Source organism: Paenibacillus sp. J23TS9, from assembly GCF_018403225.1.
GTDB lineage: Bacteria > Bacillota > Bacilli > Paenibacillales > Paenibacillaceae > Paenibacillus_AQ.
The window spans coordinates 634,881-692,551 of sequence record NZ_BOSG01000002.1 but is presented as its reverse complement, the minus strand read 5'-3'; the positions used below and the strand labels follow the sequence as shown (position 1 = coordinate 692,551).

At 50.1% G+C, this 57,671-nt stretch carries 40 protein-coding genes, 1 pseudogene and 1 riboswitch (1 of these 42 only partly in view); of the genes and pseudogenes, 34 read left to right on the top strand and 7 right to left on the bottom strand.

The window, feature by feature from the left end; all coding sequences use genetic code 11:
* Window positions 1-57, bottom strand: partial view of a sugar efflux transporter gene (locus KJS65_RS18515; protein WP_213651330.1) — the 5' portion only. Its footprint begins 1,155 nt before the window's first position; the window shows 57 of its 1,212 coding nt (coding positions 1-57); it begins with the start codon at window positions 55-57; its stop codon lies off the left edge, out of view.
* A 392-nt stretch (window positions 58-449) separates the two neighbouring features.
* Between KJS65_RS18515 and KJS65_RS18510 the strand changes: the two genes are divergently transcribed.
* The 7 genes from KJS65_RS18510 (at window position 450) to KJS65_RS18480 (ending at window position 10,319) form a co-directional block, all read left to right on the top strand.
* Complete coding sequence (locus KJS65_RS18510) at window positions 450-1,085, top strand: 2OG-Fe(II) oxygenase (protein WP_213651329.1); 636 nt, start codon at window positions 450-452, stop codon at window positions 1,083-1,085.
* Between the two features lie 425 nt (window positions 1,086-1,510).
* A complete protein-coding gene (locus KJS65_RS18505) occupies window positions 1,511-3,277 on the top strand; it encodes a sensor histidine kinase (protein WP_213651328.1) in 1,767 nt (588 codons plus the stop codon).
* A 5-nt stretch (window positions 3,278-3,282) separates the two neighbouring features.
* The gene (locus tag KJS65_RS18500; RefSeq protein ID WP_213651327.1) at window positions 3,283-4,341 is read left to right on the top strand and encodes a response regulator; all 1,059 of its coding nucleotides are present in this window, start codon (window positions 3,283-3,285) and stop codon (window positions 4,339-4,341) included.
* Between the two features lie 169 nt (window positions 4,342-4,510).
* A complete protein-coding gene (locus tag KJS65_RS18495) occupies window positions 4,511-6,181 on the top strand; it encodes a type 2 periplasmic-binding domain-containing protein (protein ID WP_213651326.1) in 1,671 nt (556 codons plus the stop codon).
* Between the two features lie 33 nt (window positions 6,182-6,214).
* A complete protein-coding gene (locus tag KJS65_RS18490; protein ID WP_244864624.1) occupies window positions 6,215-7,177 on the top strand; it encodes an ABC transporter permease in 963 nt (320 codons plus the stop codon).
* Window positions 7,178-7,190: 13 nt separating this feature from the next.
* On the top strand, window positions 7,191-8,087 hold the full coding sequence (locus KJS65_RS18485) for a carbohydrate ABC transporter permease (protein ID WP_244864623.1): 897 nt from the start codon (window positions 7,191-7,193) through the stop codon (window positions 8,085-8,087).
* A gap of 54 nt (window positions 8,088-8,141) precedes the next feature.
* On the top strand, window positions 8,142-10,319 hold the full coding sequence (locus KJS65_RS18480; protein ID WP_213651324.1) for an alpha-amylase family protein: 2,178 nt from the start codon (window positions 8,142-8,144) through the stop codon (window positions 10,317-10,319).
* Window positions 10,320-10,445: 126 nt separating this feature from the next.
* Here the strand turns inward: KJS65_RS18480 and KJS65_RS18475 are convergent, their stop codons facing one another.
* Window positions 10,446-10,841 (bottom strand): VOC family protein, encoded by a 396-nt coding sequence (locus KJS65_RS18475; protein WP_213651323.1) that lies wholly within the window; start codon window positions 10,839-10,841, stop codon window positions 10,446-10,448.
* A 487-nt stretch (window positions 10,842-11,328) separates the two neighbouring features.
* Between KJS65_RS18475 and KJS65_RS29895 the strand changes: the two are divergent.
* The 13 genes and pseudogenes from KJS65_RS29895 to KJS65_RS18415 all read left to right on the top strand — a co-directional run.
* A pseudogene (locus KJS65_RS29895) lies at window positions 11,329-11,484 on the top strand (short-chain dehydrogenase); the annotation flags it as partial.
* A gap of 293 nt (window positions 11,485-11,777) precedes the next feature.
* Window positions 11,778-12,749: an acetylxylan esterase gene (locus KJS65_RS18470; RefSeq protein ID WP_213651322.1), complete on the top strand. Its 972-nt coding sequence runs from the start codon at window positions 11,778-11,780 to the stop codon at window positions 12,747-12,749.
* A gap of 273 nt (window positions 12,750-13,022) precedes the next feature.
* Complete coding sequence (locus tag KJS65_RS18465; protein ID WP_213651321.1) at window positions 13,023-14,816, top strand: cache domain-containing sensor histidine kinase; 1,794 nt, start codon at window positions 13,023-13,025, stop codon at window positions 14,814-14,816.
* A 24-nt stretch (window positions 14,817-14,840) separates the two neighbouring features.
* Window positions 14,841-15,596 (top strand): response regulator, encoded by a 756-nt coding sequence (locus KJS65_RS18460; RefSeq protein ID WP_213651320.1) that lies wholly within the window; start codon window positions 14,841-14,843, stop codon window positions 15,594-15,596.
* A 153-nt stretch (window positions 15,597-15,749) separates the two neighbouring features.
* A complete protein-coding gene (locus KJS65_RS18455) occupies window positions 15,750-17,084 on the top strand; it encodes an ABC transporter substrate-binding protein (protein WP_244864622.1) in 1,335 nt (444 codons plus the stop codon).
* Between the two features lie 232 nt (window positions 17,085-17,316).
* Window positions 17,317-18,198 carry a carbohydrate ABC transporter permease gene (locus KJS65_RS18450; protein WP_213651319.1) on the top strand — a complete coding sequence of 294 codons (882 nt, stop codon included), beginning with the start codon at window positions 17,317-17,319 and terminating at the stop codon, window positions 18,196-18,198.
* A gap of 23 nt (window positions 18,199-18,221) precedes the next feature.
* Window positions 18,222-19,067, top strand: a complete 846-nt coding sequence (locus KJS65_RS18445) for a carbohydrate ABC transporter permease (RefSeq protein ID WP_213651318.1) — start codon at window positions 18,222-18,224, stop codon at window positions 19,065-19,067.
* 4 nt (window positions 19,068-19,071) lie between these two features.
* On the top strand, window positions 19,072-21,318 hold the full coding sequence (locus tag KJS65_RS18440; protein WP_213651317.1) for an FAD-dependent oxidoreductase: 2,247 nt from the start codon (window positions 19,072-19,074) through the stop codon (window positions 21,316-21,318).
* Between the two features lie 254 nt (window positions 21,319-21,572).
* Window positions 21,573-23,645: a serine hydrolase domain-containing protein gene (locus KJS65_RS18435; RefSeq protein WP_213651316.1), complete on the top strand. Its 2,073-nt coding sequence runs from the start codon at window positions 21,573-21,575 to the stop codon at window positions 23,643-23,645.
* Between the two features lie 344 nt (window positions 23,646-23,989).
* Window positions 23,990-27,097 (top strand): hybrid sensor histidine kinase/response regulator, encoded by a 3,108-nt coding sequence (locus KJS65_RS18430; protein WP_213651315.1) that lies wholly within the window; start codon window positions 23,990-23,992, stop codon window positions 27,095-27,097.
* The gene (locus tag KJS65_RS18425; protein WP_213651314.1) at window positions 27,075-28,181 is read left to right on the top strand and encodes a response regulator; all 1,107 of its coding nucleotides are present in this window, start codon (window positions 27,075-27,077) and stop codon (window positions 28,179-28,181) included. The genes KJS65_RS18430 and KJS65_RS18425 overlap by 23 nt, the downstream gene beginning before the upstream one ends.
* Window positions 28,182-28,391: 210 nt before the next feature.
* Window positions 28,392-30,356 (top strand): dockerin type I domain-containing protein, encoded by a 1,965-nt coding sequence (locus KJS65_RS29890; protein ID WP_244864621.1) that lies wholly within the window; start codon window positions 28,392-28,394, stop codon window positions 30,354-30,356.
* A gap of 4 nt (window positions 30,357-30,360) precedes the next feature.
* Entirely contained in the window at window positions 30,361-33,300 is a 2,940-nt protein-coding gene (locus KJS65_RS18415) for an InlB B-repeat-containing protein (RefSeq protein ID WP_213651313.1), read from the top strand.
* A gap of 167 nt (window positions 33,301-33,467) precedes the next feature.
* On the opposite strand, the gene KJS65_RS18410 is transcribed toward KJS65_RS18415, so the two are convergent.
* The 4 genes from KJS65_RS18410 to KJS65_RS29885 all read right to left on the bottom strand — a co-directional run bounded on the left by KJS65_RS18410 (window position 33,468) and on the right by KJS65_RS29885 (window position 38,981).
* A complete protein-coding gene (locus KJS65_RS18410; protein WP_213651312.1) occupies window positions 33,468-34,961 on the bottom strand; it encodes an MFS transporter in 1,494 nt (497 codons plus the stop codon).
* 157 nt (window positions 34,962-35,118) lie between these two features.
* The gene (locus tag KJS65_RS18405) at window positions 35,119-36,831 is read right to left on the bottom strand and encodes a methyl-accepting chemotaxis protein (RefSeq protein WP_213651311.1); all 1,713 of its coding nucleotides are present in this window, start codon (window positions 36,829-36,831) and stop codon (window positions 35,119-35,121) included.
* A 393-nt stretch (window positions 36,832-37,224) separates the two neighbouring features.
* Window positions 37,225-37,854, bottom strand: a complete 630-nt coding sequence (locus KJS65_RS18400) for a YfbR-like 5'-deoxynucleotidase (RefSeq protein ID WP_213651310.1) — start codon at window positions 37,852-37,854, stop codon at window positions 37,225-37,227.
* A gap of 383 nt (window positions 37,855-38,237) precedes the next feature.
* Window positions 38,238-38,981 (bottom strand): RNA polymerase sigma factor, encoded by a 744-nt coding sequence (locus KJS65_RS29885; protein WP_244864620.1) that lies wholly within the window; start codon window positions 38,979-38,981, stop codon window positions 38,238-38,240.
* Between the two features lie 369 nt (window positions 38,982-39,350).
* Here KJS65_RS29885 and KJS65_RS18390 point away from each other — a divergent pair, with 369 nt between their 5' ends.
* Window positions 39,351-42,137: a glycoside hydrolase family 3 C-terminal domain-containing protein gene (locus tag KJS65_RS18390; RefSeq protein ID WP_213651309.1), complete on the top strand. Its 2,787-nt coding sequence runs from the start codon at window positions 39,351-39,353 to the stop codon at window positions 42,135-42,137.
* 68 nt (window positions 42,138-42,205) lie between these two features.
* Here the strand turns inward: KJS65_RS18390 and KJS65_RS18385 are convergent, their stop codons facing one another.
* Window positions 42,206-42,964 carry a YheC/YheD family protein gene (locus KJS65_RS18385; protein ID WP_244864619.1) on the bottom strand — a complete coding sequence of 253 codons (759 nt, stop codon included), beginning with the start codon at window positions 42,962-42,964 and terminating at the stop codon, window positions 42,206-42,208.
* Between the two features lie 482 nt (window positions 42,965-43,446).
* On the opposite strand from KJS65_RS18385, the gene KJS65_RS18380 reads away from it, so the two are divergent.
* From KJS65_RS18380 to KJS65_RS18320, 13 genes are all read left to right on the top strand, one after another.
* Entirely contained in the window at window positions 43,447-44,154 is a 708-nt protein-coding gene (locus tag KJS65_RS18380) for a PspA/IM30 family protein (protein WP_213651308.1), read from the top strand.
* 27 nt (window positions 44,155-44,181) lie between these two features.
* Window positions 44,182-45,213 (top strand): TFIIB-type zinc ribbon-containing protein, encoded by a 1,032-nt coding sequence (locus KJS65_RS18375; protein ID WP_213651307.1) that lies wholly within the window; start codon window positions 44,182-44,184, stop codon window positions 45,211-45,213.
* Complete coding sequence (locus tag KJS65_RS18370) at window positions 45,210-45,998, top strand: TPM domain-containing protein (protein WP_213651306.1); 789 nt, start codon at window positions 45,210-45,212, stop codon at window positions 45,996-45,998. The genes KJS65_RS18375 and KJS65_RS18370 overlap by 4 nt, the downstream gene beginning before the upstream one ends.
* A gap of 21 nt (window positions 45,999-46,019) precedes the next feature.
* Window positions 46,020-47,009, top strand: a complete 990-nt coding sequence (locus KJS65_RS18365; protein WP_213651305.1) for an SPFH domain-containing protein — start codon at window positions 46,020-46,022, stop codon at window positions 47,007-47,009.
* 350 nt (window positions 47,010-47,359) lie between these two features.
* Window positions 47,360-47,560: a cold-shock protein CspD gene (gene cspD, locus KJS65_RS18360; RefSeq protein ID WP_136607705.1), complete on the top strand. Its 201-nt coding sequence runs from the start codon at window positions 47,360-47,362 to the stop codon at window positions 47,558-47,560.
* A gap of 85 nt (window positions 47,561-47,645) precedes the next feature.
* On the top strand, window positions 47,646-47,858 hold the full coding sequence (locus KJS65_RS18355) for a cold-shock protein (protein WP_136607706.1): 213 nt from the start codon (window positions 47,646-47,648) through the stop codon (window positions 47,856-47,858).
* A 189-nt stretch (window positions 47,859-48,047) separates the two neighbouring features.
* Window positions 48,048-48,905, top strand: a complete 858-nt coding sequence (locus tag KJS65_RS18350) for a PP2C family serine/threonine-protein phosphatase (RefSeq protein ID WP_213651304.1) — start codon at window positions 48,048-48,050, stop codon at window positions 48,903-48,905.
* Between the two features lie 189 nt (window positions 48,906-49,094).
* A complete protein-coding gene (locus KJS65_RS18345; protein WP_213651303.1) occupies window positions 49,095-49,424 on the top strand; it encodes a PadR family transcriptional regulator in 330 nt (109 codons plus the stop codon).
* A complete protein-coding gene (locus KJS65_RS18340) occupies window positions 49,421-50,743 on the top strand; it encodes an FtsW/RodA/SpoVE family cell cycle protein (RefSeq protein ID WP_213651302.1) in 1,323 nt (440 codons plus the stop codon). The genes KJS65_RS18345 and KJS65_RS18340 overlap by 4 nt, the downstream gene beginning before the upstream one ends.
* 170 nt (window positions 50,744-50,913) lie before the next feature.
* Window positions 50,914-51,297: a GntR family transcriptional regulator gene (locus tag KJS65_RS18335; protein ID WP_213651301.1), complete on the top strand. Its 384-nt coding sequence runs from the start codon at window positions 50,914-50,916 to the stop codon at window positions 51,295-51,297.
* A 28-nt stretch (window positions 51,298-51,325) separates the two neighbouring features.
* Window positions 51,326-52,708 (top strand): DUF5808 domain-containing protein, encoded by a 1,383-nt coding sequence (locus KJS65_RS18330; RefSeq protein ID WP_213651300.1) that lies wholly within the window; start codon window positions 51,326-51,328, stop codon window positions 52,706-52,708.
* 258 nt (window positions 52,709-52,966) lie between these two features.
* On the top strand, window positions 52,967-55,075 hold the full coding sequence (locus tag KJS65_RS18325) for a hypothetical protein (protein WP_213651299.1): 2,109 nt from the start codon (window positions 52,967-52,969) through the stop codon (window positions 55,073-55,075).
* Between the two features lie 290 nt (window positions 55,076-55,365).
* Window positions 55,366-55,452: riboswitch (cyclic di-GMP riboswitch) on the top strand.
* Between the two features lie 69 nt (window positions 55,453-55,521).
* Window positions 55,522-57,671, top strand: a 2,150-nt coding sequence (locus KJS65_RS18320) for a vWA domain-containing protein (RefSeq protein WP_213651298.1), incomplete at its 3' end; no start/stop codon positions are given.

Genomic DNA, 57,671 nt, shown 5'->3' with positions numbered 1-57,671 from the left:
TAAGAAGAGCAGGCCATAAGAGGGAATCGAAAATAATGCAGTGAGTCGTTTGAACATGATGTGGAGTTACTCCTCTATATTTGTTTAGATAGTCAATCATCTGGCTATAGTATACTTGAAAAAGACTCCAATAATATATGCGCTATTTGACTAGAAACCTCAACTAATATAATTACAGGTGTAGAACGATATAAGCGAACAATAGGCTAGGGCACTCACGCGCTTCTATTATGCGAATCCACAATCAATTGAGATTGTGGATTTTGCTATTTTCATGAAGATCATAACGAACTTCTATGATGTGATCGGTGATTACCTGAGAATATATTCATATATTAAAATTGTATTTATAGTATATTAGTAATTAATGGAAATATTTCATGTTTAATTTATAGGTTCAAGTTATTGTCATCATCATAAAGAGAGTGTAGAGGAGATTGATTAATTATATGATATCTGAAGTTTCTATCTTATCCATTCAATCTGTCTATTCAATTGACAATCACATCATTACTGCCACAGTTTTAAATGAAGAACCTTTAATAATGAAGTTTGATCATGTACTAAGCGATGAAGAATGCCAAGCACTTATCGAGTCTGCTGCATCCCGTCTTGAAAAATCGAAATTAGCGAATAAAGAAGTTAGTCAGATTCGTACTAGCGAAGGTATGTTTTTTGATAAAAATGAAAGCCTGTTCATTACGATAATTGAGGACCGAATATCAAGCTTAATGCAGGTACCCATTGCACATGCTGAAGGACTACAAGTTTTACATTATGAACCTGGACAAGAATTTAAAGAACATTATGATTTTTTCGGGCCAAATACCCCTTCGAGTCAAAATAATCGAATAAGTACATTAATCATGTATTTAAATGATGTAGAAGAAGGAGGGGAAACAAGACTTCCAAACTTGGGTATTACTGTTAAACCCGTTAAAGGTTCTGCTGTTTATTTCGAATATTTTTATAATAATCAAACATTAAATGAACTAACGCTGCATAGTGGTGAACCTGTAATCCGTGGCGAAAAATGGGTAGCTACTCAATGGATGCGTAAACAGCGAATTCGAGAAGGGTGTTAATATTCAGGTGTACAGAGCGATCAAACTAATATGATGAAGGAGACAATCAGGCCTGTTCTAGCGGAGGTTTTTTGCGGGTGAATCGCTAGGGTGAATCAAAACTGTCACTGCACCATCGTGAAGCGCATCTGATTATCAATATTCTCGGACAGGAATTCGCCTCCTCTCGCCTCCATATTTAAAAACCCACTCGATGAGTGGGTTTTAGCCTTTTTAACGATCTGCACACGCAGAGCTAAAACTTTTTGCACCCTACCTTTGAGGCTATATTCGGTAGTCCATTGTGCTAAGTTATTTTCATTGCGAAGAAGTAGGAAAGAAAATACAATGATGATAATCATTGATGGGGCGATTGTCGATTCTGGCAATCCGCAGCAGTTATGCCTTCCCCAAGAGGATAAACCGATTGGCTAAAGGAGTGAACCATGAGATCCTTTTCGCTAAGAAATAAGATTATCGCCATGTTTCTGGTCCTGAGCATCCTGCTGACAGGGGTGGGGTATTATTGGTACCTCATGACCACGCTGACGATACAGGACAACACCATGAAATTAAGCCGGCAAATCATCAATCAAATGAACAGCCGCTTGGATGCATACTTTATGGAAATCGTAAACCTGACGCTGCCCATGACGGCCCGTAACGTATCTGCCCAGTTCCTGGACAAGTCCGGCGGCGGTCCTTACGAGCGGCTGCTCTACGCTAGACCGGTGAATCAAATGATCTACAACGTCATGGTGGGCCGCCCGGATATTTACGGCATATCGATCATATCCCAGGACCGGCTGGCTACCTCCAGCTACAGCAATTTATTCGCCCAGGAACGCTTCCCGGAGATTGCCGGGAAATTGAACCAGCCCGGGAAATTTGAGATTGCCGGCATACAGCAATACAATGATGTACGGCTGCTGACCATAGCGGTAAAGTTTTTCAGTCCGGGAACGCAGCATTGGGGAATCCTGATTGTCGATCTCAGGCTGGACAAAATCAGCAGCATCGCCAAAGACGTGACGTTGGGGGACACGGGATTCGTCTGGATCGCCGATACCGAGGGACGATATTTGTATTATCCCGACAGCCATAAATGGAGCAAGAGAATTCCAGACCCATTTTGGAAGCGTATTCAGAATGAAAGTGAAGGAGGGGACATCGAATATTCCTCCGGCAAAAAAATGATTGTAACCTACGGCAGATCCGATTTAACCAATCTCACTTTCTTTTCTGAAACTCCCCTGGCTGAAGTGAACAGCGATCTGGTCAGGCTGCGGAATACGACAATTCTGATCGGGATCACCGCGCTTTTGCTGGGCATGATGGTTGCCATATCGGTCTCTTTCTCATTATCCAGGTCCATTCTATTACTGCAGAGGCTCATGAAGCGGGTAGAAATCGGGAACCTCGATGTACATGCACCTGAGAATAAAAAGGGGGAGATCGGTTATTTGTACCGCAGCTTCAATGCCATGGTTAACGAAATTAAAAATCTGATCCACACCGTGTCTGCGCTGCAGGTGAAGGAAAAGGAATTGGAGTTCAAACAGCTGGATTCCAGAATGCAGGCACTTCAATACCAGATCAATCCCCATTTTTTATACAACACATTGGAAATTGTAAATTCCTACGCAATCATTGAGAACATTCCGGTGATTAGCAGGGTGGTTCAATCCTTGGCACGCATTTTCCGTTACAGCGTGGAGAATCATGCGAAGACGGTTCCCTTGTCCGTAGAACTGGCTCACATTAAGGACTATCTCGATATCCAAATGGAACGCTTTGAGAACTTGCGGGTCGAGATATCGATGGATGAAGGCCTTGCGGCTCAGATTATGGCCGTTCCCATGATGCTTCAGCCTTTGATAGAGAATGCTTTCAGGCATGGCTATCAAAAGCATAAACTGGAGCCTGGGGTCTTGTTTATCCGCGGTAGTCGTCAGGGTGAGCTCTTTGAGATCGATGTGGAGGATAACGGACGGGGGATGGATACGAAGGTCAGAGATCATTATAATCACCTTTTTCAGGATTCTTGCGGAGAGGGCGGGCTTGAAGGCGCCAGCTTGGGCCTTTGGAATGTTCACAGCAGAATCCGGCTGTTCTTTGGGTCCGGCTGCGGACTTTACATTCTCCGTTCGGATACAAACGGTACGGCCATCCGCATTACGCTTCCTTTTCATTCAATCCGGCGATTGGAGTGAGTCTCATGTTCACAATTTTAACTGTTGACGATGAGAAAATGATCAAAAGAAGCCTCAGGGCGATGATCGAGCGCGCGGGAGAACCTTACAGCGTCATAGGCGAAGCCACTAATGGCCGGGACGCGCTTGCGCTGATTCGTGAGCATCCGCCTCATCTGCTTGTAACGGACATATGCATGCCAGAAATGGACGGACTGGAGCTGATTGCTGAAGTCAGGCGGCAGTATCCGCAGACCGAAATTATCGTCATTTCCGGCTACGGAGAATTCAGCTATGCGCAGCAGGCGCTTCGGTATAGTGTCACGGATTATTTGCTTAAGCCGATTGACCCGGAGGAGTTTATTCTGACGCTGCAGCGAATCCGTGAAAGGCATGAAAGGGATTTTCAGCGGTTAACGGGCCGTAGTGAACACATATGGGGATCTCTGGACAACACGGAGCGAATCTTCCAAATGATATGGACTGTGCAGGAGGATGGCCTCCTAAGAGAACTCGAAGCATTCCGCAGCAGGATGGAAGCAGCTGAAATGGATGCGATGCAGGCGAGAGAGATTTACCTGAATCAGTTGATGTATATGTCGCAGAAGCTGTCTGAAGTGGGCGGATTGTCTTATAAACCGTCCTTTGCTCAGCGGGATCCGTCCCTTTCATTGGAAAAGCAGCACGAGAAATTCCATACGGCTTGCTTGGACATGCTTATGGAAGTCATCCGGCTTCGGAATCACGCCCAGTCGCTTCAAATCCGGAAGGCAATCCGATATATTGATTCTAATTTTCAGGATTGCGAATTATCGCTCACAAGCGCCGCTGACAGCGTCTCGATGTCGGCAACGTATTTCAGCCGTTTTTTTAAAGAAGAGACAGGAATGAGCTTTATGAAATACGTGACGCGTCTGCGCATGGAAATGGCCAAGCAGCTTTTGGCAAACTCGGAGTGTATGGTTTACAGTGTGGCCGAACGGATCGGGTATTCCGATTATCATCAATTTGCCAAGGCGTTTAAGAAAAATACCGGAGTTACGCCGACGGAGTTCAGAAAAATTCATACCTTCATGCAATCATAAAAGAGCGGTTTTCCGCCTCGAAACGGTCAGGCATTTCCGCGGCAAAACCCCACGAGTCGTGGGGTTATTTTGTGCAAAAAATGATACATGGCGATAAGAATTGCCATACACGCCGGAGAAGCCCTAGTGTACCATGAGAACTGTCATTGATAATCTTGGGAGGTGCGGTATGAAGAAGGGTATGATCCTGGCGCTGGTATGCGCTCTGGTATGGTCGATGCTGGCCGGATGTTCCAAAAGCAGTGAAGGGGAAGTGTCCGTTGATCAAGGCAAGACTGCCAATGATGCGGGCGGAGAGGAAAAGACCAACGAATACGGCTGGAAAGTTCCGAGCAAGACGCTGGAAATCAACTTTTACGCGGGACAGGACAATCCGGAAACGGTAAAAGAGAACAGCCAATTAATGCAGCAATTCCTTCTGGATAAGTTTAACGTGAAGCTGAATAAAATCGTGTATGACGTGGACATGAATGAGAAGCTGAATTTGATGCTCGCCTCGGGCGACTATCCGGAGGTGATTACAGGCCTGAATGATGAGCAAGCCGCGAAATGGATCGCGCAGGGAAAGGCGGTCGAGCTCAGCCAGTATATCGATAAGGTTGCGCCTAATGTGAACAGCCAGCTAGGTGATCTATATAAATCCTTCCTAAACGCCAAAGGAGAATTGTATGCGCTTCCAAGTTACTGGGGCCTCCTTCCGATACCTGGAGCGGCAGCCCACATACGTTATGATTGGTGGAAGGAAATGGGATCACCTGCGTTCGAGACGCCGGAAGAGTTCTATCAGATCCTGAAGAAAATGCAGGAAGTGCATCCCAAGAACAGCAAGGGCGAAAAAACCTATGCACTCTCCGGGTACTCACCGATGATTAAGAATGTCCTTCCGACGCTGGCCGGCATGTGGGGCTTGAAGGCAGGCTATAAAATCGATGAGGACGGCACCAATACCCATTGGGTGAATACGCCTGAGGGGCTGGAGCTGACCAAATTCATGAACCAGGTGTATCGTGACGGAATGCTCGATCCCGACAGCTTTATCAACACCTTCGATGACTGGAAAGCAAAGTTTTCGGCAGAACGCATTATGGGCCATATCGGGTCTTGGTGGGTGACATGGAATGCCGGCCATGAGGTGTGGCAGAAGGCGAATAAAGACTGGACCGATGAGCAGCGTTTTATTCAAGTGAAAGCGAAGGCAGCGTCTGCCGCGTCCGCGAATCTGACAGCTCTGAATGCAAGAGGCTCTTACCGTACGATCATTACGGACAAAGCAAAAAATCCGGAAGATATCATGAAGTGGTTCAACTTCTCCATTACCGACCTGGGTACCCGGATTATTGGCTGGGGCGTTCCGAATATTGAACAATCCGTATGGACGTATAAAGACGGCAAAATCGAGTGGGTGGATGCCATGAAGCAGGGCATTATTAATGGCACCTACGATTTTACGAACAGCGACAGGGTTGGACAAGGCGTCTTCACGCTCGTCGAGGGCGTCGGGACGATGAAGGATGACGGAAAAAGCACCTTCTGGTATGACCAGAACTTTAACGACGAAGCGAAGTGGAAGAAGCTGATGAACGAAAATTTAAAGGATACGATTTATGACAATACGCTGGGCGTGATCCAGATTCCCGGAAACGATCCACTCGCCGTGACCAATACGCAAATTGATGAATTGCTGGAGACGCTTTGGGCCAAGGCGGTGACGTCCAAAACGGAAGCGGACGCGGAGGCCGGATTTAATGAAATGCGCGATAAGCTGAATGGTGCGGGGCTGCATGACATTGAAGCGTACCGTACGAAGGAATATCAAAGACGGATGAAGGAATGGAAGTAATGCGCATGATGGTTTGAGGGAGGAGACTGGAGAATGAAGAAAACGATTCTTGGGAACATCCCAAGCGCACCGGTCCGCCCGGCCAAGCCGGCAACCTGGAAGAGGACATTATATCGGGAGCGGAATCTGTGGCTCATCTGCCTTCCGCTCATCGCATGGGTCATTCTGTTCAATTATGTACCGATGTATGGGATTCTGATGGCTTTTGTTGATTACATCCCGGGCAAGTCTATTTTTACGAGCGATTGGGTGGGACTGAAGCACTTTAAGGATTTTATCCATTCGCCTGACTTTAGTCATGTGCTGCGCAATACGCTGGCGATCAGCGGATTAAATATCCTGTTCGGGTTTCCGGCTCCTATTGTACTGGCGCTTTTGCTGAATGAGCTGCGCAGGAAAAAATTCAAACAAGTCGTGCAAACCATATCGTATCTGCCGCATTTTATTTCCTGGGTCGTCGTAGCCAGCATATTATTTACGCTCCTTGGCAACGAAGGTATTCTGAATGATATTCTGCTCCGTCTCGGATGGATCGGCAAGCCGATCTCCTTTCTGGGGGAAGGGAAATACTTCTGGGGTATTCTCACGGCTGCGAATATATGGAAGGATATCGGATGGTCCACGATCATTTATCTGTCCGCTATGGCCGGCGTGGATTCGGAAGTGTATGAGGCTGGCAGGGTGGACGGATTGGGCCGCCTGGGGGCGATGTGGCACATTACGCTTCCAGGCATCCGGACAACGATCGTACTGCTGTGGATTTTGGGGATCGGTGGCATCCTGAATGCCGGTTTCGAACAGCAGCTGTTAATCGGTAATGCGCAGACCCGCGAATATTATGAGGTCGTTGATACTTACGCCTATAAATACGGGATTCAGCTAGGGAATTATTCATATGGAGCCGCTGTCGGGCTGATGAAGGCCGTGATCGCCGTTATCCTGGTATTCGGTGCGAACCGCGTTTCCAAGAAAGTGCTCGATACGTCGATTTTTTAAGGAGGGAACAGAAATGGAGCCGTCGTTCTTGAAACCGAGTCTCGGAAGCAGGGTGTTCGACCTATGCAATGTGATGATCATGCTTGTTTTGTCATTGGCTATGCTGTACCCGTTTATCAACCTGCTTGCCTTATCCTTGAACGACGGGGCGGATGCGGCAAGAGGAGGCATCTATTTTATACCCCGCCAGTTTTCCCTGGATTCCTATATGCTCCTGTTCCAAAATAAGCGTCTACTCTCCGGACTGGGCATTTCCATACTGAGGGTTGTTGTCGGAACGACCACCTGTGTCTTTATGACCGGGCTTCTGGCTTATATCGTGACCATCCGCGGCTTTTCGGGACGGAAAATGATTCGGCTGCTATTTTTGTTCACGATGTACTTTGGCGGGGGACTCATTCCGACTTACATGCTGATGATGAAGCTGGGATTGATCAACACCTTCCATGTCTACTGGATTCCCGGCCTGTTAAACGCGTACTACATGCTGATTATGGCATCCTACATGCAAAATCTGCCCGAATCGCTTTCGGAATCCGCGAGGATCGACGGAGCGGGAGAGCTCCTGATTTACTTCCGGATTATTTTTCCGGTTTCGCTGCCCGTATTCGCCTCCATTGCGGTATTCAGCTCGGTGGGGCACTGGAATGCCTGGTTTGACGTGATTTTGTACAATTCAAACGGACATTGGGATACGCTGCAGGTCTATCTTCGCAGGCTGCTGCTTGAGGTTGAAGCGCTGCAGCAGGTGGCGGACCAGCAGCTGGCGTACAGCAAATTCCGCAATATCTCGCCATTGACGCTACGTGCGGCGACTTCCATGGTGGTGACGGTGCCGATCATATTCGTATATCCCTTTTTTCAAAAGTATTTCGTGGGAGGCATCACGCTCGGTGCGGTAAAAGGATGATGGTTAGCCAACGATGGATACCGGCTTGGATTCGATAAAGGAGGATGAAAAAAGATGAAGCTCAAACAGCAGCATCGCCCCGTGACCGCGGAGCCACCGTGCGTTCAGGCCAATCATGTTCTGGACGAGAAAACGAACCAGCTGAAATATGAATATAACGGATTCACGATCATTTCCATTCAGCTGCCTCCCGGCGGCAAGGAGTATTACCGTCGCATTTCGGATGGAAACATTCAGAGCAGTCCTTTTATCCAGCAGTTGTATTTGGCCTTGGATGAACCCCAGACGGTTCGTGTGCGATTCGAGCTGAGCGGGGATGCATTGAATATGCGTCCACGGCGGGCGGGCGATGGAGAAGCGATACTGGGGCAGTGCGGCAGGCCGACCCTATACGGTGCCAACGGATTATATGACGTGATGCAGGATTTGCTGATCGACTGGCACGGAGCCGAGTGGCGGTGGGCATGCGACCGGATTCAAAAGACGGAAGAGGGCACTTCTTTTGCCGAAATTGACGTGGAGGTTGGCATGACCCCATGGATTATTAATCTGCGCATGCAGTATTACCGCAAACATCTGAATTACGCTTACCATAAGCCATGGGAACGGCGGCCGGACTTGAAACCGGTGGCCGGATGGTGCTCATGGGAAGCGTACCGAAGTGACATTCGGGAGGAGCATGTGATGGATGCCTCCCGTTTCATAAGCGATCATTTCAAGGCCTATGGCCTTGAATATATCCAACTGGACGATGGCTACCAGCTTCCGTTGGTTCCGCCGGAGGCCACCGGGAGAGTGGCCGATGCGTGGCTGACGACCAACGAGAAGTTTCCCTCGGGACACGCGGGATTGGTGTCCAGCATCGAGGCCCATGGGCTGAAGCCCGGCATCTGGACGAATGCGGTTGTCACGAATCCGGATTTCGCGTCTTCCGGAACGGCATGCGTCAAAGGCGAAGATGGGAATCCAATCAAGGGCAAATGGATTCAATATGTTCTGGACTGCTCACCGGAAACGCTGGCTGAACATGTGGCCCCTTATTACAAGGGACTGAAAGATGCCGGGTACACGTACTTTAAGACCGATGCGATCCGCCATTTGATCTATGACGGGCTGCATGAAGCGGTCAAGGCGGGAGTCATGACGGGTGACGAGGCGGAGGCGAAATTCAGGGCTTTCCTGGAATGCGCGAGGGAGCAGATTGGCGGGGAAGCCTACCTGTTGTCCTGCTGGGGCGTACTTAGCGAAGCCGTGGGGCTGGCAGATGCATGCCGTGTTGCGACGGACGCGAATCCAAGCTGGCCAGCGATACGAATGCAGCTGGTGGAGACGGCGCGATGGTTCCATACGCACCGGATTCTTTTTCTGAATGATCCGGACCATGTCTGCGTGCGAGCGCCGCAGGAATGGGCCAAGTCGGCTATATCCCTGGTTTCACTTACGGGAGGATTGCTGATGATCAGCGACAAGCCGGAACATTACGACGATGAAAGAATTAACATGGTCCAGCGCAATCTTCCACCGCTCCATACGGTTACCGCTGAGACCGGACCCCTGGATATGAACATGCCTGCCTTTGCCTGGACGCATATCAAAGGATACGCGGTTGAGCTGCATAAAGCGGACCCGAAGGAACGGGATGCAATCTCCGCTCAAGCAGCAGGGCAAGCGGAGGCGGCACGCCATCCTTTTTCAACACTCTGGGCGATCCATATGCAGACCGAAGACAGAAGCTGGTGCGTAGCCGGCCGTTTCGCTACGGAGGCATTACAGGCAGCATCGGTGGAAACGGCGAATCTAGGACTTGCACCGGACCAGGAGTATGCGGTATTCGACTTCTGGCAGCAGGAGTACTTGGGCAGACATACTGACTCGATCCCCTGCCGGGAGCTTGAGGTCGGCAGCTGTCAGCTGCTCGCTGTCCGCCCGGTTAACGGGCGCCCGATGCTGATTGCTTCATCACGCCATGTCAGTATGGACTTTGTCAGTGTTCAGTCGGAGCAATGGCAGCAGGACCAGCTGACATTGAAACTGGAAGGCGTAGCTGGCACATCGGAGCATTATTGGATCTATGTACCAGACCATTTTGCTCTTTCCAGTGAAAGTGCCTTAGGAGCTGGAACCCGGATCACGCCTGAGGGCGAAACGGTAAGGCTTGAGGTTCTCTTTGAACGGGAAGAGGCAGAAGTGATACTGGCATTTACGGATGAGAGAGTCAATTCAATCGAGTAAACCATTTTGGGGGATAAAGGGAAGACCAGGAATAGGGCCAGGCACACCCCAGTATCTCTCTTCGCCTCCATACTTAAAAACCCGGCCTCCTATGGCCGGGTTTTCCCATGTGCGGAAGAGATAATCTTATTTCGCATTCTTATCTGGCTGATGAATACCGAAAGTATTTCCTTCTGTGTCGATGTAATATCCTTGCCAGGCCATTCCAGGCAATGCATACTTGGGTAATGCGAGCTTGCCTCCAAGATTAAGAATTTTTGTTTCAGTAGAATCGTAATCTTCCACTCCCATAGTACATGCATAGCCGTTCATAGCCTGACCGGGCTCTGGGGAGGCGCCTTGACGCTGCATCAAAGCCCCATTGATTCCCAGTTCATCTGCATCGCCTGTCACAGCTCCGAAGTAGGGCATTCCAGCATATTCGCTCCAATCCTCAAACGTCCATCCAAATATCTCTCCATAAAATTTCTTAGCGCGTTCCATATCATCTACATGAATTTCGAAATGAACGATTCTACCCATAATTACCTCCTGTGTTTTGACTTTCTTATAATCTTTTATTATGTATTCTATTTGATTCTCCTTCTTCATTATGGTAATTATTTAAAAAAATATTCATTTTCATAACCTGGTCCGCTACCGAGGAACATAGAGAGCAAATGAAATTTCTCTTAGACATAAATGCTAGGACGATATCAAAACTACCACTGCATCTGGAGAAGCCAATGCTAGTGTTGTTATACTCTCATTTCATTCAAAAAAGATATACTAGACTTAAAGAGAGTTGTAGAATTACGCGACGGAGACATTATGATTGATGAATTTATGGTATTTGACGGCAATCTTCAAGCGCATCGCTGGTTTCCGCATCACGGACATCATGCTCATCTAAGTAACCAGTCGTCGGAATAAAACCGGAGACTGGTTATTTCGTTTTCATTTTGATTTTTTTGTTGACTTAAACCGTGGTTTAAGTCGTATCCTATCCTGTCGGCAATGATAATAAATTTTGGAGGCCTTCGCGGATGGGATTTTCAAGGGACTAGAGGAAGGTAAGAAGGAAATTGGATATGGCTCTTCGGTGAATCGCTTACGCATGTCACGTGATGAAGTCGACGAGTACGTAGAAAATATGTATAAGGCAACAAAAAACACCATCGAATAACAAAAATATCGTATATGATGGTCCATGTATTGCTGCAAGCCATGCGAAGGAATCAAAGATGGTTACGAGCGAACCGAGTTTGAAAATTGAATGAAAACAAATTCAATGATTACAACGGCGGGATAAATTTGGCCGCATCCTATTGATGTTTAAAATACGCCTCTGACATCACGTGTCATTGGCGTTTTTAACATATTTACGACTTCATCAAACACACAAATTTATCACCAAATAGTTCAATGCAAATGCGAGATTCATCCGCTATACTGCTAGTTATGAAGGAGGATGACACGATGGGCTACATAGACGAGGTATCGAAGGAGCTGTACAGCTATCTTCCCCCTCTTACCAAGCAGGATGATTTTGACGAGTTCTGGGAGACGACCATTAAGCAGGCCAAGGAAGAAGTCCCGCTTGATCCGCGCAGGGATCGGGTCGATTATCCGGCCAGCCATGCGAAGGTATACGAAATTTCCTATTTCGGGATGGATGAGACTCGAATTCACGGCTGGCTGATCGTTCCGGCATTCGTGAAAAAAGAGAAATACCCGTGCCTGATCCATTATCACGGCTTTAATGGCAGCAGGGGCAAGCCCTCTGAGCTGATGCACTGGGTGATGATGGGGATGGCCGTATTGTCCGTGGACTGCCGCGACCAGGGCGGACGGACGGGCAACAACGCTTCTTACTCCCACGGGTATACGGCGAATGTAGCCAGCAAAGGCGTACATAACAAATGGGAATACTATTACCGGTATGCTTATATGGATGCATTGAAGGCGATTGACTTTGCCTGCGCCCAGGAGGATATCGACGCTTCGAAAATCGTCATCGAAGGCGGCAGCCAAGGCGGAGCGCTCGGTACGGCGGTATCGGCTTTGGACGACCGACCAGTGCTCTCCATGGTGGACGTGCCGAGCAACAGCAACCTCGTCTGCCGAATCGAAGGCAATCACGGCGCTTTCGCGGCGGTAGCCGAATATCTGAACAAACACCCGGAGCAAACCGACCTCGTGATGGATAACCTGAGTTATTTTGATACGATGAACCTGGCGGACCGCATCCATTGCCGGGTGTTAGCCAGTGTCGGGCTGAAGGATGAAACATGTCCGCCGCAAATGTACTTCGCAACCTATAACCGGATCGCAAGCAGCAAAGACATCGTCATTTATCCGTTTAACGGGCATGAAGGCGGAGGCGCCGGTCACACGGAGATCAAGCTGGACTATTTGCGGAAGCATTTCCCCGACTGGTTCGAAGAGTAGGAATCATGAATAGGAATTTAAAGATCGATCGGATCTTGCCCGTCACTGACTGGAGGCAGTTGAGAAACGAACAGGCGAAGGTTAGGAAAGCGGCGCTGCATTTGGCGCCGTTTTTTTTTATGGAAAATGGAGCACCTTTCGTGTCAATAGAACAATTTGATGCAATTGACCGACTTGAGACACTACATTTTTACGCTATTGCACGAACATTGTTAATTACAGACAAGGGGTGAGATATAATGGGAGCACCAAGAGTGAAAAGGAGTTCTCGTGATGCGGAAATGGCTCAGCCACCTCATTCCCCACAAGCTGAAATATCGGTTATTTGCCGTGTTCGCGCTCGTTATTTTGCTTCCGTTCAGCGTGTTGAACTTGTACAACTACCAAAAAATCGAATCGCTCGTCCAAAATAAAATCAGCGAGCAGAGTCATGAGCAGCTGGACAATCTGCACCGTTCGCTTGAGGATCAGCTCAGCATCGCGTTCAAAACGCTGATCTTCCTGGAGCAGGATTCGGAAATGAGGCGTATCCTTCAGAAGCCGGAGGAACGTTCGGTCCTGGACAACAAGGAGTTGATGGAGGATAAATTCAAAGGGCTCAACAACAGCTTCTTCCTGTACAATCCGTCCGTCTATTTCACGCTGCTCGATAACAGCGGACATGTGTATACATCCTACCCGCCGAATAAGTCCTTGAACTACAGCCAGATTGTTTCGAATCCGTCGTTCAAGACGCTGAGGGAGGCCAAGACCAACTATCTCTGGGTGTCCGACGATGCCAATTACGTATCCAGGGATATCAGCAAAAGTCCGACTTTACTGTCCCTGTACGCCGAACTGCGTGACCGCAGCAACCGGGCTTACGGTCTGGCGCGCATCAGTATCGATTTTTCGTTCTGGTTCCAATCCATGCTGCAAAAATCCGAGAGTGATCAGGCCTACTTCATCATGACCCGTAACGGTGAGCTGATCGCCAGGTCGATTCCTGATTCTTCGCTGTCCCCGGAAGCCGTTCAGGAAATCGCGAACCTGGCGCAGAGCGGACATTGGACGGATCAGCAGTCCGATTCGCTCGTCAACTACAGCTATTTGTCTTCCCTGGATTGGTACCTCGTGGACCGGATTCCGCTCCAGCTGCTGTTCGGGGAGATCGAAACGCTGAAGAAGCAGTATTTCGTGACCTTTTATGTCATTACCGCTGCTTTTATTGCGGTTGCGTTCATGATTGCCCATGCATTTACGAGGCCGCTGTCCCATATGCAGCGAAAGATGAAGGAAGCGGTCCGCAAGGATCTTCGGATCCGGCTGCCCGAGAAACGCTACAAGGGCGAAATTTTGGAACTTACGCGAACGTTCAATACGATGATGGTCGATATGAACGGACTCATTCAGCGGCTGCGAGTTGAGGAAAGGCAGAAGGACGCGGTGCATTTTCAAATGCTGCTGGCTCAGATGAACCCCCATTTCCTGCTCAATACGCTCAATACGATGAAGTGGATCGGACTTCGGGGCGGTAACGAAGAGATCGTGGAAATTTGCTTGTCCCTCGGGAAGCTGCTGGAGACGAGTCTCAATTCCGACGTAGACCTGATTCATCTCCGCGACGAAATTGAGCTTACACGCGCGTTCCTCTATATTCAGCAGGTGAGATATGGGAACCGCTTTCAAGTGGAGTTCAGCTATGATGAGGAGTTGATCTACGCGCTCGTGCCGAAGCTGAGCCTGCAGCCGCTGGTGGACAACGCGATTCAGCACGGCATCGGCAATATGGCGGAAGGCGGGCGGATTCTGATCCGGATGGGACGCAGTCCGCTGTTGCCGGACCGGCTCACGCTGGAAGTCGAGGACAATGGCGCCGGGGTCGAGCAGTCCGGCAGCAATCGCGGTGAAAGACGAAAGCGTCCGAGCATCGGGCTGCAGAACGTGCGGGAGCGGCTGCGCCTGTTGTTCAAGGACAAGGGCGAGCTTGAGATCATTTCGCTTGAGCAGGGCACGCTGTGCCGCATGCATTTGCCGGTGCTGCTGTCCGAGCCTTACGAAAATGCACGGCAATCCGATATCATCTAGTGAACTGCGAAGGGGTGAATGCATATGTGGAAGGTACTGCTGGTTGAAGACGAAACGTTCGTGAGGGAATCGGTCAAGGAGATCATTCGGTGGGAGGAGATGGGGTTTACGCTGGCCGGCGAGGCAAGCAATGGCATGGAGGCTCTGCCGATGATCAAGGACGATCCGCCGGATCTGGTGCTATGCGACATTGTCATGCCACAGATGGACGGCCTGGAGCTGCTGCAGGAGACGCGGAAAGCCGGCATCGCATCCAAGTTTGTCATGCTGACCTGCATCGGCGATTTCGAATCGATGCGCAGAGCGATGGAATACGGCGCGTCCAATTATATTTTGAAGCTGTCCATGAGCGTCAAGGATTTGCGGGAGACGCTGGTGAAGGTCAGCAGGGAGCTGTCGGCCCAGAGTTCCCCGGCCGAGAGTCCGGTTCGTCCGGCTGCGGCTGCCAGGGAGAAGAAGATCACCCACCCCGAAGTGAATAAAATCATGGACTATATCCAGCAAAACTACGACCAGGACATTACGCTCAAATCGCTCGCCCGCTATGTCATGATGGGGGAAAACTACGTCAGCGCCCTGTTCAAAAAGAAAACCGGGGAGACGCTGATCCACTACCTGCACCGGACGAGGGTCGAGAAGGCCATCGAATACCTGACGACGACGGACCTTCCGGTCAATCGGATCTGCCAGAACGTCGGGTTCATGAACGATAACTATTTCATTAAAATTTTCAAGCGGATGACGGGGATGACGCCGAGCCAGTACCGGATGAAGCAATAGAACAAAATGCATCTCTGCGGGCCCATGATAAGCCCCCCAACTGCGTATATCTGTTCCATGGATATCATGATTCTGTTACTTACGGCGTGACCCGCCGCTTTGCTATCCTTGAGCTGCAACAAACAATTCCTATTTTGATGCGGGGGGCTTCAATTGAGAAAAAAAGGTTGGCTGGCGGGATTCGTATCGTTGGCGCTGATCGCGGCCATGATGTCGGGCTGCTCCGGCAGCGGAAGCAAAGGGGAAGCTGAAGGGACGGCGGGCGATGCGAAGACTGCATCATCAAGCGGCGCCGTCAAACTGAAAATGTGGGGCGGTGTTCCGCCGGAAGCCGGGCCGCAGGAGGTCATGGACTCCTGGAACAAAGATCACCCGGACATTCAAGTGGAGTACGTACGGTACGTGAACGATGATGAAGGTAACCTGAAGCTGGATACGGCGATTATGACCGGCCAGGACGTGGACCTGTTCGTCAATTATTCGGCTTCGCAGGCGACGAAACGGGTCACCTCGGGGGTTGCAGCCGACCTGAGCACATTTACCGACTATAATATCGATGAGAAAATGGGGCCGGAAGCCGAAGGCTGGAAGATCGACGGCAAATATTACGGCGTGCCGACGACGAAAAGCTCGTTTTTCGTTGCGCTGAACAAGGACGCCCTGGATGCGGCCAATCTCCCGGTTCCGAAGGATTGGACCTGGGAAGAGATGATGGAATACGCCAAAAAGCTGAAAAAAGGCGAAGGATACGGCTTCATTCAGAACACTGAGCCGTATGTCGATCCAATCGACTCGGTGCTCGCCAAAGAGGGCTATACCAAAGCAGACGGGACATCCAACCTGGATCACCCACTGGTACGCAAATGGCTGGAGTCCTTGAACAGCATGATGAAGGACGATAAAACGACGCCGCCGCTCGGCGAGCAGCTGACGTCCAAAATGCCGGTTGAGCAAATGTTCCTCAGCGGTGAAGTGCCGATGCTGAACATCGGGGCATGGCTGCTTCGCAGCTCCAACAACTTCACCGATTATCCGCGCGATTTCAAAATCGCGTTCGCGCCGGTGCCGAGACTGGAAGAAGATGCGGCGAACTACGTGACCCGCGGCGGTTTGGGCGATTATATCTCGATCAATGCCAAGTCCAAACATCAAAAGGAAGCATGGGAGTTTCTGAAATGGTACGCGGACGGCGGCATGGCGCCGATGGCGGCGGGAGGACGCTTGCCTGCATCCAAGGATTCGGATCAGGGTGCCGCGATGAAAAGCATGCTGGGTGACAAAGGGGATACCTACGATCAGGAATCCTTGATGTACGTCATGTTCGACAACAAGACGCCGACCTTCGTCCGTACCGTTCCACAGGAAGTTATGGACCTGCGCTCGCAGGAATACGAAAAGTACTTTCTGGGAGCCCAAGACCTCGACGCGACGGTGGCGGAGATGGTCAAACGGCATAACGAATATTTGAAATCCAATCCGCAAAAGTAACTTTTCGCTGCAGAGGCGAAACATGCGCTTGAAGACAAGGGACGGCCAAGCTTGACGGCCGTCCCTTTTTCATTCTAGATAGAACAATTTGATGACCAAGCGCCATGCGGTAAGCTGCACGGCGTTTTTTTTGCATCATTTTGTGATATGAAGACGATGGTTTTGTTCCTTCTGCGATACGTCCCGGCTTGCTAGACTGAGGACATCAAATCAAGAAATGAGGGAAAAACGCATGAACAACCATTGGATGAGAAGGCAGCGCAGGCTGGGCTATGTCTTCATCGGGCCCAGCATGATCGGCGTGCTGTTGTTCTTTCTCATACCGGCCGCATATTCCCTGGGCCTCGTCTTCACGGATTACAAATTCATGAATCCCAAGGTCGGGTTCGTCGGTTTCGATAATATCATCCGGATGCTGCACGACAAGCTGTTTTATCTGTCGCTGAAGAATACGGTCCTCTTCCTCGTAGCGGTGCCGGTGTCGATCGCGCTCGGCTTCGTGGTCGCGGTCATCCTGAACCAGCGGATCTATTTAAAAAAACTGCTGCGAGCCCTATACTTCATGCCGTACATCACGAGCGGGGTAGCCGTGGCTTTTGTCTGGATGCTGCTGTTTCAGCCGAAGCAGGGGCCGATCAACGGGTTCCTCCGCGGCATTGGCATCGAGCATCCGCCGGGATGGCTGTCCACCACGACAACTTCGATGTTCGCCATCGATATCATCTGGATCTGGTTTCTGATGGGCTATAACATGATCATCTATTTGGCCGCGCTGCAGGAGGTGTCGCCTGAGCTTCTGGAAGCCGCGAAAATCGACGGCGCACGGCCGGGACAGCTGCTCCGCAAAATCATGTGGCCGCTCGTTAGTCCCACGACGTTCCTGCTGCTCGTAACCGGCATGATCATGACGATCAAAACGTTCGGCATCATTCAGGCAACGACGCAGGGCGGTCCCGGAAACAGTACGACCATCCTGTCCCTGTTCGTCTATCAGAATGCTTTCCGGTATTACGACATGGGTTATGCTGCCACGATCTCGTGGGCGCTGTTCATCATCATCCTGATCATCACTGCGGTCCAATGGATCGGGCAAAAACGTTGGGTCCATTATTAAGAGAAAGAGAGGCCTGAAGCATCATGGAACTCAAAAAACGACTGCTGGCCGGCACGCCGGGCCGGCTGCTGGTGACGTTGATTATGCTGGCGCTGGCCATCGTGATGATTATGCCTTTTTTATGGATGATCAGCACGTCACTGAAAACCCCGGCCGAGGTATTCAAATACCCGATCGAGTGGATTCCCTCGCATCCGACCTGGGAGCATCATCTCAAGGTGTGGAGCGGACCGAAGAGCTTCGGTGCCTATTACCTGAACTCGCTGAAAATCGCCCTCATCGGCATGGTCGGAGCCACGTTCCTGTCCGCTTTCGCGGCATACGGCTTCGCCCGGATCGAATTCAAGGGGAGAAATGCCCTGTTTATGCTCTATTTATCCATGATGATGATTCCCCCGCAGGTGCTGTTCGTGCCCAAGTTCATCATGTTTGAATGGGCCGGCATATACAATACGCATCTGGCGTTGATTCTGCCCGGCATGTTTACAATTTTCGGCGTGTTTATGCTGCGCCAGTTCTTCCTGTCCATTCCCCATGAGATTTCCGAGTCGGCCTTTATCGACGGAGCGGGGCATTTCCGGATTTTCTTCCGTCTTATTCTTCCGCTCGCCAAACCGGCGCTGGCCACCTTGGCTATCATCGATTTCTCCTGGCAGTGGAACGATTACGAGAATGCGCTGGTCTTTTTGATCGACGAGCGGCTATATACTATTCCGCTTGGGCTTCAGAATTTTATCCTGGAAAATACGGTGGATTACAATGGCATGATGGCTGCGGCGTCTGCGGGCATTATCCCGATGATCGTCGTGTTCGCGATCGGCCAGCGCTACATTATTCAAGGCTTGACCAACTCTGCGGTGAAAGGGTGAGAGAATGAAAACGGAGACGATGCAAAGCGATGTGGCCGTGATCGGCGGCGGACTGGCAGGCGTATGTGCCGCCATTGCGGCAGCAAGGCTCGGCAGCAAGGTCGTGCTCGTGAACAACCGCCCGGTTCTGGGAGGCAATTCGAGCAGCGAAGTAAGGGTATGGGTGTGCGGGGCGACCGCGCACGGCATCAACCGGTATGCACGGGAGACCGGCATCCTGGGTGAGCTGTTCGTGGAGAACCAGTACCGCAATCCGGATGGCAATCCGTATTTGTGGGATTTGGTTATCCTGGAAGCGGTCAAGGCGGAGCCGAACATCACGCTGCTGCTGAATACCGATGTACATGAAGTCGAAGCGGACGGTCCGGAGGAGAACCGGATGATCCGGTCAGTGACCGGCTGGATGATGGGCTCCGAGCGGCGCATCCGCCTGGAAAGCCCGGTCTTCCTGGATTGCACCGGCGACGGCCTCGTCGGCTTCATGGCGGGTGCACGGCACCGGATCGGCCGGGAAGCCTCCCATGAATACGGGGAAGCGTGGGCGCCGGAGGAAGCGGACGGCATTACCTTGGGCAGTACGCTGCTATTCTACACGAAGGACGCGGGGCATCCGGTCCGGTTCATGCCGCCTTCCTTTGCCAAGGACATCGAGCAGACGCCAATCCCGATCAAGCGAGTGATCCGCAGCGGCGACTCGGGCTGCCATTATTGGTGGATCGAGTGGGGCGGTGAGCTGGATACGGTCCATGATAATGAAGTGATCCGGGACGAGCTGTGGTCTGTCATTTACGGCATTTGGGACTATATCAAAAATTCGGGGCAGTTTGAGGCCGAAAGCATGACTTTGGAGTGGGTCGGCTCCATCCCGGGAAAAAGGGAATACCGCCGTTTCGTCGGCGATTATGTGCTGAACCAGAACGATATCATCGCGCAGGAGCCGTTCCATGACCGGATCGCCTTTGGCGGCTGGTCCATCGATCTGCATCCCCCGCAGGGGATGTATGCCGAAGCCAGTGGTTCCAAGCATATGCATGCAGACGGTAACTATCATATTCCATACCGTAGCCTGTACTCGGCCAACGTGGGAAATCTACTGTTCGCCGGCCGCAACATCAGCGCTTCCCACGTGGCATTCGGCACGACGCGCGTCATGGCAACCTGCGCGGTTATGGGAGAAGCGGCCGGTACCGCTGCTTCGCTGTGCGCCGCGAAGGGCGTATCTCCGAGGGAGATCTACCACTCACATCTACAAGAGCTGCAGCAGACGCTGCTGCGCCAGGACGCTTCCGTCATCGGTCTGCGGCATGAAGACGAACGGGACCTGGCCCGCCTGGCGCAGGTTTCGGCATCATCGTTTCGAAGCAGCATCAGTGTGGATAAACCGCATGAGGCAACCCGGCTGGAGCGTGATGCCGCGATTTTGTTCCCGGTTGACCCGGCGGTCGAAAGGCTGGAGCTGCTCGTAGACGCGGCCGGGGATACCCGGCTTACCGTAGAGTTATGGGACACCGGCCGTCCGGAGAACTACGTGCCGCATTCGAAGATAACTGAAGCGGAGACGACGGTTTCCAAGGGCGAGGCGCAGTGGATATCCCTGCCGCTCCATTGGGCGCCGGATGCGCCGCAGAATGCCTTTGTCATCATCCGCGAGAATCCGGATGTCAGCTTGTACCGGGCGGCCGAACCGCTTACCGGCATCCTCGCTTTTGAGAAGGGGGCAGTTCCTAATGCATCGGCCAATCTGGAGGAGCACGATGAGAATCAACCCGTCGTGGCTTGGAGTATGAAGGCGGCGGTCCGTCAGCCCTTCTGCTTTAAGGTCAAGGGCAGAACAGAAGCCTATGCGCCGGAGAAGGCAGTCGGTGGATACAAACGGCCATTCGGCGGTCCGAATCTGTGGACATCCGAGCCGATCGGGCCTGAGCGCGAGGCTTGGCTGCAATTGACTTGGGAGCATGAAATATCGATGAAGGAAATCATGCTGACGTGGAACGATGACGTGAACGAGGACCTGATCAACCTTCATCATCACCGTACGTCATTCGATATCATTCCCGAGCTGGTGAAGTCGTACCGGATCGAGGCCCGGGTTCAAGGGCAGTGGCGTGTTGCAACATCAGTTGGGGATAATCGGCGTAGAAGCAATCGCATCCGTATGAAGGAGCCGGTCTTGGCCGATGTGCTGCGCATCGTCATCGAAGAGACGAACGGCGCTCCGTGCGGGGAGCTGGTGGAAATTCGGGTGTATTAAAGCTGAGGCCGCCTTTGGTGGACTTACGTCATGTAACGCCGCATCGCCCGGGAGCTGCATGCGGCGAGAAAGGCAGCCTCGGGCGGCTGCCTTTTTGAAGTCAGCGGATAGGCATTTTCCACCGTTTTCCCGATAGACGGCTGGTCCTAGATTGGACTGCGGTATGAGACGAAGTTCCTTTTTTTGTTGGAAAACTGAACCAAATTAGGGTCCAAAACGTACTACAGTGTAACCCAATAAAAGGAGGTTCATTTATGAAGAAAAGAATGGCATGGCTTCTGGCAGCCGCGCTGATATTAACGCCGCTTGTTCCAACCGCGGCGATGGCGTCCGGCACGGAAGCAGCGATTCCCGACCAAGGGCTGGGAGCACTCGCGGCGAAAAAGGCGGCACTGCTCACCGAGCAGTATGGAACGGTCAGCGTTCAGTACGCGCTCATCGATCAGGGAAAGATCACCGTATCCGGCCAAGCCGGGAAAAATGACGAAAAGGGGAAGACTCCGCTTACACCGGGCACGATGTACGGCATCGGCTCGACGAGCAAAATGTTCACCACCTCTGCTGTCATGAAGCTGGCCGACGAGGGGAAGATCAACCTGGATACCCCGCTAGTACAGTACATACCGGATTTCAAAATGAAGGATGAGCGTTACAAGCAAATCACTCCGCGCATGCTTCTGAACCATTCCTCCGGGATTCAGGGTTCCAGCTTGAACAACGCATTTTTGTTCGAGGATTCGGACCCTTACGCCCACGACACGCTGCTGGAGCAGCTGTCCAAGCAAAGCTTGAAGGCCGATCCTGGCGCCTTCTCGGTCTACTGTAACGACGGCTTTACGTTGGCGGAGATTTTGGTGGAACGCGTAAGCGGAATGAAGTTTACCGCCTTTGTGCACCAATATTTCACTGAGCCGCTGGGCATGAACGATACAAAAACCTCGCAGGATATGGTAGATACGGCTAAAACCGCAGGGCTGTATTATCCTACGATTCCGCAGCAGCTGCCGAATGAAACGGTGAATGTCATCGGAACGGGAGGCATTTATTCCACGGCGGAAGATATGGCACGGTTCTCGCAAATCTTTACCGGTCAGAAACCGGGCATTCTCTCTGCCAAGTCGGTGGAAGCCATGGGACAGTCCGAATATAAAAAAGGACTGTGGCCTAAAGACGCGGACAACTCCTTTGATTATGGCCTCGGCTGGGACAGCGTAAGATTGTATCCGTTTAATGATTACGGCATCCAGGCTGTGGTGAAGGGCGGGGACACGATCTTGTATCATGCTTCGCTGATCGTCCTTCCGGAGCAGGACATGGCCGCGGCTGTCGTATCCTCGGGCGGCAGCAGCTCGACGAACCAGCTTCTGGCGACCCAAATTCTGCTTGAAGCGCTGAAAGAAAAAGGGGCCATCAAGGAAATTAAGCCGGATAAATCGTTCGGCAAACCGGTTCCGGTCAGCCTGCCGGAGGACATGAAGAAGGTCGCCGGATATTACGGCTCCACGGGACAGCTCGTCAAGGTTGGCCTGAAAGATGGAATCATGTCCGTCACGGTGCCGAATGTGCCGGAATATCCGGCAGAGAAGTACGTGTACACCACGGACGGAACATTTGTGGACGAAGCAGGGACAGCGAAGCTCAGCTTCGTGACCGAATCGAACGGCCTAACCTACCTTTGGGTTCGCCAATACAGCACGGTACCTGAGCTCGGGCAAGTGGCGATGTCCCATTATCTCGCCCAGAAGCTGGACAGTAACCCACTGACGAAGGAAACGGCCGCTGCTTGGTCGAAGCGGGAAGGCAAAACCTATTACCCGGTCAACGAGAAATACACGTCAGTCATGTACTTGATGAAACCGACGCTCGAAATGAAGCTTACTAAGGACTTTCAAGGATATTTGAACGACAAGAAAATTACCGGACCGGACACGGCGGTAAGCAGCCTGCAAATTCCTGGTATGGGCGGCCGGGATACGGCCGGATACAGCTTCTACCAAAAGGATGGCGCTGAGTACCTGGAAACGGCGGGAAGCCTGTTCGTCAGCGAGGATCTGGTCAAACCGCTGTACCAAGGCAAACAGTCGACCGTAACAGTGAAGGATGACGGCTACGCCAGATGGTTCACGGTCCCTGCTGCGGCAGCGGGCAAGACGATGACCGTAAGGCTGCCGGTCGAAGGCGGATTTGTGGTCTATGACGCCGCGGGGAACTGCGTGAACATGAGCGAAGTCAGCGGCTCGAACCAAGTCGTCCTGCCTAAGGGCGGAACGATCGTTTTCGCGGGGGATGCCGGTTCTTCGTTCAGCATCCAGCTCGATAAAAAATAAGGCAATGCCAGCCATTATATTTCCTTTATCCTAAATATCTTCTAAACTGAAAAACCACCGCATTCCTCATCTGAAGAGGGGCGGTGGTTTTTCTCGTAGCTGGCGCTTCGGCTGTGGCCAAAGACATGCTGGGATGGAATGATTCCAAAGCGTAATCGGGATCGTGCCTGGCTTCTTCCGATGCAGCAGACATGTATAACAGAGCCGGGTAGGCATGGTATGATAGGGTTTAATTCAGCTTTTGTGGGAAGAAATGGATGGTTCAAATGCTTTGAATCATGCTTTTTGTGCAATGATTATACTCTTTGAATCTGTTTCCTATGGCAGGAAGGAACTTGCAGCCTATGAAAAAGCAATTATCAGGTTTGATCGTCATGGTCGCCGTATTTGCCGTCGCGACCTCTGTCTTCATTTATGAATGGCTTCATCCAAACGTTAGCTACCCGGAAGCGCGTAAAGGCGTGCTGGATGCCAGGCAGTGGAACTTTGTGCAGCAAGGGATCATTCCCCTTCGAGGTGAATGGGAATTTTACAAGGATCGGCTGATGACGCCTCAGGACTTCACCGATCCCGCCGAACGGGGAACGGAACAGCAGCCGGAGCGGCGTTTTCTCTCCGTCCCTGGAGGTTGGGAAGGTAAGGTGTCGGACGACGGCTACGGGGCCGGAACGTACCGGCTGCGGCTTTTGGTGAGCGACATGGGGGATTATGGCCTTCGAGCCAAAAAAATTCGGATGTCGAGCCGTATTTACATGGGCGGTAAGGAACTTGGAGGCACTGGGCAGCCTGCCTTGTCGGATAACAGTTTTATGCCGAGCAATGTTCCGTTCTTTGGATCGGTCGAGACAAACGGCCGGGAAATCGATATTATCATTCAGGTGTCAAGCTACCGATATTTGCAAGGAGGACTCGTGCAGGCACCTGAGTTCGGGTTGTCGGCCGATGTCATGGACCGGCGGGATAGCGCCCGCATAGCCGACGTGATCGTCATGACTACGCTGCTGTCTTTTGGCATTTATTTTGCCGGGATGTTCAGGCAGTGGCGGCGGGAGCCATACTTGATATTTTTCAGCTTGTTCTGTTTGGCACTGGGGCTTTTTTTCAGCATCGATAACGAAATTATTATGGGGAATCTGGTTCCGTCCATGTCCTTTCTATTGCTGCAAAAGCTTCTGTTCATCCTCCCGTATCTGGCCATTCTGTTCTTTATTCATTATGTACGCATCTATTTAACTGACAGAAGCGGCCACTGGTTCAGGGCATTCCAATGGGCTTCCTTTGCCTATCTGGCTTTGCTGGCCGGTCTTCCGAATGATTTTCTGCTGGTTCTGCTGTGGCCTGGTGTTATTTTGCAGATTGTGGCCTTCGGGTTTATCTTCGCCTCGATTTTCCGCAATCGTCATCAGGGAATCCAGATTTTTTATATTTTGCTTGGCGTGTTCTTTTTGATTATCAGCTGGGTGTTTGCCCAGACTCGTTACCAGCTGGCGCTGGATAGTCCTTATTACATCATCGTTACGCTTCTGCTGGTCGTGCTGTCGCAGTCGTTCCTGATGACGGACCGGATTCGGGGAGCCTTTCTACGGAGCGAACGCCTGGCCGAACAGCTGCTGATCCATGACCGGCAAAAGGATGAGTTTTTGGCAAAAACGTCGCATGAGCTTCGCACGCCCTTGCACGGCATCATTAATCTGTCGGAAGTACTGCTGGAAAACAAGGAATCGCCGCTTGCAGCAGAGCACCGCGAGAACGTTCGGCTGTTGCATCTGATCGGGAGGCGGCTTGCCGGACTGGTGAATGATATCCTCGATATGAACCGGATCCGGTACGGGCAGTTCCAAGTGCAGCTGAAGCCGGTCGATCTGTACGTGTCGACGCGCTTCGTCCTGGAAACCTTGTCGATCTCGCCGATCAAGAGCGGCGTCCGGCTTGTGTGCGAGCTGCCTCCCGCGCTGCCGCTGGTATTGGCCGATGAGAACCGTCTGAGACAAATTTTGCACAACTTGCTGGAGAACGGGCTAAAGTACACAGACCGGGGAACCGTCACGATTTCGGCGGAGATACAGGGAGAACTGCTGGCCGTTTCCGTCAGTGACACCGGGAGGGGGATTCCGGCAGATATTATGGATGAGCTGTTTCAGCCGTTCTTTCAACATGATGAGGAGGGCTCCCATTCGCGCGATGGCATCGGCCTTGGGCTCAGTATATCTAAGCAGCTGGTAGAGCTGCAAGGTGGGCACATGCAGGTCGAGTCTGCGGTTGGCCGAGGCTCGCGGTTTACCTTTACGCTGCCGTTGGCCTGGAGCGGAACGCACGAGGCTGCAGCAGCCGTAGAACAAGTCGAACGTATAGCGGAGATGGAATTCCCCGGGAATGAGGGATGCAAGGAGATCGTGAACAACCGGATACCAACTGCTCCTCTCTCGCCTGCCCTTGGGGGCGTGGAAGAGACTTTCCATATTTTGATCGTCGACGACGAGCCTTCCAATCTGAAAGTGGCTATGGACGCCATCGCTTCCATGGGCCATACGTATATGACGGCGTCCGGCGGTGCCGAGGCACTCACAGCACTGAGGCGAAAGCAGCCGGATCTGGTGCTGCTCGATCTGATGATGCCCGGCGTGTCGGGACTCGACATTTGCCGCGAAATCCGCGCGCTGCACGGGCTGGCAGAGCTTCCGGTGCTGATGCTGACCGCTTCGGGACAGACGCGCGATATTTTGGCCGCCTTTGGGGCGGGGGCCAACGATATTTTGCAAAAGCCATTTCAACTGGCGGAACTTCGGGCCCGGGTGCAGTCGCTTCTGGCGATGAAAAGTTCTTCGTCGCTCGCGGTACGGCGGGAGATGGATTTTTTGCAGGCCCAAATATCCCCGCATTTCCTGTACAACAGTCTCAATGCGCTGGTCGGGCTCAGCTACAAAAATGTGGACAAGCTGAGGGAGACAATTCAGCATTTGACTACGTATCTACGCGCCAAGTTCACGTTTGTTTTTCAGGGAGAATTGGTCCCGCTGGAAAGGGAGTTGGAGCTGGTACAAGCCTACCTTGCGATTGAGCAGCTTCGTTTCGGCCAGCGGCTGGTTGTCCGCTATAAGATCGATGAGCATGCGCGCACCATGCTGCCGCCGCTTACCCTTCAGCCGATTGTCGAAAATGCCGTCCGTCACGGAATAGGGCAGAAGCCCGAAGGAGGAACGGTGGATATCATCGTCCGCCGCGGTGATCGTGGCGTTGAGATCGTTGTAGAGGATGACGGAGCCGGAATGGACGAAAGCACGCTTAGGGAGCTGGAACTAGGAAAGTCTGGCGGCATCGGGATCGGAAATGTGAACCGCCGGCTGCAAATGAGGTATGGATGGAATCTGGACATTCAAAGCCGCTTAGGTGAAGGAACTCGAATCACGATTTATTTGACGGAGGGGCGTTATGTGGAGAGCCATTCTGATTGACGACGAAGAGATCGCGCTGGATGTCTTGGACATCATGCTGAACGAAGTTGGCGATGTGGAGGTCGTCGGCAGGTTTCAACTGGTTACCGAAGCGATTGAACGCTGCGGCGATCTCCAACCGGATTTGATTTTTCTGGATATCGAAATGCCTGGAGTGGGCGGGCTGGAGGCTGCAGGAGCGCTGGCAGCATGCTCTCCGGATGCTGAAATCATCTTTGTGACGGCCCACGACCAGTATGCGATTGATGCGTTCGATACCTCCGCCATCGGGTATTTGCTTAAACCGGTCGCCAAGGACAAGCTAGCTAGAACGCTATCCCGTTATGCGGACCGGCAGGCCAAAAGGCAGATTCGGAGCGGGGACTCTATGGATGGGAACATGCTGAGTGCCGCCAGGTTGGCGGATGGACCGGAAAGACACGCGGAAGATAAGCCGCAGCTGTCGCTCAAAGTGTTGGGTAGTATGGAACTGTACGCTCCAGACGGCCGGCTATTGACATGGCGCACCAAGAAAACGAAGGAGCTGTTTGCGCTGCTTTGGCATCATCGGAGCCGGCCGGTATACAAATACGCGATTCTGGAATATTTATGGCCGGATGATCCGGCGGAACGTGGACAAAAGCTGTTGCATACGTCCCTTTATTACTTGCGGAGCCTATTTAAGGCGGAAGGCTACGACGGATTCGTGAATTACGGTGACGAGCGGTATTGGATTGATCCGTCGGCTATCCACAGCGACCTGGAGGAGCTGCTTGGGATGCTGAAGGACGGAGATGCTGCAACCAAAGCCGAGGACATGCTTGAGTTGTACAGCGGCGGCGATTATTTGGAAATGGAGCATTACGAATGGGCTAATTCCTACCGGATGGAGCTTCGCTCGGCCATGATGTCCTTCATGAATGCAGCGCTCGAACGGGTACCGAATGAATCCCGCGTGCAGATGCTCTGGAAATTGATCGAATTGGAGCCAAGCCGGCTGAATTACTATGATTTGTTGGCGGATTGCTTAGGCCAGGCTGGGGATCAGGATGGCGTTCGCCGGGTGCGGGCGTTGATGGTGCAGATGGAGCAGAAGGGAGAATAGAGCGAGGCGAGTGGGACAGAAGTAGCAGACAAACAATCGCAGAAAATGTAGAGAAAACAGTCTTCAGACACCCATTTGAAGGCTTTTTTTGTCGTTTTATGGGGAAATGTTGTGAAAATGTTGAGAGCTGCTAATTACAATGAAACTCAGATGCGGGCGATCTCATGACCATGAGGTCCGTAATATACATTCGGAAAGAGGGGGTCAGACATGAACGCACAGAAGAGGAACAACACTGCTTGCAGGGCGGTCATATCCGTCGTTATAAGCCTGGTCATGCTGTTCGGGGCGATTCTCCAACTGCTGGCGGTGCCGGGACAAGCTTCCGCCGCCCCGGGAGTCGTATGGAAGCCGATCGACCGGGGCGGGCTCAGTGCGGGGTCGAGTGCGAACTCTAACGCAAGGGGACCGAGCATCGCGTCCTGGAACAACCATTTGTATGCGGCATGGTCAGAGCAAAAGGAATATATGAATAACCCGATGCAGCAGGAAACAGAAATAAGAGTAATGAAGTGGGACGGCAGTCAGTGGTCGGCGGCTGATGACGGGAGCGGCCTGAACTCCATGTCGAGCAGCAGTGCAAGCAGTCCTTCGCTTACAGTATATCAGGGTTGCTTGTACGCCATCTGGACGGAAGCAGAAACCTCATCCATGGGGGGGTATCCGTTCAATCAGATTATGGCCAAGAAAAACTGTGGGAACGGATGGGTATCTACGAGTGGAAACAATCCGGTAAGCGGCAGCGGCAGAGGTGAAATGCCGGTGCTCCTCGTTTATCAAGATGATTTGTATGCGACTTGGATAGGTACTTCGGACGGGAGCCTGGGCCGGAAAATTCAAGTGAAAAAATATAACGGCAGCGTCTGGAGCAGCGAAGCGGTGGATATGACATTCGTTTCAAACGGAGTGGCATTTGGGCCGCGGCTCGCAGTCTATCAAGACGATCTTTATTTAACCTGGAGCGAGCAAATGGCGGACAGCCCGTATTACACTTATATCCCCGTCATGAAAAGAACAATCAAGGGTGCAGGAAGTGTCACTTGGGCGAACGTATCGGGAAATTTGGGGATTACGAATACGACGACATCGGCAGGAAGCCCGGTTCTGCAAGCCTATAACGGGCTGTTATACGCGGTGTGGAGAGATAACAATCCCGCTCAGTTGAAGGTAAGCAGCTTCGATGGAAGTGCCTGGAGCCCTGTCGGCAGCGGCAATTTGGATAAACCGGCGGGGGTTCAATCGCAAAGCCCGAATTTATTTGTATATAATCAGAAGCTGGTTGCCGTTTGGAACGATGTGAATTCGCAAGGGTTCCAGTGGAACCTCCGGGTCGAGGAATACGACGGCACGAATTGGAGCCCGGCGGACCAGGGACTTGCGGACACGAATCTCGGAAACGTTACTTCTTTTGCCTCTTTGAACAACGCGATGTATTTAGCATGGTCCGACGTCTCGAAAATTTATGTGTCCGAGCGCCGGGAACCGCCTGCAGCCCCTAAGGGTCTACAAGCGGTTGCGGGAGATCGGGAAGCGGAGCTTAGCTGGAATTTGGGGAGCGGGGTTGCGAATTATAAGATATATCAAGGCACCGCCAGCGGGGTGTACGGCCCCGATCCGATCGCGACAGTAGATGGCACGACCGACCATTATACAGTTCAGGGGCTTGCGGGTGGAACGACCTATTACTTCGTCGTGACGGCCGTTAACGATAATGGGGAGAGCTCCTTCTCGGTACAAGCAAGCGCACAGCTTACACTGCAGATCGCAACGGTAAGCTACGCGCCTGGAGATCACGGAACGATCAGCGGAACGAGTGAACAGGTAACGATCGGCGGGCATCCGGCAGCGGTTCCGACGGTCACGCCAGAGGCGGGATACCATTTTGCAGGATGGAGCAGCGATGGAGGCATCACGAAGCTTAGCAGCCAACAGGTTGCCGCTTCGACGGTGACCGCGGATGTTGTATATACCGCCTATTACACGGTGATTGTCATGGGAGACGCGGATGGCGACGGCAAGGTGACGGCTGCGGACGCGCTTTTGTTGACCAAATACATCAAGGGTAAGATTACACTGACGCCGGAGCAATTGCAGGCGCTCGACATGAACGGCGACGGACAATGGGACGACGAGGATGTCAAAGCGATTCTTGCCGCCGCCGTGGGAAAGGGTTGATTCAATGCGTTGGAAAAAATGGATTTCGACAATGCTGGCGGCCGTTATGTTATTGCCTTTCGGAACGATAGGTCATGCGGATTCGGAAATAGCGACGAACTCGATGACGGTAGGCAGCAAAGAAGGTTATGCCGGAGATTTCGTTGATATACCGGTGTTTCTGACACCGGAGGATATGATCAACCAGTACGACATTTCCATCGGATTCGATGCTGCATCGCTCGAACTGGTGTCCGGGAATGAAGTTACAAATGAACTGGGTGCCAGTCAAGGCGATACGTTCGATACGGATATCACCATTACGGGGATCGCCAATGTAAGAGCTAATTTGGTTGACCACCCGATTTTAATTGATGATACAAACGTGTTCACCCTTCATTTTAAAATCAAGGACTCTGCGCAGCCTGGCGATTTGGAGCTATCCGTGCCCAAGCACGAACTCTACGAGGGTGAAGAAATCGCCTCCACAACGGTGGTAGACGGCAAAATTACGGTAAAGGCAGCGAGCGTTAAACATACCGTGATGTTCAATTCGCAGGGAGGCAGCGCAGTTGCGAGCATGGCCGACGTGAACAGCGGTACGATAATCAGCGAGCCGCCGGTACCGACGAAAGCGGGTTTTACTTTCGCAGGCTGGTACAAGGAAGCGGAGGGAACGAACGCGTGGAACTTCGCAGAAGATACAGTAACGTCCAATGTGACGCTGTACGCGAAATGGACGGTAACGGTGCAGGAGCAATATACTGTGACGTTCGACTCTCAGGGAGGCAGCGAGGTTGAGAACGCGACCGGCGTAAACAGCGGCACGACGATCACCGAGCCGCCAGCGCCGACGAAAGCCGGCTTTACGTTCGCAGGCTGGTACAAGGAAGCAGAGGGAACGAATGCGTGGAACTTCACAGAAGATGCGGTGACGTCCGATGTGACGCTGCACGCGAAGTGGACGCGGCACGCGGCGCAGATTCAGATCGGATCGGTGAGCGGAACGCCTGGATCTACGGTGGACGTACCGGTTACAGTGGCCGACTCCACCTACGGAATAGCAGCCTATAGCGTACAGATCGATTTTGACGCGGAGGCCTTGGAAGTAACGGGCATTACAGGAAATGCCGGAGATTACTTCGACTCCAATTACGATAACGACGCAGGCTGGCTCAAGACAGCATGGGTAGACAGCGATGCGGGCGATACGCCAGTTGTTGCAGGAGAGAAGCTGTTCACCGTCAGCTTCAAGATTAAGAACGAAGCGGAGTTAAGTGATAAGGCACTGACGGTGCAAACAGGAGAGCCGACGTTTTTCTCAATCTTGGATGCATTCGGGGCTGAGATGGACAAAACGTTGACCCCTGGCAAGGTAACGGTCAAAGAGGGACCGGTGCAACACACCGTGACGTTCGACTCGCAGGGAGGCAGTGCAGTTTCCAGCATCACCAATGTGGACAACGGCACGATCATCAGCGCTCCGCCAGCGCCGACGAAAGCGGGCTACACATTCGCAGGCTGGTACAAAGAAGCAGCGGGAACAAACGCTTGGAACTTCGCGGCGGATACGGTCACATCCGATGTGACGCTGTATGCAAAGTGGGCAAGCACTCCTTCGGACAATTCCAATCACTCCGGCACGCCTTCAACAAGCACGGGTTCAAGTCCAGGAACTTCAACCCCTGCGAAGCCTGACGGCTTTCAGGTCATCGTCGACGGCGTTGTGAAGGATCAGATCGCTACTGCTTTGACCACCAAAGAGAACGGCAAATCAGTGCTGACTGCCACAATAGACCAAGCGAAGCTGGTTGATCAGCTTAAGCAGGCGGCAGATCATTCCACCGTAATTATTCCTGTTACCGCCAGCGTGGACATGGTGTCGGTCGTATTGAACGGCGAAGCGGTGAAAAGCATGGAAACCAAGCAAGCGATTCTGGAGGTACAGACGCCTTATGGCATCTACAGACTGCCTGCCGGACAAATAGCCATAGATAAGGTTTCTTCAAAACTGGGCGAACAGGTCAAGCTCTCGGACATCATCGTCCGCATGGAGATTGCCAAGAGCGATGAGGCTGCGGCGGTTCGCGCACAAGTCGCAGCGGCCCAAGGAAACTTCGAGGTTGCAGCTACGCCCGTCACCTTTAAAGTAACGGCTTCCTATAAGGGAACGACGGTAGACGTAGAACAGTTCGGCGGCTACGTGGAACGCGACATACCGCTTCCTACGGGTCTGGATCCGAGCAAAGTGACAACGGCTGCCGTGCTGGATCCGGATGGCAGCGTCCGCCATGTCCCTACCTTTATCACGACTCGCGAAGGGAAGAATTATGCCGTCGTCAACAGCCTGACGAATAGCGATTACTTCCTCATCTGGAACTCGAAGGCCTTCGCGGATGTAGAAGGACATTGGTCGAAGCAGGCCGTAAACGAAATGGCTTCCCGAATGATTGTCAAAGGGATCGATGACGATCATTATAACCCTGATGCGGTCATTACACGGGCAGAACTTGCAGCTGTTGTGGTACGGGCGTTAGGTTTGTCCGACAATGAAGGCAGCGGTCATTCGGAGTTCACCGACGTTAAAGCCGGTGACTGGTATGCCGGGGCTGTCGCGAAGGCAGTGGAATACGGCCTGATCAAGGGTTACGACAATCAGACGTTCGCTCCTGATCAAACCATCACCCGGCAGGAAGCATTGGTGATCATGGCCCGGGCGATGAAGCTGGCTGGACTTGAAGCGGAGGGATTAGATGCAGATGTATTGCTGTCTCCGTTTGCAGATCGTGCAGCGCTAGCATCCTGGGCGAAGCCGGCCATTGCCGCAGCCGTGAAGAATGGAATCGTGGAAGGATCAGCAGAAGGCTTGAGGCCAGCAGGGAACCTTACCCGGGCTGAAACTGCAGTGATTGTGCAGCGGTTTTTAATCAAGGCCAAGCTGATTGATAACCGGAACGCCAACTAACCGATTCAGGGGTTAACAGAACAAACCAGCCTCTTTTCCGCACGGAAGAGTAGGCTGGTTTGGTTTTATTGATTCACTGCATGTCTTGGGTTGGATGAAAACCACCGCATTCCTTACTACAAGAGGAGCGGTGGTTTTTTATATCAAAATAACTCGAAGCAACCGGTCTATTTCCTCTCCTCCGGAGCTGCTCCAGACTCCTGAATCATGGCGTGTTCCTCATGCCACCATAGCGCCTCTTCCGGTTCATCCAGCAGTTCTTTGATTTCATGCTTCTCCGTGACGGCAGGCGGGGAGCCGCGAAGCGCTTTGCCTGAGGTTTCGGTAAACCACAGTGTCACGACGACCAAGCCAATGATGGACGTGGCAATCAGAAAATAGGCTGGAACGAGGTTGTTCTTGGTCAGATTAATCAACCAGGCCATCACGAGAGGGGTCGTGCCGCCGAACAAGGACGCCGAAATATTATACGTAATCGCTAGAAGGCCATAACGGACATCGGTAAAAAACAGCGCAGGCAGTACGGAGGGCATCGTTCCTTCGAAACAGGTAAGGAACACGGCCAGAATCAGCAGCCCCAGAAACACGAGCCCAAGCTTGCCGCTGCCAATCCATAAAAAAGCCGGAAGCGAGAGCACCAGCAGTCCCGCGAGCCCGATCTGCATAATTCGTTTGTTGCCGATCCGGTCGCTGAAATAACCCATGGCTAGCACGATCGGAATCATGATAAACATGACGATCAGAATCAGGAGAAGTCCTTCGGCTTCCCCGTAACCCAGCACGGCGGTCAGATGCGAAGGCATATAGGATAGTATCATATAATCGACGACATTAAAGAAAAAGACCAGCACGGTGCAGATCAGCATGACCTTCCAATGCTTCGAGAACAGCTCTCTGAGCGGTACCTTCGGCTTGTTCTCATCCTTTGCCTTCTCCATTGCTTCAAAAGCAGGCGTTTCCTCCAAATGTCTGCGGAGATAGAGCCCGACCAAACCAATCGGAGCCGCAACGAAAAAGGGAATTCTCCAGCCCCAAGCCACCATTTGCTCGGAACCGAGAAGGTAGGTCAGCAGCGTGACCAATCCGGAGCCGGCAATGTAACCGATCAAGGTTCCCACTTCCAGTCCGCTGGATAGGAAGCCCCTCCTTTTGTCGGGCGTCGACTCGGCGATAAAGGTCATCGCTCCCGAATACTCGCCCCCGGTGGAGAAGCCCTGTACCAGCCGGGCCAGCAAGAGTAATACCGATGCGGTTACTCCGATCGATGCGTAGCTTGGAATGAGACCGATGCAGAGGGTGGAGATGGCCATCATCAGCAGCGTTATGGTGAGCACTTTTTTGCGCCCCCAGCGGTCTCCAAGGCGTCCGAAGAACAATCCGCCAAAAGGCCTGACGACAAAAGCAATGGAAAACGTAGCGAATGTATAAATCAGCTGCACGGAGCCGCTCAAGGAAGGGAAGAAAACCTTTCCGATCACGACGGCAAGATAAGAATAGATGCCGAAGTCGAACCATTCCATCGCGTTGCCCAGGGCCGTGGCGACCACGGCTTTTCTCGCCATGCTCGCGTCGACGATGGTAATGTCGTCTTGATGCAGTTTAGGCTTCGACCGTTTGCCGATCAGCGGCCATTGATACTTATGTTTTTCATGGCTGTTCATCGCGCTTAGCTCCTAACGACTGAGAAATTATTCATTGCGTCGTTAGTATTCGCTGGAAACGGAGTGATAATGCATCATTAAGCGATAGCTCAATTCGTCAACTCATTCCAACAACTGAACAACCATTTTCCAATAGTCCGTCCGGAATTCAGGTCTTTTATAGCTTGAACTTCCCTGCCAGCACTTGAAGCTCGACCGCGACCCCGCTGAGGTCATGCACATCATCCTTCATATGCTGAATGACGGTTACTTGTTCGTTCGTCGATTGGGCAACATGCACCGTTTGGTTCGACGATTGTTCGATTGCTCCATTCAAATGGAGAAGCGTAGCCGTCACCTCTTCCGTGCTTGCTGAAATTTCCTCCGCGGAGGCCGACACTTCATGCAACTGCTCAGTCAGCTGCTGTACGGACGCATTGATTTCTTCAAAGGCGATTTTGGCTGCGTGCATCTCCGTCATGCCCTGCTGCACCTCGTGCTGTTCCTTATCGACGAGCATGACCGCATGCGAGGAGCGCTCCTGAATCCGGTTCACGATGGTCACAATGTCCAGGGAGGATTGTTTGGAGTGGTCTGCCAATCTTTTCACTTCCTCTGCCACCACGGCAAATCCTCTCCCGTATTCGCCGGCTCGGGCCGCTTCGATAGAAGCGTTCAGCGACAGGATGTTGACTTCCTCCGCGATCTCCTGAATCGTATGCACGGCTTTTCCGATTTCCTCGGTCTGCTGATGGAAGGTGCGGATCACTTCCTCCGTTTCTTTCGAGCTCAGCAGAATGGCGTTCATCTGGCCATGAATACGCTCGATCCGCACGCTGCCCGTGTCGGCCTGTTTGGAGGAATGATTGGCAAAGTCCGCAACGGATGCGGTGGCTTCCGTAATCTTTTGAACTCCGGCGGCCATTTCCTCCACGGCTCGGCTGCTCTCCTGAATGCTGTGGGATTGGATGACTGCCTGCGATGCGACCTCCTGCAGCTCTTCGGCATTGTGGGAAGAATGCAGGGTCATCGTTTCGGCATTAGACAGCAGTTTTTCGGTATTGGTGGCAATCACGGATGATTGTGCAGTCATGTTGGAAATCATTTCGCGAATCGCTCCAATCATGCCGTTAAAGTTCTTCGTAAGTTCTCCTAACTCATCCTTGGATTGATAGCTGCCCTTGACCGCCAGGTTACCCGATTCCGCCATGGCCATTACCTTCTGCAGCTCTTTAATCGGCTTGTTAATCATGCGGGATATGTATAGACCTGCCGTACCGGAGATCACGATCGCAGCCAGCACGACAATCAGCTCGAGAGCCATAATATTTCGGGCCTGCTTACTATTCTGCTGATTAAACTGCTCGGCGATTTCCAGATTTATGGACTTCATTTGCCTTAACACGGTTACGATGCTTTCGATATTCGTCCTGAAATTCAAATCATAGTATACGTAGGCCTCCGTCGCATTGTTTTCGCTCAGCAGCTCTTTTACGCGCGCGTAATGCTTTTCACCGAAATCGACTAACTTCAAATACTGTTTGTAAAGATCCTGATCCACGGCGTTCTTTCCATAACCCTCAAGCTGCTTTCTCGTCGCTGCATCCTGCTGCTTAAGCTGGTCAAGCTTAGCGGTTGTGCCGGCACGATCCACTCTGGCATCCCCCAAAATCAGTTTGGTTTGATAAGAATCGATTTGAGTGCTGATCGTAATGAGTTGACTTAATGCTTCATTCGGCAGCATCTTGTCTTCGTACATTCCCTTCGCATTGGCATTGACGGCCTTTAAAGACGCGAACCCGATTGTTCCGATGACAGCCAGAAACAGCAAAGAAAGTACGATTAAGCTGTTGATCTTGTGCGATATTTTTTGATTGGCGATCCATTTCATGGGCCTTTCCCCCTCGTATGTATGGTGTTGCTAGACTTGCTGGTTTTTATTTTCAAAATAATAAGAATACATTTAAATAATATTTCGGAATTTTTATTCAAAAATGTTAATGGTGAGCGGGAGAAATATAGGAAATGGGGGAATGAAGGCATCTCTTAAGTTGATATGTAGGGAGAAATTAAACTATGAAAAGGAACGTGGAGCTAGAAGAACTTGCGGGGATTTTGTGCGTAACGGAAGAAATACTTAAGAATGGAAAGTGGGAAAAAGGATATTGGAGAGTAAATAGGATATGAAGCGAGATGAACGGAGTTGGAAATGAAAAGAGAGGAAAGGATATGAGTGAAAAGGGGTTGGAATGGAGTAAAAAGAAGAGTAACAAGAGCGCAGAGATTATGAGGAAAGAGCTTCGTTCGTGATTTGTTCAATATTGATCGGGGAACGGGATCCTTCGCGAACCAAATCGGGCAAAATATACTGCAAGAAATAGTCTACGCAGTGCAGCTCGATGCTTTTGATTTTGATCAGGGCATTACGATACATGACGATGAATTCCTTTTCGGTGTTGCCGCGCGCAAGTTCTGCAAAAGCCTCATAGACTTGATCCATTTTGTCCGCAACCTCGAGGATTCGTCCTTCAACGGAATCGTCCTTGCCTTCGCGCAGCTGTCTGCGAAAAATCGGCTTGAATTCCTCCGGAATATGCTCGTCGATGAAATGGGCGACCATGCCTTCCTCCACTTGCTGCAGCATGGCCCGAAGCTCCAGGGAATGATGCTTTACAGGCGTCTTGATATCCCCGATGAAAATCTCTCCGTAGTCATGGCTGCTCGTGATCTCGTATAGCTTTTTCCAGTCGATGTCGACTCCATTCGATTCCTCAATGTCGGCTAGTGTTTTGGCATATTGCACAACCTTCCAGGAATGGGCGGATACGCTGTGCTCTTCGAATTTGAATTTGCCGGGACAGCGAATAATGCGCTCAAGGTCATTTAGCGATTGAAAATACGTATGAATTCCCATATGAATCTCCTTTCTTTAGGTGCATGTTATCGTCACCTTTCTTAACGATTAGTATACACTCCATTTGTAAATGGAGGATTAACTCGGGCTGGAAGTTGTTGTAAGGATGCTAGTTGAAAATAAAAAATAACCAGCCATCGGATCAGTTTCCGAAGACTGGTTGGTCAGAATGTCACTCAACCAAATTTCCATCCACAAACGTCATCGTTTTATCTTTAAACTCCAGAATGAAGGTACTCTTATAATCTGATGAGGCTTGATTTTGCATCCCCAGCATTATCTCCTTTCCTACATCATCGAACGGATTGTGGAATACGCCTTTCGGTATGTAACGAGTCTCATATCCTACAACGTTATGATGTTCATCATAAATGAATTTGCTTTTATTCGAGAATATCAAATCCTTGCCGTTTTCCAGCGTTAAATGAACTTCTAAACGATCGTTGACATTCTGATAAGATATTTTTACATCCTTGGAGGACACCGGTAGACCGATGGCAAAAAGTCCGATGACGGCCATGACCAGCACAAGTACGGCAAAAATGGAAAGGATGAGCGTCTGTTTGTTCTTTTTTCTCACTTTTTTGAGGTAATCGAGTTTCTCTACTTCTTCCGCAGCTAGGATGGGTAGGCTCGAATCGAGCGGCTCCGTCATCTGCTGGTAATACTGGCGGCATTCCGCGGTAAAAGGTCACTCTTGCCCACGTTTCGTCCCTTCCAAGAATTTCGCCAATCTCCCGAAAGCTGAATTCGCCGGTCATGCGCAGGTACATGACTTCTTTGGTATTGGGTTCTAGGGAATGAAGCTGCTTATATAATTCCATTTTATTTTGAGCCAGGATGAACTGAGACTCCGGGGAAACCGGATCGACTAAGGGCGTGTCTATGAAGGCGTCGTCTTTTCTCTTTTTTTGCTTAGCCAGTTCCTGATACCACACATGCTTGGCAATTTGACACAGCCAGACATACACCTTGCAGGTTCCGTCGTATCTATGTATGGACTTTACGGCTCTATAAAAGGTTTCCTGGGTGATCTCTTCCGCCAGCAAGTGGCTATGACACAAACTGAACACGAACTTATATACTTGCGTCGAATATTCCCTGTAGAGTTCCTCGGTGTCCTGCATTCATTCACCTCCTTAAGCGATATATCCGAAAATGGCTGTATTCGTTACAGCCCGGTTTATATTTTCATGAAAAAAATGGGGATCCACACAGAGAGTCCGAATCAGACAGGTCTATTTTCCCTGGAGGAGATAGAATTTGTAACCGATTTTATTTGCTTCTGTACAATCTGTTGCTATGATACTATATAAATTGGATTCAAAGTTTGCTGTCACACGATTTACTGATGCTTTGATATACAAGATGGTTTGACGTCCTATATTCCTTTTCATATGGAGAAACATACAGGAATGCGAAAGTCGTCCATGGCCTTTTTTTACATAGCTTTTAAATATATAGAGATTAGAGACATTCAACCAGGAGGGAATACTTTGAGCACACAAAAATTTGGAGCCCCATTAGAAGGATTTTCCGAATTCAGCAGAAAGGTAGCCGCAGAAGGTGCCGTACTGTTAAAAAATGAAGGGAATGTTCTCCCCATTAAGCAAACCGAAAACGTTTCAGTTTTTGGCAGAACGCAGGTGAATTATTATCGCAGCGGTACAGGTTCGGGAGGCAGTGTCCATGTTACGCATACGACCAATCTGCTGGACGGTCTGCGCAGCAAAAGAAACATGATCGTCAATGAAGAGTTAGCGGCTGTGTATGAACAATGGATTGAACAAAATCCTTTCGATAACGGCGGAGGCGGCTGGGCGGCAGAGCCGTGGCACCAAAAGGAAATGCCTTTGATCGATGAGCTGGTGGCCGAAGCCAGAAAAATCTCCACCAAGGCGATCGTGGTCATCGGACGCACGGCGGGTGAGGACCAGGATAACGCAAATGAGCCGGGCAGCTATCTGTTAACGGCCGAAGAAAAAGCGATGCTGAAGCAGGTGACGGCTCATTTTGAGCAGACCGTCGTTGTGCTGAATGTATCCAACATTATCGACATGAGCTGGTTGAACGATGAGAGTTACGTGAACCCGATTCCATGTGTCATCTACTCTTGGCAGGGCGGCATGGAAGGCGGCAGCGCGATTGCCGACGTCCTGGTTGGAGAAGTGACACCGAGCGGCAAATTAACGGATACGATCGCTTATTCCATTGAAGACTATCCGTCGACCCGCAATTACGGCAATGAATTTAAAAATTTTTATGAGGAAGATATATACGTAGGATACCGCTACTTCGAGACGTTTTGTCCGGATAAGGTTCAGTTCGAATTCGGTTACGGCTTGTCCTATACCGGATTTAGCCTATCGCCGGAGGAAGCCAAACGAGTCACCAAGGACGGAGAAGAGTATCTTGAAGTCGGGGTAACGGTTAAAAATATCGGAACCACTTATGCCGGAAAAGAGGTCGTCCAGATCTATGCGGCAGCGCCGCAAGGGATGCTGGGCCAACCGGCCAAAGCACTGGCCGCATTCGGCAAGACCAAGGAACTGCAGCCGGGTGAATCGCAGCATCTTACGATAAGCTTCCCGGCACATGCCATGGCCTCTTATGATGACGCCGGCGTAACGGGACATCCTTCCGCATATGTACTAGAAGCCGGGACGTACCGCTTGTTTGCAGGAAGCAGCGTCCGAGATCTCGTGGAAATCGGCGTCGAAGCACAGGACGGTTACGTCGTGGAAGAACTTAAAGTCGTGAAGCAGCTGCAGGAGGCAATGGCGCCGACCGAAAGCTTTAAGCGAATGAAGCCGGGTGTCCGTAAGGAAGACGGCTCATATGAATTGACCTATGCGGAGGTGCCGACGCGCAGCATTTCGATGGCGGATCGGATTGAAAAAAATCTGCCGAAGACGCTTCCGCAAACCGGCGATCAGGGCTACAAATTGCGAGACGTGCATGAAGGAAAGGTCAACATGGAGACCTTTATCGCGCAGCTTAGCGATCAAGATCTGGCGGTCATCGTCCGAGGAGAAGGCATGAGCAGTCCGCTGGTGACCCCGGGTACGGCATCTGCCTTCGGTGGGGTCAGCGATAATCTGCTTCATTACGGCATTCCGGTGGCATGCACGGCTGACGGCCCATCCGGGATCCGCATGGACAGCGGACAGAAGGCGACACAGGTTGCGATCGGCACGCTGCTTGCAGCTACCTGGAACACGGAGCTCGTTGAAGAGCTGTATGTCCTGGAAGGCCGCGAGCTGCTTGGCTACCATGTGGATGCACTGCTAGGACCCGGGCTCAACATTCGCCGCAGTCCGCTTAACGGCCGAAACTTTGAATATTTTTCCGAGGATCCGCTCGTTTCCGGGGCATTCGCTGCCGCCTGCACGCGCGGGATCATGAAGGGCGGCTCGAACGCGACGCTGAAGCATTTTGCCTGCAACAACCAGGAGCAGTATCGCAGCAAAGTCGATGCTATCGTCTCGGAGCGCGCCTTGCGGGAAATTTATCTGAAGGGCTTCGAAATCGCGGTAAAAGAGGGTGGAGCGAACTCCATTATGACCTCCTACAATCCGGTGAATGGACACTGGGCCGCGTCAAACTATGATTTGAACACCACGATCCTTCGCGGAGAATGGGGATTCAAAGGCATCGTGATGACGGACTGGTGGGCCATTATGAATGACGTGGTGAACGGAGGCCCTGCGGACCGGGAAAATACAAATTGGATGGTCCGCGCGCAAAACGATCTGTACATGGTGGTCATGAACTATGGCGCGGAAATCAACGCGTGGGATGATAATACGCTGGAATCCCTGGCAAACGGTACGCTGACTCGCGGAGAACTGCAGCGCAGCGCCATCAACATTTGCGAATTTATAATGCACGCGCCTGTTTTCTCCCGCAAACAGGTGATTGAAGAGGCGGTTGCCACATTCACGGGTGATCCGTCCCTCCCGGTAACAGAAGCGCAAGCCTTGTCCGATAACGCCCAGGTGAAGCCTGCTGCAGCCGGAACGACAGTTGTGAAGGTGGATCAGGCCGGCGAGTACCGGATCATTGTCCGCATCATGTCTCCAGAATCCGAACTTGCGCAAAGCGCATGCAACGTGACGCTGAACGATGAGTCGATGACGACCATTCAAACGAACGGTACGGACGGCAGATGGATCAAGCAGAAGCTTGTTAAAATCAAGCTTGAAGCAGGTCTTTATGAACTGAAGCTGGATTTCGTCAAACCAGGATTGCAAATCGACTGGATTGAGTTTAAGAAAGTTTAAATGTAAAACGGAAGTAAACTGAAAAGGCCGCCCGGCATATGGGTGGCCTTTTCGGCTTGCTCGCTAGTTCACTTCTTTCTCCCATACTGCTTCCCATAGGATAGGACTCGCTGATACAGTTTCCGGTCCTTCAAATTTAACAATGGATAAATTTGAGGCCTCGTATTCACCTCGAGAATCCAAAGTTTTCTTTTGGAATCCAAGGCTACATCGAGCCCTAGCTCTTTGAAGCCCTTGAGATAACGATCAAAGTGTTTTCCGACGGAGACGCCCATCCGCTTTAATTCGGCTTCTATGTTATTTATCGAGGTGGTATCGAAGCCTGCTCCAGACAGTGCAGGACGGAAGTATCCGATCCTCCCGCCTTGATTATAATTGGTGACGATTTTGCCGCTATTTGCTATTTTCATGAAAACACCCGTGCTTTCCCATTTACCGCTGTTCGTTTTCTGAACCATGACTCTTATGTCAAAAGGCTTGCCGTTCGTCTTGGCCAGATGGATCCCTTTCTGCAGCAAAAAGGACCGGCGCTTGGAGAAACGATTCAGATGATCATATAAATGATCAAGGGTAGAATGGTTTTCTTTGACTGTGTTGTATTGTGTTTGATATCCGCTGGCATTCCTTTTAATCCGAATAATACGGGCCCCGCCTGAGCCAGTGGTAGGTTTGAAATAGACTGTAGAATACGCAGAAAGCATGGATTCTAAATGTTGTTTATTAAATTGCATGGTTGATGGAATATGCTTGCTTAAAACCGGGTGCTGCAAGAGCCATTTGGTTTTCGTCCATTTACTTTTAATCGACGTGCTTTTGTATTTCATCATACTCCCCCCATTCCTTAATCAGCATATGAATAGGTGAGAAGGCCTGTCACCTATATTTGCCTATGAATCTTCCGGAATGTGGCATCAATTCGGGCAATCTTTACGCGGCTTGCTGCTGATCTACACCGATTTGCGGAATTTGAAAATGAACTAAGACAAACACTAAAAAATGAATCGTTTTTCCTGATTCTGATGTATTATTAGGGTGGCCCTAGTTTCTTCAAACAATGGAATATAAAGAAAATTTGCTGGAACATTTTATGTGGGAACAAGAGAATACTTCCTATTAGGATCGATGATGGGAATGAATGCGATTCTGAGCAGGCATTTGCCCGAACTGCGGCCGAAAATGAAGTTAGCAGCCCGGAGCGAGTATAAGCAAGTGTGCTTCCAGATTTCACTTTGATCTTTCTCAAATGAAACCTTTCCCCTGAAATTACGGTATTATAGGATAAACGGAAATGTCGAGGAGGCAGCTCATCATGGGAATCTTATCGAGGTTTATGGATGTGATGAAGGTCAATATCAACTCGTTGATGGAACGGACGGAAGATCCGGAAAAGACCATTGATGAATATATGCGAAACTTGAACAAGGATCTGGGAGCGGTTAAAGCAGAGACGGCTTCGCTGCTCTCTAATGAGCGCAGGGCAAGGGCAGCGCTGGATGAGTGCGAGGACGAGATCAGAAAGCTGCAGCGGTATGCCGAGAAGTCGGTTGAAGCGGGGAATGAGGGGGAAGCCCGAAAATTCCTGGAGAAAAAGGTGAAGCTGGCCGGGAAGCAAAGCGAGCTGCAAACGGCCTACGACCAAGCTTCCTCCAATGCCGCAAGAATGCAGCAAATGCAGGATAAGCTGGTGTCGGATCTCGGACAGCTGGAAGCGCGGCGCTTGGATCTGAAAGGCAAGATGGCCGCTGCGAAGCTGCAGCAAGGCATGAATTCGGGCGGCTCGTCCTCAGGGAGAGTCTCCTCCTCATTTAATGCTATGGAAGAAAAAGCGAACCAGGCGCTGAACGAGGCGGAGGCTCTGGCCGAACTCCGGGCAGGAAAAAAAGAAGACGATTTGGATGAGCTGATCGCGCAGCTCGAGAAGGATTCGAACAAACAAACGGATGCAAACACGGACGCGACTACCCATGCCGAAGATGAATTGGCGGCAATCAAAGCAAAAATGAATAAGAAGGATTAATCAGTTTCTTTTGATTGAGGTGAGCAGATGCCGGTTATCGAATACAAATGTCCAAACTGCGGCAGCGGCATGGTCTTTGACAGTGCGACAGGAATGCTGTCCTGCCCCAGCTGCGGAAGAAAAGACAATATTGAGCAAATCCCCGATCCTCTGGAGCAGCAGGATTTTTCAGAGGATAAGACTCAGGAATATCATTGCACAAGCTGCGGAGCCGTCATTTTGACCGATCCTGAGACAAGCGCGACGACCTGCAGTTTTTGCGGTTCCGCGGTGGTTCTCGGCGACCGGCTGACCGGAAAGCTGGCACCGGCGATGGTCATTCCCTTTGCCGTAAGCAAGGAAGAAGCAGTGAAGGCTTTCAAGAAATGGTGCAGGAATGGCCTTCTGACGCCAAGCGGATTTATGTCCGCCGATCGGATCAAGGGCATCACCGGAATGTACGTGCCCTTCTGGTTATATGAATTACATAATCATGTAGAGGTACATGGCCATGCCACCAAAGTGAGAATGTACACGAGCGGTGACTACGAGTATACCGAAACGCAGCATTTTGACATCTACCGGAAAATTCGCTTGAATTACGTGAAGGTGCCGATCGATGCATCGGAAAAAATGAATGATGGATTGATGGATAAATTGGAGCCATTTCCCTATGAGCGCCTCAAGGAATTTAAATCGCCGTATCTCGCTGGTTACAATGCGGAGAAATACAGTTATGACGACGAGAGTCTTTTTCCGCGGGCGAAGGATAAGATCAGGGAATTCATCGAGGCTTATATCGCTTCAACCGTTTCGGGGTACACCGCTGTCAGCTACACCGATAAGCAGATCGATACCGAGTCCAAACAAGCGGATTATTGCCTGCTCCCTGTATGGATGGTCCACTATGACTTCCGTAAATCCAATTATGCGTTTGCCATGAACGGCCAGACGGGCAAAGTCGTGGGTAAGCCTCCGATCAGCAAGGCGAAGGTGGCGGCGTGGTTCGCAGGAATCTTCGGGGTTTCTTTCCTGTCATTGAAGCTGATTTCATGGATGATGGGGGGAGGTTTTTTGTGAAAAGACATCGTGCCTTATGGAGCCTGCTGACTATTTTGATCATTTTCGCGGCTTATCTCGTTTTTCCTTTTCAAATGGCGCATGCAGCGAATGATAACCAGCTGATTTATGATGAAGCTGGGCTGCTCAGCCAGGAAGACAAGTCCGAGCTGAACGCCATGGCCCACGAGTACGGAGCCAAGCGGGAAACGGACATCATCATTTTTACTTCCAATAACCCTGAAGGTATGGATGTCCAGGAAATGACGGAGGACTTCTATGACGAGCAGGCCCCAGGGTACGACAAGGCCCACGGAAATGCTGTTATATTGACGCTGGACCTATACCACAGGGATACCTATCTGGCCGGGTTTTATAAAGCAAAGCAATACTTGGATGATGGAAGGCTTGATAAGATACGCGAAAAAATCACACCGGATTTAACGGATGGCGACTACAAGCTTGCGTTTGAAAAGTATATTAAAACAACCTACAAATATATGGGCTACAAGCCGGGCGTGAATCCGGACAATATTTTCTTTAATATCTGGTTTCAATTAGGCGGCGCCGCGGTGATTGGCGGCATTGTTGTCGGCATCATGGCATATCGCTCCGGCGGACGCGTTACGGTAAGCGGGCGGACATACGAGGATGCCAGTACTTCGGGAGTCCTTGATCACCAGGACCGGTATATTCGGACAACGACAACGAAGCGGAAAATCGAAAAGAACACGGGCAGCGGCTCGGGCGGTGGCGGCACGACTAAAGGCGGCCATTCGCATAGCGGCAGCAGAGGATCATTTTAACGGAAGGGTAGGGATACAGTTATGGGATTTTTCAAGAACCAATTTTCAAATGTGGTGGAATGGGAAGAGTTCAGAGATGACATGATCTTTTGGAAATGGAGCAACCGGGAGATCAAAAAAGGAAGTAAATTGATCATCCGTTCCGGCCAGGACGCTATTTTCATGAATAACGGCAAAATTGAAGGGATTTTCGAGGATGAAGGAGAGTACAATATTGATTCGGATATTATTCCGTTTCTCTCCACGCTAAAAGGGTTTAAATTCGGCTTCAACAGCGGCATGAGGGTGGAAGTTCTGTTCGTGAACACGAAAGAGTTCACCGTCAGATGGGGAACGCAGAATCCGGTGCTGATCCCGACGCCTCAACTGCCGGGCGGCATGCCGATCCGCGCCAACGGCACGTTCAACTTTAAAGTGAATGATTACGTGACGTTAATCGATAAAATTGCGGGCATCAAAGACAGCTATCTCGTGGAGGATTTGAAGCTCCGGATCACGGCTGTGCTGGACCAGCTGCTGATGAAGTGGATCAGCAAAGAAGGGAAGGACATGTTCAATCTGCAGGCGAATGCGTTCGAGATTGCCAAAGGCATCCGCGAAGATCTCGATATGGAAGTGATGGGCCACGGGATGACGATTACGGGATTCCAGGTGATGAGCTTCAATTACCCGCAGGAAATTCAGGATATGATCACGAAGACGGCTTCCCATGAAATGATCGGCAATCTGCAGAAATACCAGCAGGTCAGCATGACCGATGCGATGTCTTCCGGCAAGCTGCAGGGCGGCGGTGCGGCTTCGGACATGGCGGGCATGATGATGGGGATGAACATGGCAAACGAAATGATGAAAAATATGAACCAGAATCAAAAGCCTCAGCCTCAGAAAGAGTCGGAGCCATCGGATTCCGCAGCTTCCCAGGGCGGCAAAAAGCTTAATTTTTGCCCGAACTGCGGTGCGAAAAACGAAGGGGCTAACTTCTGTCCGAATTGCGGACAGAAACTGAATTGATTCAGGTCATTTCCATTTTAAGCAAGTGGTTAGCTTCGTAAAAGGAAAAGGAGACCTCGTTTCCGGGGTCCCTTTTTTTCTTGTGAAAACAGCAAAAACCTGCATGGATAATCGGGAAATGCATCATAAGATAGTGGATAGATTTAAGCAAAAAAAAAATTTTTGAATTTACACCTCTTGGAAGTATCAATTCGTTTTGAACTGTGTTATAATAAAGATATTGAAATAGCGTCCTAACGGAATTCACATAACGTAGAGGGTTATTCACTTATTTAATAACCTTGTACGATATGTGATTTTTATTTAAGAATAAGAATGCCATATAATTTTAAAAAAGGTGGTAATTGTTAATGGAAACAGGCACAGTAAAATGGTTTAACGCAGAAAAAGGATTTGGCTTTATCGAAGTTGAAGGCGGAAGCGACGTATTCGTACACTTCAGCGCAATCGTTGGAGACGGCTACAAATCTTTGGACGAAGGCCAACGCGTAGAATTCAATATCGTACAAGGCAATCGCGGACCACAAGCCGAAAATGTCGTAAAGCTCTAATATAGAGCCTGGTGCCCCGAACAAGACTTGTTCGGGGCACTTTTATTGCCTTTAAAACCAATACTGGATAGAAAGAGGGATGCATATGTACAACTCACGAAAAAAACCATTAGAAGATCTGCCCACTGAATTAACCGAAATATGGTCTTGTTCGAATGAGAACTGCAAGGGATGGATGCGGGATAATTTCGCTTTCTCCGAGGCTCCTGTATGCCCTCAATGTCAGTCCAAAATGGTTAAAGAACAGAAAATGCTGACGGTGTTAACCAATACAAGCCCCAGCCAATCTAAAAAATAATATGCTGCAGACGGCGGCGAATTGTAGATTTGCTATACCGATTCGTCTCCACCATGAAAACCTGGTCCGCATGAGGACCAGGTTTTTTCTTTTTGGATTTTAAGTGCGGCATAAACGGGTCGTTCCGATTGGCTATTCGATCTTTCTTGTATATGCTACCATCAAAATGAGGCCGAAGGAGGGTTCAACATGGTGGTACATCATATTTCAATTCAAGGCACCGGAGAATGGAACGAAGACGCAGTTATCTTAAACGAGAATCAGCAGCTATATGGCGTCATTGATGGCGCGACTTCCCTCGTCCCATTCAGAGGGGCAAACCATGAAACTGGTGGACGACTTGCATCGCAGCTGCTTCAGCGTTATTTTGAACAGTTAACAAGTGAGGACTGCCGTGACCTGGAGACGTTGACGAATGAGGCGAATTTCCAGCTTGGAGAAGAAATGCGCGTGAGCGGTATCCGGATGGAAGATAAAGGTGAGCTATGGACGGCAGCGATTGCCATCGTCCGGATCACAGACCACCATATCGAATATGCGCAGGCAGGAGATTGCATGCTAATGGCGTTATACCGTGATGGCTCGGTTAGGACAATTACGCGTGATCATGTCTCCCATATCGGCGATGTTTCTATGACGACATGGAAACAGGGCATTGATTCAGGTATCCGCACCAAAGCAGCGCTATGGGAGAAGGTTCAGCCGCAATTACTCCGCAACAAGGATAAGATGAATACCGATGACGGATATTCCGTGCTGAATGGTCTGCCGGATGCGGAGAAGTATATCGAATACGGTAAAATCAATCGGATCCAGCTGGCCGGTTTGCTGCTCGTGACGGACGGGCTATTCTATCCGGAGGAATGGCCTAATACAGCGTCAGAGATGGGGAAGCTGGACGAAAAGCTTCTGCGACGCGTCGCCTCTGATGGTTTGGAAAATTATGCTCAGTGGCTTCTTGCCTTGGAGAAGGGCGATCCCGAATGCATCCGCTATCCCCGTTTTAAAATATCAGATGATAAATCAGGGGTGTGGATTACATTTTAATAGATAATGCTTAGCTCATGCCGGCAGAAAAAAAGGCGACCTCAAGGCTGAGGTTGCTTTGTTTATTTTCTACGGGCCTTCTACGGATTCTTAATATCGGTTCCTTGCTTAATGATCATACATCTTATATACTCATATACATAGTATTACGATGCATTGTAAATCTATGTATTTTTAAGGAGAACTATTATGGCAGTCAACAAGGAACTTCTGAAGGGCAGCACGGCTATTTTGCTGCTGACGGTATTGAATAGAAAAGAAATGTACGGTTATGAGCTGATTAAAGAGATTGAACGGAGCTCGGAAGGTGTTTTCTTGATGAGGGAAGGAACGTTATACCCCATTCTGCACACGCTGGAGGCCGAAGGATGGCTGGATGCATACTGGAGCACGCATGATGGACGTAAGCGCAAGTACTACCGGATTACCGACCAAGGCAGAAACCAGCTGAGCGAAAAGACAAAAGAGTGGGTGCAATTCAGGACGGCAGTGGATCGCGTCATAGGGGAGGGGATATGATGATCCAACCTGAACAACACGCAATGGTTACTGCATTTTTGGATAACGTGTGCAAGCATGTCCGTGCAAAGGAGCTGCATGCGGAAATCCGTGAAGAGCTTAGTTCCCATATTGCGGAGCGAATGGAGATTTTACTTGAGCAAGGAATGTCCGAGGAAGCAGCGGCAGCCGGAGCTGTAGGCCAGATGGGCGAACCAGTCATGATTGGCCGCAACCTTCACCAGGCGCATAAGCCGCGGATGGAATGGACGCTGTTTGCGATTGTGGGACTGCTCGGATTCATCGGCATTTTCGGCGCGTTTACGGTGCAGCAATCCGGTCTCGTACCTCATTTCAGGGATGTTCTTTTGGAGAAAAAGGTCGTGTATACCCTCATTGGGCTGGTCTTTCTCATGCTTTTTTATATTTTTGATTACCGGAAGCTGAAAAAATGCTCCAATGGAATCTTTTTTGGGACGCTTATGGTTATGGTTCTCACTCCCGCGGTAGCAAGTACCATCAATGGCAGCAAGGCATTTTTGTCTCTGGGGGCGTGGAGCGTCAACATGATGTTCGTTTCGATGTTGCTGCTCCTGTTAGCTCTGGCGGGGATGAAGCCGGCTAAAGAATGGCGCGGTGCGGAGCACCTGGTTCAGCTCGTATGCCGCGGCGTGCTTCCAGTCATATTGTTCAGCCAAGCGTCATCGTTGTTTTATGGGTTAATCTATTTGACGGGCTTCTTCCTGATCACTTGGAGAACGAAAAAGCATAAAGGGCAGTTCGCTTTATTGTCACTGCCTCTTGTGTCGATATTCATATTTACGCTTGCCCGGCAGGCGGGGCAGCTGTACCATCGGCTGAAGGCTTTCCTGTATCCGGTTGGGGATGATGGCTATCAGCTGATTCAAACCAAGGCGGCAATCCATGCGGCCGGATGGTTTGGCCAGGGGTTTGCGGCACCGAATGAAACACTGCCTTTCGTCTACAGCGATTCGTTATTTCCATACCTGATCTATTGCTTCGGCTGGAGTTTCGGCATGCTGGTGGTGGTTCTGAATCTCCTGTTGATGATCCGTTTCTGGAAGATGAAGGACCGCCTCCATGATGACTATGCGAAAAGATTGCTAATCGGCCTGATGACGATTTTCGGCATCCGTTTGATATGGCCTGTTCTGATGGCTTTCGGCGTCGTTCCGATCATTGGGGAGGGGCTGCCGTTCGTCGGCTATAGCGGGACAGCCCAAGTTTTTGATTATGCTGCGGTGGGGCTGCTGCTGTCCATCTATAGACGGAAAAATATGATCTCAAGAGAAACCGAAGGCATTGTGCAAGGACACTGACATTTCATGTCGGTGTCTTTTTTTTTGTTCATAAAATCAACGGTGTCCCAGCTAAACGAAGAAGTTATCGTGGATGATCCTCGACTTTAAGTATTATTTGTATTATGATAAATAATACTTAATGAATGAATGGATTCATGAATGAACGTGCAGGGGAGTGAAGAATTCGCATGGTTATTTCCTTACAATTGGACAGTGATACACCCCTTTATGAACAGCTGCGCAATCAGATTGTCATTGGTATTGCTACGGGTCAATTAGAACCACAAGAGAAGCTGCCAACGGTCCGCCAGCTGGCTGAGGAGCTCGGCATCAATACGATGACGGTCAATAAAACCTATTCGCTTTTAAAACAGGAAGGCTACATTGTGATCGACCGGCGGCATGGAGCGAAGGTAAGCCCGCAAGAGCATAATAATCCGAACCCTTCCCCGCAATTAGAGGAGAAGCTCCAGTTAATAATTGCGCAGGCGGCGATACAGGGTATCAATGAATCCCGATTTCAAGCGCTTTGTGCTCAGATTTTTTCGAAAATGACCTATCAGCACCCCTAAACTTAACTTTCTGGAATGAGGTGTCTTGGTGTTAACTGCCCTTTTATTATTTACAGCGATCATCTGTTACATTGCGATATTAGCTACCTACAAGCCGCAAGCAAAATATAAGAATGGGATGCTGTTTGCCGTGACCTTGCCCCCTGATGTCATGGATCATGCGGATATTCAGAGTGTGCAGGCGAGGTTTAATCATATATTTTCAAAGGCAAGCATCTGGATGGGGATAGGTCTCGTTCCATTTTTACTTCTTTACGCATGGATTCCATATCAAATTCTTTATTTTTTTGTGTGGTTATCTGTCTTCATGCTTGTGATGTTGATGCCGTTTCGGCGGGCATTTCGCGATACACTGGCTCTTAAACGTGAACATGAGTGGTTTGTTGGTAACAAGCGTGTTATCCTAAGCGATCTGCGTGTGGCCCATCTGAAAAATAAACGTTCGGCTTCCTTATGGCTTTACCTTATCCCGTTTGCTATGGCAATTGGTTTGCTGTTGTGGGCAATTCGTGTTGAAGATCAGCTTTGGGGTGTCACAACCGGCGGCTTGTTCCTTACGATTCTTTTCTTCTTCATTTCGCTCTATATGCGCAAAAACAAGGCAAAAGTATACAGTATGAATACCGATGTAAACTTAGTTTTAAATCAAGCAAGACGCAGAGCTTTGTCCTACTTATGGCTGTTTATGGCTATCGCTGAGAATATTCATTTTTTACTCGTGTACATCTTCCGTATGAACGAAAACGCAGGCATGGACGGCGTATGGATTGCAGCTATTGTGTTGTTTACCGCGATTCCCGTAGGCAGCATGTATTACGTTTATCGCAGAATCCAAACTCTGGAACAAGAGGTACTGGCACAGGACGGTAAAGTTATTTATACGGATGAAGATGAGTACTGGGCAAACGGCTTCACCTATCATAATCCTCATGACAAAAGTATTTTTGTGCCTAAACGCGTGGGAATGGGAGAGACCGTGAATACAGCGACCGGGGTTGGCAAATTGATCGTCTGGGGCATCATCGGTATTACAGCAGCGATCATCATCGGGGTCTCCTTTATGATGATCCGGTCAGAGATGACATCTCCTACGATTACGGTCACACCGGACCACAGAGTGGATATCAAATACCCGATGTACTCCTACGACTTTGGCATTAATGACATTCGGGAATTGTCGCTCGTAGATCATGTTCCTTCCGGTGCCAAGACGAACGGCGAAGCCACAGGCCAGTATTCACGGGGGCATTTTCGTTTGAAGGAAGTAGGGAAATCGAGATTGTATATTTTTAAAAATAATCCACCGTATATAAGGATTAAACTTGATAATGGGTATATTTTTTATAATGAAAAAGATCCGCTGAAGACGAAGCAGATTTTTGAGCAGCTGCAGAAGCAGTTAGGGGAGTAGCTGGGGAGCAAGGGATATATCCATTTAAAATGAGAAGGGACATCACAAGGGATGTCTCTTTTTGTTTATTGAAAACGTGGGATAGACTGGATTTCAGAAAGCTGGTGCAGTTGCATCACGTGTTTTTAGTTTTATAATACAGATAACTTGGTGTTGACTATATAAATTAACTAATCACTGGGAAGTAGAACGGGCTTGTCGTCAATTTTGATGCAAAGTTATAATGAGTACAAAAATGAGACTGGCAGCGGAGGAATTATGGAGCGAAAATCAAATCAACCTATGCCCTATGAAGACAAACGTTTTACCGGAAGGCTGAACGAGCTGGCAAAGCTGTCGCTTTGGATGCAGGATCAGGCAGCAGGGACACAGGTATTCTCCATTACGGGTATGGGGGGCATCGGCAAATCCTCCTTGATGTCTCGCATATCACAGATTGGAAAAAATGTAGGCTGCGTGTGCATTTGGCTCGATGGACGTTCATTTACGCCAACACCGGCATCTTTTTTGGGAAATTTATCAGCTGCCGCATCACTTGAGCAGTTGGGGTTTCCCTATGCTCATCCGCTGCAAATTTTGATAGAAGCCAGCCCGCTGAAGCGTGTAATGCTTTTCATAGATACTTTTGAGGAGCTCTCTTTGTTGGAGGGGTGGTTGCTTGACGCGTTTCTGCCCAAGCTTCCTGCTGCGGGAGTGGCCATCCTGCTTGCTTCCCGGCCGCGATTGCCTTTGACTTGGATCGCCCATCCGATATGGGGACCGAGAGTGACGGAATTCAAATTAGCTCACTTTACGGATAAAGAGATGTACGACTATATTGAGTCCTTTGGGGCATTTTCTGATGAAACCGTGGGTCAGTTGGTCCGGCATAGTGACGGTCATCCGCTTGCTTTGGCCCTATCGGTGGATGCAGCCATGAGGGATGCCTCCAGTGGACATGAAAACCAAATCATTTCGCAATCGATCAGTGCGCGTGTGCTGCATGAGGTAACCTCGCCGCTGCTGCAGCCCATGGTAGATGTGCTGACCGTTCTTCCTCAGGCTAACCAAGAGATGATATCCCGCTTACTCCATTTGCCGGTACCCGTACAGCAATTTCGGGAACTTGCCGGTTTATCATTCGTGCGTACGGTAGATGGTGGGCTGGCATTGCATGATGTTGCCCGAATGCATCTGCTGAGGGACTTTGGTCAGCGGGAACCGGAGCGGCTGCTGCAGCTGCAGTCCTCCGCGGCACAACTCCTCTATAGGAAGCTTCAGCAATCGGACCGCAAGGAACGCCAAAAGATTGCTTCCCAGATGTTAATACTAAGCAAGGATTTGCTTTCTCCCCACAGGGGGTATGCCGACTTCTCGGTCGAAGGGCTTCCCTCCTTGGAGCAGGCGGCAGCCTCAGACCTGCCGAAGCTGCATGAAATGCTGGGCGAATGGTGCAGCTATAGCATTGATCCGCATTCGTACGATGCTTATCATGAATTTTTAGACGAGATTATGGGTCGTTTCCCCGAAAGCATTGCAGTGGTACGTGACAGTCAGGGGCAGGCGGTGGGCATGTTTATTATCGTATTGGTCTACTATGAAACAGGCATGCTCCTTAAGCGTTATTTTCCACACGAACTGGCGGAATGCTTTAAGGAAGAGGAGTGGAGATGTGATCCCGACAAAGCAGATACCTATTATCCCGTTCTGACTACCGCTACGAATCAAATGCCCGGTTATACAAGGGAGGAACTCATCGGACTGCTGACATTGGATCGTTTGTCACTGCTGGGCGACGGCAGCCGCGCCATATTGATTGCCACCAATGATGTGCTGAAGCAGCAGCTGCAGGGAATTGGTTTTAAAATCCGGCCGACAGCAGCCCGCGCCTGCGATGTCACCTGGGCAAAAGCGGATATTATGGAGCTTGATTTCCGTGCAGAAAACTTTGGCGAGTGGGTCCTTTCCTTTTTTAAAGGAAGCGATGAGCGGAAGGCGATAACGAATGGGATGTTTCATACACTGAAGTCCAAAGAACAGGAACAGCATTTGAGAAAAATGCTTCTTTCGCTCCATGAACCGGTTGAGCTGGAGGATTATGCGAGCTGGTTTGCAGGGATCGGCAGCGGATTGGAGCTGCAGCGGTTTTTGCTTCATATGCTGCGATCCGTGGAGGAGCATGGTTTATCAGAAGAAAACCGGGCCATCCTGCACGCCGCTTATTGGCTCTATGCTGGGAATCCGGATGCTGCTGCGCTGGAATGCAGTATGAGCCGCGCCACCTTTTACCGGTATCTTAAAAAGGCGGTAGCTAATTTTGCACAAGTACTTTCAGCAAAGCTGGGGGAATGTCGTTCGGAGCATGAGGTTGATTACATGGAAGTCTAGCATTTATAGCTTCGCAATGATGAACGGGAAAAGAATGAGACTAAATTGAGACTGAAATAGAAGAAGCGCATGCTAGAATGTAGATGTCGAATTTGGAACATTCATCCCTGAAATGGTTGTAGTAGGAGGAACATCGAAGGAGATATAATGAATAAAATTCTGCATATTTGGGTAATTGACAATCAAATGCACTTGGTATATATTGGTCTAGGCCAATAGTTCTTATATACTATTTTAGGACTAGCAGCGCATAACGATATTTATCTTGTTCATCTGCAATTAACGACAATTTTATATTTTGGCACACTAATCGAAAGATTAGCTCGCAAAGCCCAGGAGTCTAAGAGTCTATGACTTATGATCGTCCGGCTGCAATTAACATCGTTAATGCAGCCGGGCATTTTTGCGTTCCAAGGGACAAAATTTAAAATTTCAAGGAGGACGAGATGAAGAAGCACAGATTACGGATTGGTTTCACATGGATGCTGATTGCGACAATTCTGACTGGATTTTTCCCGGGGATGACATCCATAAGTTCTGCAGCATCAGAACTGAAACCCGGTGAAACTCGTATTTCAAAGGTGAAGGAAGCAACGAATGTCAGTGATGAATGGAAGATCACACTCACGGTCGAAGGTAAAGACCTTGTAACAAGCAACAACGCCGACGTTGTTTTACTTATTGACAGGTCAAGTAGCATGAGTAATGAAGATCGGCTTACTAAGGCTAAAGATGCAGCAAAGACCTTCGTTGATAAACTGCTGGTCAAGGATTCTTCTTCCCAAATTGCTGTCATCTCCTTTGCTGGTTTAACCAAACAAGTTATAGGTTTTACAGGCTATAGTCCTGCCTCCAAGAATTTAAAGGATAACCAAAAATTAAAGGATGCTATTGGAAAGATCAGCCTCCCTGGTATGTTAGAAGATGGTGGAACCAACATTCAGGCCGGGCTTTACCAGGCTCATCAGCTGCTGAATAATAGCTCTGCAAAAAATAAAGTCATCATCCTTTTAAGCGATGGCGAGCCCACATACAGTTATAAAGGATCATCAGTAACCCCTTCTGTATCGTGGCCTTATGGTTCCCAGCATGATTTCGCTATCACGAATTTTAATTACAAGAGTGAAATAGGCTCTGGCTCAAGTTATAACCTCTCCAAATCGGATACGTACAGTATCGATATGGGGAATAAAAAAACAGTAAAAATAGCTGACAATGGAATCGGCACCATCTCCGAGGCCAAATTAGCAAAGGATGCTAATATCAATATTTTTTCCGTAGGTCTTAACGTCGGAAGCAACGAAAATGCTAAGTATGTATTAAACAACGTGAGCAACAGCGGCGGATACTATGAGGCAACGCCGAATAGCTTGAATGAAATTTATGAAGAGTTAGCACGTAAACTCAAATATGCCGCAACCAGCGCAGTCGTTGTGGATCCAATGGGCGATAAGTTCAACCTGAAGAAGGGGAATGATTCTCCTGTCAAAGGAAAGGATTACACCGTAACGCAGGGTGAACTGAGTTGGAATGAAGATACTGAAACCTTCACATGGAATATCGGAGATATCAAGGAAAATAACACGTACACATTGACGTATACTGTTAAGCTCGACCAGACAAAAGACCTTGATATGAACACAAATTATCCGACCAACAAAACAACAACACTTGATTATATCGACGTCAATGGTCAAAGTGTTCCCAAGAACTTCGTCGTGCCTGAAGTATCCATTGGCCAGGATTCGATTGCAATCAAGTCTTATCTTGTTAATGCAAATGGAGATCCGATTGATGCCAATGGCAGCGTAGTAAGTAAAGAGAAAGCTGTTTTTAACACATCAAACTTTACAAATCCGGGTTCACCGTTAAAGTTCAATGTTTCATACACGATCAACCCTCCCAACCATGAAAATGGCTATACTGTCAAAGCGGGAACGACTTCCGAAAAGGTGACCTTAAGGGTAGACAAGACATCTGAGCCCGTATGGTTTGCTTACACGAAGACCAGTCAAGTAGCTGTTCATCATGTATACAAGAATGGAAATAAAGAAGTTGAATTAAAGACATCTTCTCTGACGGGTAAAATCGGAGATACGGTTTCGATCGCGCCAGAAGCTGAGATTCTGTTTGAAGGTACTGCATACGTACCGACTACATCAGCTTATGATTATGAAGTTAAGGCAGAAAATGAAGTGCAAAAGGTTTACTATGAGCCGAAGCCCGTGGTAGACGAGTCGCGTATCATAACGATTCACCATGTGTATGCAGACGGTGAAGAAGAAAAGGTACTGGATACGACAACAGTGACAGGAAACGTAGGACAATTTGTCACGATCGAGCCAGAAACTGCAATTCAGTTCGAAGGTGTCACGTACGAACCAATTACAGAAGCATATGACTACGAAGTCCAAGCAGAAAATGACGTTCAAACAGTATTGTATGCACCGAAGCCCGTGGTAGACGAATCGCGTATCATAACGATTCACCATGTGTATGCAGACGGTGAAGAAGAAAAGGTACTGGATACGACAACAGTGACAGGAAACGTAGGACAATTTGTCACGATCGAGCCAGAAACTGCAATTCAGTTCGA

Bases quoted from the DNA above. Each gene is read 5' to 3' on its own strand.
- KJS65_RS18510 (WP_213651329.1), top strand. From the start codon at position 450: ATGATATCTGAAGTTTCTATCTTATCCATTCAATCTGTCTATTCAATT.
- KJS65_RS18345 (WP_213651303.1), top strand. From the start codon at position 49,095: ATGGCAGTCAACAAGGAACTTCTGAAGGGCAGCACGGCTATTTTGCTG.
- KJS65_RS18495 (WP_213651326.1), top strand. From the start codon at position 4,511: ATGAAGAAGGGTATGATCCTGGCGCTGGTATGCGCTCTGGTATGGTCG.
- KJS65_RS29885 (WP_244864620.1), bottom strand. From the start codon at position 38,981: ATGCAGGACACCGAGGAACTCTACAGGGAATATTCGACGCAAGTATAT.
- KJS65_RS18340 (WP_213651302.1), top strand. From the start codon at position 49,421: ATGATGATCCAACCTGAACAACACGCAATGGTTACTGCATTTTTGGAT.
- KJS65_RS18415 (WP_213651313.1), top strand. From the start codon at position 30,361: ATGCGTTGGAAAAAATGGATTTCGACAATGCTGGCGGCCGTTATGTTA.
- KJS65_RS18475 (WP_213651323.1), bottom strand. From the start codon at position 10,841: ATGGGTAGAATCGTTCATTTCGAAATTCATGTAGATGATATGGAACGC.
- KJS65_RS18490 (WP_244864624.1), top strand. From the start codon at position 6,215: ATGAAGAAAACGATTCTTGGGAACATCCCAAGCGCACCGGTCCGCCCG.
- KJS65_RS18425 (WP_213651314.1), top strand. From the start codon at position 27,075: ATGTGGAGAGCCATTCTGATTGACGACGAAGAGATCGCGCTGGATGTC.
- KJS65_RS18405 (WP_213651311.1), bottom strand. From the start codon at position 36,831: ATGAAATGGATCGCCAATCAAAAAATATCGCACAAGATCAACAGCTTA.
- KJS65_RS18350 (WP_213651304.1), top strand. From the start codon at position 48,048: ATGGTGGTACATCATATTTCAATTCAAGGCACCGGAGAATGGAACGAA.
- KJS65_RS18500 (WP_213651327.1), top strand. From the start codon at position 3,283: ATGTTCACAATTTTAACTGTTGACGATGAGAAAATGATCAAAAGAAGC.
- KJS65_RS18335 (WP_213651301.1), top strand. From the start codon at position 50,914: ATGGTTATTTCCTTACAATTGGACAGTGATACACCCCTTTATGAACAG.
- KJS65_RS18355 (WP_136607706.1), top strand. From the start codon at position 47,646: ATGTACAACTCACGAAAAAAACCATTAGAAGATCTGCCCACTGAATTA.
- KJS65_RS18465 (WP_213651321.1), top strand. From the start codon at position 13,023: ATGCGGAAATGGCTCAGCCACCTCATTCCCCACAAGCTGAAATATCGG.
- KJS65_RS18410 (WP_213651312.1), bottom strand. From the start codon at position 34,961: ATGAACAGCCATGAAAAACATAAGTATCAATGGCCGCTGATCGGCAAA.
- KJS65_RS18485 (WP_244864623.1), top strand. From the start codon at position 7,191: ATGGAGCCGTCGTTCTTGAAACCGAGTCTCGGAAGCAGGGTGTTCGAC.
- KJS65_RS18430 (WP_213651315.1), top strand. From the start codon at position 23,990: ATGAAAAAGCAATTATCAGGTTTGATCGTCATGGTCGCCGTATTTGCC.
- KJS65_RS18505 (WP_213651328.1), top strand. From the start codon at position 1,511: ATGAGATCCTTTTCGCTAAGAAATAAGATTATCGCCATGTTTCTGGTC.
- KJS65_RS18385 (WP_244864619.1), bottom strand. From the start codon at position 42,964: ATGATGAAATACAAAAGCACGTCGATTAAAAGTAAATGGACGAAAACC.
- KJS65_RS18470 (WP_213651322.1), top strand. From the start codon at position 11,778: ATGGGCTACATAGACGAGGTATCGAAGGAGCTGTACAGCTATCTTCCC.
- KJS65_RS18450 (WP_213651319.1), top strand. From the start codon at position 17,317: ATGAACAACCATTGGATGAGAAGGCAGCGCAGGCTGGGCTATGTCTTC.
- KJS65_RS18460 (WP_213651320.1), top strand. From the start codon at position 14,841: ATGTGGAAGGTACTGCTGGTTGAAGACGAAACGTTCGTGAGGGAATCG.
- KJS65_RS18480 (WP_213651324.1), top strand. From the start codon at position 8,142: ATGAAGCTCAAACAGCAGCATCGCCCCGTGACCGCGGAGCCACCGTGC.
- cspD (WP_136607705.1), top strand. From the start codon at position 47,360: ATGGAAACAGGCACAGTAAAATGGTTTAACGCAGAAAAAGGATTTGGC.
- KJS65_RS18400 (WP_213651310.1), bottom strand. From the start codon at position 37,854: ATGGGAATTCATACGTATTTTCAATCGCTAAATGACCTTGAGCGCATT.
- KJS65_RS18375 (WP_213651307.1), top strand. From the start codon at position 44,182: ATGCCGGTTATCGAATACAAATGTCCAAACTGCGGCAGCGGCATGGTC.
- KJS65_RS18435 (WP_213651316.1), top strand. From the start codon at position 21,573: ATGAAGAAAAGAATGGCATGGCTTCTGGCAGCCGCGCTGATATTAACG.
- KJS65_RS29890 (WP_244864621.1), top strand. From the start codon at position 28,392: ATGAACGCACAGAAGAGGAACAACACTGCTTGCAGGGCGGTCATATCC.
- KJS65_RS18440 (WP_213651317.1), top strand. From the start codon at position 19,072: ATGAAAACGGAGACGATGCAAAGCGATGTGGCCGTGATCGGCGGCGGA.
- KJS65_RS18365 (WP_213651305.1), top strand. From the start codon at position 46,020: ATGGGATTTTTCAAGAACCAATTTTCAAATGTGGTGGAATGGGAAGAG.
- KJS65_RS18380 (WP_213651308.1), top strand. From the start codon at position 43,447: ATGGGAATCTTATCGAGGTTTATGGATGTGATGAAGGTCAATATCAAC.
- KJS65_RS18445 (WP_213651318.1), top strand. From the start codon at position 18,222: ATGGAACTCAAAAAACGACTGCTGGCCGGCACGCCGGGCCGGCTGCTG.
- KJS65_RS18325 (WP_213651299.1), top strand. From the start codon at position 52,967: ATGGAGCGAAAATCAAATCAACCTATGCCCTATGAAGACAAACGTTTT.